This window comes from Rhizobium sp. KNZ2-6A, from assembly GCF_056755475.1.
This window is the reverse complement of the sequence record NZ_JBNDIC010000014.1, coordinates 55260-111726: the sequence shown is the minus strand read 5'-3', so window position 1 is coordinate 111726 and position 56467 is coordinate 55260. Positions and strand designations below refer to the sequence as shown.

The 56467-nt window shown below is 61.5% G+C and carries 50 protein-coding genes (2 of these 50 only partly in view); 18 read left to right on the top strand and 32 right to left on the bottom strand.

Features of this window, described 5'->3' with window-relative positions; translation table 11 throughout:
* Positions 1-452: the 3' portion of a histidine phosphatase family protein gene (locus ACPYOP_RS12490; protein ID WP_481410707.1), read on the top strand. 115 nt of this gene lie to the left of the window's left edge; only the last 452 of its 567 coding nucleotides appear in the window; its start codon lies beyond the left edge, outside the window; the stop codon is at positions 450-452.
* Positions 453-514: 62 nt separating this feature from the next.
* On the opposite strand, the gene ACPYOP_RS12485 is transcribed toward ACPYOP_RS12490, so the two are convergent.
* The 5 genes from ACPYOP_RS12485 to cyoA all read right to left on the bottom strand — a co-directional run bounded on the left by ACPYOP_RS12485 (position 515) and on the right by cyoA (position 5672).
* Positions 515-1279, bottom strand: coding sequence for an SURF1 family protein (locus ACPYOP_RS12485; protein ID WP_481410706.1), 765 nt, complete (start codon positions 1277-1279; stop codon positions 515-517).
* Positions 1280-1468: 189 nt separating this feature from the next.
* Complete coding sequence (gene cyoD / locus ACPYOP_RS12480; RefSeq protein WP_481410705.1) at positions 1469-1873, bottom strand: cytochrome o ubiquinol oxidase subunit IV; 405 nt, start codon at positions 1871-1873, stop codon at positions 1469-1471.
* Positions 1870-2499 (bottom strand): cytochrome o ubiquinol oxidase subunit III, encoded by a 630-nt coding sequence (cyoC, locus tag ACPYOP_RS12475; protein WP_481410704.1) that lies wholly within the window; start codon positions 2497-2499, stop codon positions 1870-1872. The genes cyoD and cyoC overlap by 4 nt, the downstream gene beginning before the upstream one ends.
* A gap of 3 nt (positions 2500-2502) precedes the next feature.
* Entirely contained in the window at positions 2503-4506 is a 2004-nt protein-coding gene (gene cyoB / locus ACPYOP_RS12470; RefSeq protein WP_481410703.1) for a cytochrome o ubiquinol oxidase subunit I, read from the bottom strand.
* Positions 4507-4553: 47 nt separating this feature from the next.
* Complete coding sequence (gene cyoA, locus ACPYOP_RS12465) at positions 4554-5672, bottom strand: ubiquinol oxidase subunit II (protein WP_481410702.1); 1119 nt, start codon at positions 5670-5672, stop codon at positions 4554-4556.
* 392 nt (positions 5673-6064) lie between these two features.
* Here cyoA and ACPYOP_RS12460 point away from each other — a divergent pair, with 392 nt between their 5' ends.
* The 4 genes from ACPYOP_RS12460 (at position 6065) to ACPYOP_RS12445 (ending at position 11564) form a co-directional block, all read left to right on the top strand.
* Positions 6065-7402, top strand: coding sequence for an MFS transporter (locus ACPYOP_RS12460; RefSeq protein WP_481410701.1), 1338 nt, complete (start codon positions 6065-6067; stop codon positions 7400-7402).
* 322 nt (positions 7403-7724) lie between these two features.
* The gene (locus ACPYOP_RS12455; RefSeq protein ID WP_481410700.1) at positions 7725-8741 is read left to right on the top strand and encodes an iron ABC transporter substrate-binding protein; all 1017 of its coding nucleotides are present in this window, start codon (positions 7725-7727) and stop codon (positions 8739-8741) included.
* A 211-nt stretch (positions 8742-8952) separates the two neighbouring features.
* Positions 8953-10506 carry an ABC transporter permease gene (locus ACPYOP_RS12450; protein WP_481410733.1) on the top strand — a complete coding sequence of 518 codons (1554 nt, stop codon included), beginning with the start codon at positions 8953-8955 and terminating at the stop codon, positions 10504-10506.
* The gene (locus tag ACPYOP_RS12445; protein ID WP_481410699.1) at positions 10503-11564 is read left to right on the top strand and encodes an ABC transporter ATP-binding protein; all 1062 of its coding nucleotides are present in this window, start codon (positions 10503-10505) and stop codon (positions 11562-11564) included. Before ACPYOP_RS12450 ends, ACPYOP_RS12445 begins: the two co-directional genes overlap by 4 nt.
* Before the next feature lie 390 nt (positions 11565-11954).
* On the opposite strand, the gene ACPYOP_RS12440 is transcribed toward ACPYOP_RS12445, so the two are convergent.
* The 3 genes from ACPYOP_RS12440 to ACPYOP_RS12430 form a co-directional block, all read right to left on the bottom strand.
* Positions 11955-13739 carry an adenine deaminase gene (locus ACPYOP_RS12440; RefSeq protein WP_481410698.1) on the bottom strand — a complete coding sequence of 595 codons (1785 nt, stop codon included), beginning with the start codon at positions 13737-13739 and terminating at the stop codon, positions 11955-11957.
* Positions 13736-14659, bottom strand: coding sequence for a nucleoside hydrolase (locus tag ACPYOP_RS12435; RefSeq protein ID WP_481410697.1), 924 nt, complete (start codon positions 14657-14659; stop codon positions 13736-13738). The genes ACPYOP_RS12440 and ACPYOP_RS12435 overlap by 4 nt, the downstream gene beginning before the upstream one ends.
* A gap of 127 nt (positions 14660-14786) precedes the next feature.
* Complete coding sequence (locus tag ACPYOP_RS12430) at positions 14787-16175, bottom strand: M20/M25/M40 family metallo-hydrolase (protein ID WP_481410696.1); 1389 nt, start codon at positions 16173-16175, stop codon at positions 14787-14789.
* A 196-nt stretch (positions 16176-16371) separates the two neighbouring features.
* Between ACPYOP_RS12430 and ACPYOP_RS12425 the strand changes: the two genes are divergently transcribed.
* The gene (locus tag ACPYOP_RS12425; RefSeq protein WP_481410695.1) at positions 16372-18714 is read left to right on the top strand and encodes a bifunctional diguanylate cyclase/phosphodiesterase; all 2343 of its coding nucleotides are present in this window, start codon (positions 16372-16374) and stop codon (positions 18712-18714) included.
* A 98-nt stretch (positions 18715-18812) separates the two neighbouring features.
* On the opposite strand, the gene ACPYOP_RS12420 is transcribed toward ACPYOP_RS12425, so the two are convergent.
* On the bottom strand, positions 18813-19229 hold the full coding sequence (locus ACPYOP_RS12420) for a MarR family winged helix-turn-helix transcriptional regulator (protein ID WP_481410694.1): 417 nt from the start codon (positions 19227-19229) through the stop codon (positions 18813-18815).
* A 439-nt stretch (positions 19230-19668) separates the two neighbouring features.
* Between ACPYOP_RS12420 and polA the strand changes: the two genes are divergently transcribed.
* Positions 19669-22671, top strand: a complete 3003-nt coding sequence (polA, locus tag ACPYOP_RS12415; protein WP_481410693.1) for a DNA polymerase I — start codon at positions 19669-19671, stop codon at positions 22669-22671.
* A 271-nt stretch (positions 22672-22942) separates the two neighbouring features.
* Here the strand turns inward: polA and phnN are convergent, their stop codons facing one another.
* From phnN to phnG, 15 genes are all read right to left on the bottom strand, one after another.
* On the bottom strand, positions 22943-23548 hold the full coding sequence (gene phnN / locus ACPYOP_RS12410) for a phosphonate metabolism protein/1,5-bisphosphokinase (PRPP-forming) PhnN (protein ID WP_481410692.1): 606 nt from the start codon (positions 23546-23548) through the stop codon (positions 22943-22945).
* Positions 23545-24684, bottom strand: a complete 1140-nt coding sequence (locus ACPYOP_RS12405) for an alpha-D-ribose 1-methylphosphonate 5-triphosphate diphosphatase (RefSeq protein WP_481410691.1) — start codon at positions 24682-24684, stop codon at positions 23545-23547. The genes phnN and ACPYOP_RS12405 overlap by 4 nt, the downstream gene beginning before the upstream one ends.
* 16 nt (positions 24685-24700) lie before the next feature.
* On the bottom strand, positions 24701-25387 hold the full coding sequence (locus tag ACPYOP_RS12400) for a DUF1045 domain-containing protein (protein WP_481410690.1): 687 nt from the start codon (positions 25385-25387) through the stop codon (positions 24701-24703).
* 188 nt (positions 25388-25575) lie between these two features.
* On the bottom strand, positions 25576-26922 hold the full coding sequence (gene phnE, locus ACPYOP_RS12395) for a phosphonate ABC transporter, permease protein PhnE (RefSeq protein WP_481410689.1): 1347 nt from the start codon (positions 26920-26922) through the stop codon (positions 25576-25578).
* Between the two features lie 8 nt (positions 26923-26930).
* Positions 26931-27911 (bottom strand): phosphonate ABC transporter, permease protein PhnE, encoded by a 981-nt coding sequence (gene phnE / locus ACPYOP_RS12390; RefSeq protein ID WP_481410688.1) that lies wholly within the window; start codon positions 27909-27911, stop codon positions 26931-26933.
* Between the two features lie 66 nt (positions 27912-27977).
* Positions 27978-28889, bottom strand: coding sequence for a phosphonate ABC transporter substrate-binding protein (gene phnD, locus ACPYOP_RS12385; RefSeq protein ID WP_481410687.1), 912 nt, complete (start codon positions 28887-28889; stop codon positions 27978-27980).
* 95 nt (positions 28890-28984) lie between these two features.
* Entirely contained in the window at positions 28985-29839 is an 855-nt protein-coding gene (phnC, locus tag ACPYOP_RS12380; RefSeq protein ID WP_481410686.1) for a phosphonate ABC transporter ATP-binding protein, read from the bottom strand.
* Positions 29840-30063: 224 nt separating this feature from the next.
* A complete protein-coding gene (locus ACPYOP_RS12375; protein ID WP_481410685.1) occupies positions 30064-30618 on the bottom strand; it encodes a pyridoxamine 5'-phosphate oxidase family protein in 555 nt (184 codons plus the stop codon).
* 156 nt (positions 30619-30774) lie between these two features.
* Positions 30775-31392, bottom strand: a complete 618-nt coding sequence (locus ACPYOP_RS12370) for a DapH/DapD/GlmU-related protein (RefSeq protein WP_481410684.1) — start codon at positions 31390-31392, stop codon at positions 30775-30777.
* Positions 31389-32096: a phosphonate C-P lyase system protein PhnL gene (gene phnL, locus ACPYOP_RS12365; RefSeq protein ID WP_481410683.1), complete on the bottom strand. Its 708-nt coding sequence runs from the start codon at positions 32094-32096 to the stop codon at positions 31389-31391. Before phnL ends, ACPYOP_RS12370 begins: the two co-directional genes overlap by 4 nt.
* A 9-nt stretch (positions 32097-32105) precedes the next feature.
* A complete protein-coding gene (gene phnK / locus ACPYOP_RS12360; RefSeq protein ID WP_481410682.1) occupies positions 32106-32882 on the bottom strand; it encodes a phosphonate C-P lyase system protein PhnK in 777 nt (258 codons plus the stop codon).
* Positions 32879-33790 (bottom strand): alpha-D-ribose 1-methylphosphonate 5-phosphate C-P-lyase PhnJ, encoded by a 912-nt coding sequence (locus ACPYOP_RS12355; protein ID WP_481410681.1) that lies wholly within the window; start codon positions 33788-33790, stop codon positions 32879-32881. The genes phnK and ACPYOP_RS12355 overlap by 4 nt, the downstream gene beginning before the upstream one ends.
* Entirely contained in the window at positions 33787-34896 is a 1110-nt protein-coding gene (locus tag ACPYOP_RS12350) for a carbon-phosphorus lyase complex subunit (RefSeq protein WP_481410680.1), read from the bottom strand. Before ACPYOP_RS12350 ends, ACPYOP_RS12355 begins: the two co-directional genes overlap by 4 nt.
* Before the next feature lie 3 nt (positions 34897-34899).
* Positions 34900-35526: a phosphonate C-P lyase system protein PhnH gene (phnH, locus tag ACPYOP_RS12345; protein ID WP_481410679.1), complete on the bottom strand. Its 627-nt coding sequence runs from the start codon at positions 35524-35526 to the stop codon at positions 34900-34902.
* Positions 35526-36002: a phosphonate C-P lyase system protein PhnG gene (phnG, locus tag ACPYOP_RS12340; protein WP_481410678.1), complete on the bottom strand. Its 477-nt coding sequence runs from the start codon at positions 36000-36002 to the stop codon at positions 35526-35528. The genes phnH and phnG overlap by 1 nt, the downstream gene beginning before the upstream one ends.
* A gap of 93 nt (positions 36003-36095) precedes the next feature.
* Here phnG and phnF point away from each other — a divergent pair, with 93 nt between their 5' ends.
* Complete coding sequence (gene phnF / locus ACPYOP_RS12335; RefSeq protein ID WP_481410677.1) at positions 36096-36830, top strand: phosphonate metabolism transcriptional regulator PhnF; 735 nt, start codon at positions 36096-36098, stop codon at positions 36828-36830.
* A 176-nt stretch (positions 36831-37006) separates the two neighbouring features.
* Here phnF and ACPYOP_RS12330 read toward each other — a convergent pair whose 3' ends face one another.
* The 7 genes from ACPYOP_RS12330 to ACPYOP_RS12300 form a co-directional block, all read right to left on the bottom strand.
* The gene (locus tag ACPYOP_RS12330) at positions 37007-37642 is read right to left on the bottom strand and encodes a 2,3-bisphosphoglycerate-dependent phosphoglycerate mutase (RefSeq protein ID WP_481410676.1); all 636 of its coding nucleotides are present in this window, start codon (positions 37640-37642) and stop codon (positions 37007-37009) included.
* Positions 37643-37765: 123 nt separating this feature from the next.
* Positions 37766-38590 (bottom strand): 4-hydroxy-tetrahydrodipicolinate reductase, encoded by an 825-nt coding sequence (gene dapB / locus ACPYOP_RS12325; protein WP_481410675.1) that lies wholly within the window; start codon positions 38588-38590, stop codon positions 37766-37768.
* A 14-nt stretch (positions 38591-38604) separates the two neighbouring features.
* Complete coding sequence (locus tag ACPYOP_RS12320; protein ID WP_481410732.1) at positions 38605-40344, bottom strand: ABC transporter ATP-binding protein; 1740 nt, start codon at positions 40342-40344, stop codon at positions 38605-38607.
* A 264-nt stretch (positions 40345-40608) separates the two neighbouring features.
* Entirely contained in the window at positions 40609-41631 is a 1023-nt protein-coding gene (locus ACPYOP_RS12315) for a glucokinase (RefSeq protein WP_481410674.1), read from the bottom strand.
* Between the two features lie 34 nt (positions 41632-41665).
* Entirely contained in the window at positions 41666-42046 is a 381-nt protein-coding gene (locus ACPYOP_RS12310; protein ID WP_481410673.1) for a methylglyoxal synthase, read from the bottom strand.
* A 99-nt stretch (positions 42047-42145) separates the two neighbouring features.
* Positions 42146-43204: a penicillin-insensitive murein endopeptidase gene (gene mepA, locus ACPYOP_RS12305; RefSeq protein ID WP_481410672.1), complete on the bottom strand. Its 1059-nt coding sequence runs from the start codon at positions 43202-43204 to the stop codon at positions 42146-42148.
* Positions 43205-43462: 258 nt separating this feature from the next.
* Entirely contained in the window at positions 43463-44032 is a 570-nt protein-coding gene (locus tag ACPYOP_RS12300) for an isochorismatase family protein (protein ID WP_481410671.1), read from the bottom strand.
* A 37-nt stretch (positions 44033-44069) separates the two neighbouring features.
* Between ACPYOP_RS12300 and ACPYOP_RS12295 the strand changes: the two genes are divergently transcribed.
* The 9 genes from ACPYOP_RS12295 to pncB all read left to right on the top strand — a co-directional run bounded on the left by ACPYOP_RS12295 (position 44070) and on the right by pncB (position 54129).
* A complete protein-coding gene (locus ACPYOP_RS12295) occupies positions 44070-44705 on the top strand; it encodes a TetR/AcrR family transcriptional regulator (RefSeq protein WP_481410670.1) in 636 nt (211 codons plus the stop codon).
* A gap of 109 nt (positions 44706-44814) precedes the next feature.
* Positions 44815-46653, top strand: a complete 1839-nt coding sequence (locus ACPYOP_RS12290) for an extracellular solute-binding protein (protein ID WP_481410669.1) — start codon at positions 44815-44817, stop codon at positions 46651-46653.
* A 172-nt stretch (positions 46654-46825) separates the two neighbouring features.
* Positions 46826-47917, top strand: a complete 1092-nt coding sequence (locus ACPYOP_RS12285; RefSeq protein ID WP_481410668.1) for a microcin C ABC transporter permease YejB — start codon at positions 46826-46828, stop codon at positions 47915-47917.
* A complete protein-coding gene (locus tag ACPYOP_RS12280; protein WP_481410667.1) occupies positions 47917-49071 on the top strand; it encodes an ABC transporter permease in 1155 nt (384 codons plus the stop codon). Before ACPYOP_RS12285 ends, ACPYOP_RS12280 begins: the two co-directional genes overlap by 1 nt.
* Before the next feature lie 69 nt (positions 49072-49140).
* Complete coding sequence (locus ACPYOP_RS12275) at positions 49141-49431, top strand: hypothetical protein (RefSeq protein WP_481410666.1); 291 nt, start codon at positions 49141-49143, stop codon at positions 49429-49431.
* Positions 49428-49925 (top strand): type II toxin-antitoxin system VapC family toxin, encoded by a 498-nt coding sequence (locus tag ACPYOP_RS12270; RefSeq protein WP_481410665.1) that lies wholly within the window; start codon positions 49428-49430, stop codon positions 49923-49925. Before ACPYOP_RS12275 ends, ACPYOP_RS12270 begins: the two co-directional genes overlap by 4 nt.
* Positions 49922-51550: an ABC transporter ATP-binding protein gene (locus tag ACPYOP_RS12265; RefSeq protein ID WP_481410664.1), complete on the top strand. Its 1629-nt coding sequence runs from the start codon at positions 49922-49924 to the stop codon at positions 51548-51550. The genes ACPYOP_RS12270 and ACPYOP_RS12265 overlap by 4 nt, the downstream gene beginning before the upstream one ends.
* Positions 51551-51561: 11 nt before the next feature.
* On the top strand, positions 51562-52521 hold the full coding sequence (locus ACPYOP_RS12260; RefSeq protein ID WP_481410663.1) for a 2-hydroxyacid dehydrogenase: 960 nt from the start codon (positions 51562-51564) through the stop codon (positions 52519-52521).
* Positions 52522-52824: 303 nt separating this feature from the next.
* A complete protein-coding gene (pncB, locus tag ACPYOP_RS12255; protein WP_481410662.1) occupies positions 52825-54129 on the top strand; it encodes a nicotinate phosphoribosyltransferase in 1305 nt (434 codons plus the stop codon).
* 25 nt (positions 54130-54154) lie between these two features.
* Here pncB and ACPYOP_RS12250 read toward each other — a convergent pair whose 3' ends face one another.
* Positions 54155-55114, bottom strand: coding sequence for a DUF1444 domain-containing protein (locus ACPYOP_RS12250; protein ID WP_481410661.1), 960 nt, complete (start codon positions 55112-55114; stop codon positions 54155-54157).
* A gap of 172 nt (positions 55115-55286) precedes the next feature.
* On the opposite strand from ACPYOP_RS12250, the gene ACPYOP_RS12245 reads away from it, so the two are divergent.
* Positions 55287-56467, top strand: the 5' portion of a protein-coding gene (locus ACPYOP_RS12245) for a mechanosensitive ion channel family protein (RefSeq protein ID WP_481410660.1). 994 nt of this gene lie beyond the right edge of the window; the window shows 1181 of its 2175 coding nt (coding positions 1-1181); its start codon is at positions 55287-55289; its stop codon lies beyond the right edge, outside the window.

Genomic DNA, 56467 nt, shown 5'->3' with positions numbered 1-56467 from the left:
CCTTCGGGCTTGGCGCGATCGATCGGGTCTGGACGAGCCCTGCCTTGCGTGCTCGCCAGACGGCCAGCGTCCTCGGTCTCGACGCCATTCCGGACGTCGCCTTGCGCGAATGCGATTATGGCGACTGGCGGGGGCAATCGCTTGCCGAACTGCATGAAAAGGACGCGGAATCCCTGACGCTATGGATGACGGACACATCGGTTGCCCCGCATGGCGGCGAATCCCTGTCGGCGGTCATGAGGCGTGTCGGCGAATGGATGGGAAATCACCTTGACGATACCGGCCATATCGTCGTCGTTACCCATGCGAGCGTCATCCGCGCCGCCGTTCAGCATGTGCTGCAGGCACCGGCAGCCGCATTCTGGGCTGTCGACGTCGAACCGTTCGGCATCGTCGAAATGACAAGCGACGGCCGCCGCTGGCAGCTTCGTTTCCCGAAGATGGCGGCATAGGGGAACTCTAGGAAAAGTGCGAAGCGGGCTTGATTCTGTTTAAAACGGAAATGTTCTGGCGATCAGCGGGCGGCCTTTGCCCGACGTCGCTCGACATGGATAAGATAGGCGGCCATGCCGAAGGTCATCGCGGCCAGCCCGTACCAGGTGATGGCATAGACGAGATGGCTGTTCGGGAAGCTGATCTGCGTCAGCCCTCCCACGGGAAACCCGCCCGGGTTCTTCGTGTCATCGGCATCGATGAAATAGGGCGCCACGTTCTCCAGGCCGCGGGCCGCCGCGATCGCAGTCACGTCGCGCGAATACCAGCGCTCTTCTGCCGGCATATTCGAGCGGATCAGCGTGCCCTTTGGCTCGTTGATCCGCAGCAGGCCGGTAACGGTCGTTTCGCTGCCGATCTGGCCCTCGGGGCGCGCGCCCGGATTGCGCTTCTCTATGGGAACGAAGCCGCGATCGATGATGACGATCGTGCCGTCGGCGAGTTTCAGCGGCGTCAGGATCCAATAGCCGGGGCCGAGCGCGGTCGAGGCATAGACCTGCGTTTCCTTGTCGTTGAGGAAAATGCCGCTCGCCTGCACATGCCTGTATTCGGAGTTTTCGGCGTTGATCTCGGCCCATTGTGCCGGGCCGGGTGCCTGAACCGCCGGCGCATGCACGCGCGCGTCGACCCGGGCGATCAGATCCAGCTTCCAGTGCAGCCGCTTCACCTGCCAGGTGCCGAGCCCGATGAGAAGCGCGGTCAGGAGCAGCAGCAGCGATACCCAGATGACAAGGGTAAGCGTCGAGCGCGGCTTGCCCTTAGATGTGGTCGAGGAAATGTCGGTCATGGCGCTGGTCTCCGGGGACGCGCTGCCGCATGATTTCGGGAGATTCAATTCTCTTCGCTGAAGATCACGCGTGGTCGGGAATATTCGGCTGCGGCTCCTGGCATTTTCAGGCATGCACCGCGCAGCGTCCGGCGGAATTTTCACACCGGGAAGAGGGCGGGCCTTCGCCTGAAGGCCCGCCGCTCGGTCTTATGGCATGTTGCGCATCATCTCGGGCGACATGGGCATCATGTTCGCGTTGAGGTGATGCATGACCCAGAGCGAGCCGGAAAGGGCGATGATGACAAGCACGATGGTGAAGATCAGCGCCATCATGTTCCAGCCGCCTTCCGAGCGGGTGTTCATGTGCAGGAAGTAGATCATGTGCACGATGATCTGGATCGCGCCGAGGATCATGACGATCGCGCCGGTGACGGCCGGATCGGAGAAAACCTTGCCCATGACCAGCCAGAAGGGAATGGCGGTCAGGATGACGGAGAGGATGAACCCCGTCATGTAGCTCTTGAAGGTGCCGTGCGCGGCCTCGTGGCCGCCATGATGGCCGTGATCGTGGGCGTCGGCGGAATGATGCGAATGGTCTGCGTTCGAGCTCATCCGAGAACTCCCATGAGGTAGACGAGGGAAAACACGCCGATCCAGACGACGTCCAGGAAGTGCCAGAACATCGAAAGGCACATCAGGCGACGCTTGTTTTCCGCGATCAGGCCGTACCGGCCGACCTGCACCATCAGCGTGATCAGCCAGACGATGCCGGTGGTGACGTGCAGACCGTGCGTGCCGACCAGCGTGAAGAAGGCCGACAGGAAGGCGCTGCGCTGCGGACCGGCGCCGTCGAGGATCAGGTGATAGAACTCGTAAAGTTCGAAGAAGATGAAGAGTGCGCCGAAGATGCCTGTGATCGTCAGCCACATCAGCGTGCCCGACTTGTTGTTTTTCTCCATCGCCAGCATGGCGAAGCCGTAGGTGATGGAGGAGAAGAGCAGCATCGCCGTGTTGACGGCGACGAGCGGCAGCTCGAACAGGTCGGCCGGAGACGGGCCGGCCGCATAGCTGTGGCCGAGCACGGCAAAGGTCGCGAAGAGGACTGCGAAGATCAGGCAGTCGCTCATGATGTAGAGCCAGAAGCCCAGCAGCGTGCTGCCTTCCGGATGATGCTCTTTCGTCAGGTAGAAGGCGGGCGTTTCGCCATCCTTGGGAGCGTGTGCGGTTTGAGAGGTCATAGATTATACCTGTCCTGCGAGCTGCTTCGTACGCTCGTTCTCGGTCTCCACGACCTCGTCGGCGGAAATGTAGAAGTCGCGCTTATAGTTGAAGGTATGGCCGATCGTGATGACGATCATCGCGGCGAAGGTAATGGCGGCAAGCCACCACATGTACCAGATCATGCCGAATGCGAAGCCGATGGAGAGAACGCCGAGGATGATGCCCGTGCCGGTATTCTTCGGCATGTGGATCGGGATGAAGCCTTCCGTCGGACGCTTGAAGCCGCGGTTCTTCATGTCCCACCACGCGTCGTGATCGTAGACGATCGGCGTGAAGGCGAAGTTGTAGGCCGGCGGCGGCGACGAGGTGGACCATTCCAGCGTACGGCCGTTCCAGGGGTCGCCGGTGTGATCGCGAAGTTCTTCGCGCTTCATGAAGCTGACGGCGAGCTGGATGAGGAAGCAGGCGATGCCGATGGCGATCAGGCCGGCGCCGAAGGCGGCGATGATGAACCAGATCTGCAGCGACGGATCGTCGAACTGGTTGACGCGGCGGGTAACGCCCATCAGGCCGAGGATATAGAGCGGCATGAAGGCGAACCAGAAGCCGATCTGCCAGAACCAGAAGCTCATCTTGCCCCAGAAAGGATCGAGCTTGAAGCCGAAGGCCTTCGGGAACCAGTAGTTGACGCCCGCAAACATGCCGAAGAGCACGCCGCCGATGATCACGTTATGGAAGTGGGCGATCAGGAACAGCGAGTTGTGCAGCACGAAGTCGGCCGGTGGGATCGCGAGCATGACGCCCGTCATGCCGCCGATGGTGAAGGTCACCATGAAGCCGACGGTCCACAGCATCGGCACTTCGTAGCGGATGCGGCCGTGGTACATCGTGAACAGCCAGTTGAAGAGCTTCGCACCCGTCGGGATCGAGATGATCATCGTCGTGATGCCGAAGAAGGAGTTGACACTGGCGCCCGAGCCCATCGTGAAGAAATGGTGCAGCCAGACGAGATAGGAGAGGATCATGATCACGCAGGTGGCATAAACCATCGAGGCGTAGCCGAAGAGGCGCTTGCCGCAGAAGGTGGCGACGACTTCCGAGAAGACGCCGAAAGCCGGCAGGATCAGGATGTAGACTTCCGGGTGGCCCCAGATCCAGATGAGGTTGACATACATCATCGGATTGCCGCCGAGGTCGTTCGTGAAGAAGTTCGTGCCGGCGTAGCGGTCGAGCGTCAGCAGAGCGAGCGTCGCGGTCAGGATCGGGAAGCTTGCGACGATCAGGATGTTGGTGCAGAGCGACGTCCAGGTGAAAACCGGCATTTTCATGAAGGTCATGCCCGGCGCGCGCATCTTGACGATGGTGGCGATCAGATTGATGCCCGAAAGCGTCGTTCCGATACCCGCGACCTGTAGGCCCCAGATATAATAATCGACGCCGACGTCCGGACTGTAGGCGATGCCGGAAAGCGGCGGATAGGCCAGCCAGCCGGTCTTTGCGAATTCGCCGATGAACAGCGAGATCATGACGACGATCGCGCCCGCCGTCGTCATCCAGAACGAGAAGTTGTTGAGGAAGGGGAAGGAGACGTCGCGCGCGCCGATCTGCAGCGGCACGACGAGGTTCATCAGGCCGGTGACGAAGGGCATCGCCACGAAGAAGATCATGATGACGCCGTGGGCGGTGAAGATCTGATCGTAGTGATGCGGCGGCAGATAGCCCTCGGATCCGTTGAAGGCGATCGCCTGCTGCAGGCGCATCAGCAGCGCGTCGGAAAAGCCGCGCAGCAGCATGATCAGCGCCAGCACGACATACATGATGCCGATCTTCTTGTGGTCGATGCTGGTGAACCATTCCTTCCAGAGATAGCCCCAGAGGCGGAAATAGGTCAGCAGGCCGAGAAGGGCGATACCGCCGATGGCGACGCCGATGAAGGTCACGACGAGGATCGGCTCGTGATACGGAATCGAGTCGAGCGTCAGCCGACCGAAGATGAATTTATAGAGGTCCGGGTTGGAAAACATGGATTGCCTCTGTCCCTTATGAATGTCTTGTTATGGAGCGCACCGGATCAATGACCCTGATGCTGTGCCGAACCGGTCGACGAATCGGAAGAAGAGCCGTTGCCCATATCCATGCCCGGCATCGAGTTGTCTCCATGCTGCATGGTGTGGCCGGCGCCGCCCTCAGCCTTGACGGGCGTGACTTCGGCCGAGCTGCCATCGCGATTGTCGTAGATCAGGCGCTCGCGGTTTTCGTGGCTCTCCTTGCCGCCGCCGCCCTTGGCGTCGATATGCATCATTTCGCTCATGCACATCTTGCTCGGATCGGCGCACATGTTGAGGATGGCATTGTAGAGACCATCGTCGACGGCGTTGAAGTACTGCACCGGGTTGCGTTCGCTGGGTTTGGCAAGCGTCAAATATTCCTGGCGGCCGAGCGCCGTGCCCTGGCCCTTGGCCTTCTGGACCCACTGGTCGAAGTCAGCCTGGCTGAAACCATGGAACTTGAAGCGCATGTTCGAGAAGCCGGCGCCGCTGTAATTGGCCGACATGCCCTGGAATTCGCCCGGATGATTGATGACGGCATGCAGCTTCGTCTCCATGCCCGGCATGGCGTAGATCTGGCCTGCCAGCGCCGGGATGAAGAAGGAGTTCATGACGGCCGAAGCCGTGATCTTGAAGTTGATCGGGCGGTCGACCGGGGCCGCCATCTCGTTGACGGTCGCGATGCCGTATTCCGGATAGAAGAACAGCCATTTCCAGTCGAGCGCGACCACTTCCACCGTCAGCGGCTTCACGTCGGCGCTGAGCGGCTTGTCGGCGGCGATGCGGTCGAGGGGCCTATAGGGGTCGAGCTGATGGGTGCTGATCCAGGTCACCGCGCCGAGCGCGATGATGATGGCGAGCGGAGCGGACCAGATGACCAGCTCGAGACGCGTCGAATGATGCCAATCCGGCTCGTAGGTCGCCTCGCTGTTCGACTGGCGGTATCTCCAGGCGAAGAACAGCGTCAGGAAGATCACCGGGATGATGATCAGCAGCATCAGCACGACCGAGACGATGATGAGGTCTCGCTGCTGCATGGCGATATCGCCGGAGGGGGCCATCACCACAAGATCGCAGCCGGAGAGCAGCAAAAACAATGGAATGACGGATAAACGGCTGAAAATCTTCGATAGTCTTAGCACGTCTTAAAGCTCTTTTTGTTTCGACCCTACCGCGACTAAAGGACGGCGGTCATGAACGATATGAGGTGTTTCGTCGCACCGCAGCAAGTCGGGTGCAATGCGGTATGGAATGCTGTTCCACCTATCGGGAAAACCCCGAGAAATCCAGAAGGTTTTCCGTGGAGTCCCTCGCTTTTGTCGCCGCCAATATACCCGGAACGGAACAAATGGCTATCGCCGGCGGTTCATGCTTGATCCGGAATGCGGCGCCGACGGCTGAAAAAGCCCGGTTTGATCGCTGATTTGCGAATTATTTCATGCTCAAGACTTGATATGTTTGCACGTTTGATCGACATTTTCATTACGCGCGAATTCGTGGAGGAATTCGTGCTCGGAGAGGGAGGCTCCCGCGCATGGTCAGCGTTACGCATGAATCATTGAACCCCACATCTTCAACGCTTGAGAGCGATGCCCGCAGCATGCATGCGGGCGGCACTGTCGCTCCCGGCAATATCGCCATCGGCGTGATCATCGGTCGCACGTCCGAGTTTTTCGATTTCTTCGTCTATGCCATCGCATCGGTCCTGGTCTTCCCGAAGCTGATCTTCCCCTTCGCCGACCCGCTGCATGGCACGCTTCTTTCGTTCCTGGTCTTCGCGCTTGCCTTCATCGCGCGTCCAATCGGCTCGTTCATCTTCATGGCGATCGACCGCGCCTATGGCCGCGGCGTCAAATTGACCATCGCCCTGTTTCTGCTCGGCGGTTCCACGGCGTCCATGAGTTTCCTGCCCGGCTATAGCGAAGTCGGCGTCTATGCGATCATCCTGCTTGCGATCTTCCGCATCGGGCAGGGCCTTGCGCTCGGCGGCGCTTGGGATGGTCTCGCCTCGCTCCTCGCACTCAATGCCCCGACCAACCACCGCGGCTGGTATGCGATGATTCCCCAGCTCGGCGCGCCGATCGGTTTCATGCTGGCCAGCGCCCTGTTCGCCTATTTCGTCACGAGCATCTCGACGGCGGACTTCCTCGATTGGGGCTGGCGCTATCCCTTCTTCTGCGCCTTCGCGGTCAACGTCGTGGCGCTCTTTGCCCGCCTGCGTCTGGTGGCGACGGAAGAATTCGGCACTCTGCTCGAACGCCATGAGCTTGAGCCCGTGAAGATGACGGAACTGCTGCGCGTGCATGGCCGGGACGTCCTGATCGGCGCCTTCGTGCCGCTGGCAAGCTTTGCCACCTTCCATCTGGTCACGGTCTTCCCGCTCGGCTGGGTCACGCTTTATAGCGAGCAGACCCCCGGTTCGTTCCTGCTGATGGAATTCCTGGGCGCGATCTGCGGCATTCTCGCCATCATCTGTTCCGGCATGCTCGCCGACCGGATCGGCCGCCGCAATCAGCTCGCCATCGGTGCCGTGCTGATCGCCTGCTTCGCTTTCGTCGCGCCTTGGCTGCTCGATGGCGGCGTCACGGGCCGTCACATCTACGTGGTTCTCGGCTTCACGCTGCTCGGCCTCTCCTTCGGTCAGGCGGCCGGCGCCAGTGCCTCGCGCTTCAGCCAGAACTATCGTTACAGCGGCTCGGCCCTCGTGTCGGATCTGTCCTGGCTGATCGGTGCGGGCTTCGCGCCCTTCGTGGCACTTGCCCTCTCCAGCCAGTTCGGCCTCGTCTATACCAGCCTTTATCTGCTGTCGGGCGTCGTCTGCACGCTGGTTGCGATCTTCTTCAGCAAGACCCTGGAGACGCGAGACAACTGAGACCGAATGATCGAAATTGAAAAGGCCGCGGCGCGAAAGTGCCGCGGCCTTTTTCGTTCAGATCGAACGTATGAGGCACGCAATCACCGATGCCGCGTCCGCATTCTTCAATCCCGCCGCCGGCATGGATTTGCCGGTTCGGTGGCTTCACAAAGCTCATCGGGTCGAGCATGCCTCGAAACTGGGTGTCATCAAAACTTGACTCTGTTTTCAAACTTTTGTGATAACTAGGCCTAACTGTAAACTTGAAAATAATGGTCAGGAAAAATATAGGCTACCGCATTGCCGCCCGGTGGTGGCGCTTTTCAAGCGAGAGGACTTAATGACTTTTTCCTTTTCTCATCTCACCAGCGCGCTGGCACTTGCCGCGGGCCTTGCCGTTGCTCCGATGATGGCGAATGCTGCCGATTCCGAGGGCATCGTCGTCTATAACGCCCAGCACGAAGCGCTGACGCAGGCATGGGCGGATGGCTTCACCAAGGAAACCGGCATCAAGGTCACGATTCGCAACGGTAGCGACATGCAGTTCGCCAACCAGATCGTTCAGGAGGGCGCTGCTTCGCCTGCCGACGTCTATCTGACGGAAAACTCTCCAGGCATGGCACTGGTCGATGCCAACAAGCTTTTCGCTCCGGTCGATGCCGCTACGCTCGCCCAGGTGCCGGAAACCTTCAAGGCCGCCGACGGCAATTGGGTCGGCGTTGCCGCCCGCTCCACGGTCTTTGCCTATGACAAGACCAAGCTGAAGGAAGCCGATCTGCCGAAGTCGATGCTCGATCTCGCCGATCCCAAGTGGAAGGGCCGCTGGGGCGCTTCTCCGGCCGGCGCCGATTTCCAGGCGATCGTCAGCGCGCTTCTGGAACTGAAGGGCGAGGATGCCACCCGCGCCTGGCTGAAGGCCATGAAGGAAAATGCCAGCTTCTACAAGGGCAACAGCGTCGCCATGAAGGCCGTCAATGCCGGCGAGGTCGAAGGCGCGGTGATCTATCACTATTATTGGTTCGGCGATCAGGCCAAGACCGGCGAAAACAGCAAGAACGTCGCCCTGCATTACTTCAAGAACCAGGATCCCGGCGCTTTCGTCAGCATCTCCGGCGGCGGCGTCCTGGCATCGAGCCAGCATCAGAAGGACGCCCAGGCGTTCCTGAAGTGGATCACCGGCAAGGGCGGCCAGGCGGTTCTGCGCGATGGCAACTCCTATGAATATGCCGTCGGCAATGGCGCTGCTTCCAACCCGAAACTGGTGCCCCTCGCCGACCTGCAGGCACCGAAGGTCGAACCTTCGAAGCTGAACAGCAAGAAGGTCACCGACCTGATGACGGAAGCAGGGCTCATCTAAGACGAAAGCCCGCGCCGCAACGCGTTTCGAACGCTTTCGGACGGGCTCGGCTCTTGCATCCCGGTCGCATGCCCTGCTAGGGGCATACGGATGGCCTCAAGGCTGATCGATCGGGCAATCGCCGTCAGCGGCGGTTGCCTTCCTATTTCAGGGCGTGAAAGGCAGCTTAGATTTGCTGCAGAAGAACACATATGCCGGCGAGCCTGCCGCCATGCGAATGCCCCAGTTGACGGCCGCTCCCCGCAGCCGCGTTCGGCATGCCTCCGTCGTCGCCCTTGCGTCCATCGTTGCGCTTCTGAGCCTGGTGCCGCTCGGCTTCATCGTCTGGATCACGATCGATACCGGCTGGGCCGAAGTCGTGGCCCTGATCTTCCGCAATCGCGTCGGCGAGCTGCTCGTCAACACCGTCCTGCTTGAAGTCTGCACCATCCCGCTGTGCATTCTGCTGGCTGTCACGCTCGCCTGGTTGACGGAGCGCACCGACATTCCCGGCGCCCGCCTCTGGTCCTGGCTGGCCGCGGCGCCGCTTGCCGTGCCCGCCTTCGTGCACAGCTATGCCTGGGTCAGCCTCGTGCCCGGCATGCGCGGGCTCTGGAGCGGCGTGCTGGTATCGGTGCTCGCCTATTTTCCCTTTCTCTATCTGCCCGTCGCGGCCGCCCTGCGCCGGCTCGATCCGGCGATCGAGGATGCGGCGGCCTCGCTCGGCCTCGACCCCTGGCGCGTCTTCTTCCGCGCGATCCTGCCGCAGCTTCGCCTCGCCATCTGTGGCGGCTCGCTGCTGATCGGCCTGCATCTCCTGGCGGAATACGGTCTCTACGTGATGATCCGCTTCGATACTTTCTCGACCGCCATCGTCGACCAGTTCCAATCGGCCTATAACAGCCCGGCCGCCAACATGCTCGGCGGCGTCCTCGTCTTCTGCTGCCTGCTGCTGCTCGGCTTCGAGGTGCTGGTGCGCGGCAACGAGCGCTATGCCCGCATCGGTTCGGGTGCCGCCCGCCCGGCCGATCGCCGCCGCCTCGGCTGGTTCGTTGCTCCAGCCGTCGCGCTGCCTGTTGTGACCGCCGTGCTGGCGCTCGGCATTCCCTTCGTAACCCTGGCACGCTGGCTTTATCTTGGCGGCACGGATATCTGGCGGATCGATACGGTCGGCTCCGCCCTGCTGCAGACCATTGTTCTGGCCATCGCCGGCGGCCTGCTCGCCACCATTGCGGCAACCCCCATGGCCTGGCTGTCGGTGCGCGCGCCGGGCCGGCTGCAGCGCATTCTCGAAGCCTGCCACTATTATGTCGGCTCGCTGCCGGGCGTCGTCGTCGCACTCGCGTTGGTGTCCATCACCGTCCGGCTGGTCCTGCCGCTCTATCAGACCTTTGCGACCCTGCTGCTCGCCTATGTCCTGCTGTTCCTGCCGCGCGCCATGGTCGGCCTGCGCGCCAGCATCGCCCAGGCGCCCGTCGAGCTCGAGCGCGCCGCCATGGCGCTTGGCCGTACGCCCGCGCAGGCCGTGCGGCAGATCACTCTACGTCTTGCCGCTCCCGGCTTTGCCGCCAGCGTGGCGCTTGTTGCGCTCGGCATCACCAATGAGCTGACAGCGACGCTGATGCTCTCTCCCAACGGCACGGAAACGCTGGCAACCAAATTCTGGTCGCTGACCAGCGAGATCGATTATGTTTCGGCGGCACCCTACGCCTTCATGATGGTCGTCCTGTCGCTGCCGCTCACCCTTCTTCTTTATGTGCAATCCAAGCGGACGGCCGGACAATGACCTTTCTGGCGATCAAGAATATCAGCAAGCACTATGGCCGCGTGCATGCGCTTGACAATATCGACCTCACGATCGCCGCCGGCAGCCGCACGGCGATCGTCGGCCCGTCCGGTTCGGGCAAGACGACACTGCTGCGCATCATCGCCGGCTTCGAGATCCCCAATGCGGGGCAGGTGGTGCTGGAGGGCGAGACCCTGGCGGATGGAGAGGCGATCGTGCCGGCGCATCGCCGCGGCATCGGCATCGTCTCGCAGGACGGCGCCCTGTTCCCGCATCTGAGCGTATCGGAAAATATCGGCTTCGGCATGGAGCGCGGCGCGCGCGACCGCGACCAGCGCATCAATGCCCTCATCGATATGGTCGAGCTCGACCGCGGCATGCTTGATCGCCGCCCGCATCAGCTTTCGGGCGGCCAGCAGCAGCGCGTCGCACTTGCGCGGGCGCTTGGGCGCAAGCCGAAGCTGATGCTGCTCGACGAGCCCTTTTCCGCTCTCGATACCGGCCTGCGCGAGAACATGCGAAAGGCGGTCGCCCGCGTGCTGCAGATTGCCGGCATCACCGCGGTTCTGGTGACGCATGATCAGGCGGAAGCCCTGTCCTTCGCGGATCAGGTCGCCGTCCTGCGCGAGGGCAAGCTCATTCAGGCGGGAACGCCGCAAGCACTCTATCTCAGCCCCAGGGATCGCGAGACCGCGCTCTTCCTCGGCGACGCCCTCGTGCTGCCGGCCGATATCGGCAACGGATCGGCCAAATGCGTCCTCGGTCACATTCCGGTCGACGCCGAGAGCCGGCAAGGACGCACCGATATCATGCTGCGGCCCGAACAGTTGCGTCTGGCCGGCCTCGATGATGCCGGCGCGGGTGCGGCCTGCATCGGCAAGGTCACTGAAATCGAATTCGGCGGCGCCGTCTGCGCGGTAACGGTCGTCTTGTCCAATGCCAACGGTTCGGAGACATTGAACATCAAAAGCTCCGGCGTCGGCCTGCCCGAGATCGGCAGCATGGTTTCGGTGACCGTTCTCGGAAAGGCGCATGTCTTCAGCAAGCTCGGCGCTTGAGCATCATTTGAGTTGAAGCAGGTGATTCCCGCCATCGACCGCGGGCGATGCGTTCTACAGTTCTACGACAATGCGATCGCCTCGGATGTGGCCTTCAGGACGACGCTGGTGGGGCGGGATTTTGGGGGTAAGGGCTCTCTATAAGTTGCCGCGCCTCCGATACCCCCCTCTGTCACTTCGTGACATCTCCCCCACAAGGGGGGAGATTGATAACCCGGGGGCACTCTCTTGCCTCAAGCTAACATCGAATCTGTTGAAGCTGAGCTCGTTACTTTTCTAAATGGTGCGGCGGTCTCCCAACGATTTCCCCCCTTGTGGGGGAGATGTCGCGACAGCGACAGAGGGGGGTGCGCACCATCCACGAACGCTTAGCCCACATACCCGAAGAACCTAACCCTCCCCAAGCACCGGCGTCTCCAAAACCTTGCCGGTCGCAACATCGGCGATGCCGCGATCTGTCTGGTGCGGCCCGGCATTGCAGGCAAGCGTTGCGCCGAAGCAAGCCTTGAAGACAAGGTAGGGCGGGTTCCAGTCGACGATGGCGTCGATTGCCTCGCGGACGGTGCGGAAGGCGTTGGCGGTTTCCGCAAGCGGCGCATCGCTGACCAGCCCGGAGAGCGGCAGCGGCAGCAGCGCCTCGATCTTGCCGTCGCGGGCCACCGCAAGTCCGCCGCCGGCCGCGATGACGGCGTTGGCGGCAATCGCCATATCTTCCGCGTTGCCGCCGAAAACAGTCAGGTTGTGGCTGTCATGCGAAACCGTGGTGCAGAAGGCGCCGCGCCATTCGCCCCAGCCCGTCAGGAAGCCGACGCGCGGCAGGCCGTCCGCCTTGCCATGACGATGGGCGACGGCAATCATGGCCGTTTCCGCTGGTGGCACGACAAAGCCGTCTGCCACGTCGGCCTCGATTTCACCCCATTGCGTGAAGCGCGGCTGATCGATGGTCGCAAGCCGCACACGGCTGCCGGTCGCCGCCACACGGAAATCATTGTCGCTGAACGATGTCAGCTTGACCGAATTGCACAGCAAAGCGGCATCGGTCGGCTCGATTGCGCTGATCATCCGGCCCGCTCCGGCAATCACGATGCCATTGACGATCACATGCCTCGCCCTGAACTCCTGAAGATCCTCGAAGAGCATGATGTCGGCGCGCCGTCCGGCCGCGATCAGGCCCAGATCGCTGCGCCCCAGCCGCATGGCGGCATTCAGCGTTGCCGCCCGCAAGGTCCATTCAGGCTTCAGACCATAGCCGACGAGACGGCGCACCACATCGTCGAGGCCGCCGCTTTCATGAAGTTCGTCGGGAAAGACGTCGTCGGTGCAGAGCGTCACGGTCTGCGGCAGAAAGCCGAGATCGTTGATGACGTCGACGAATTCCGGCAGCAGATGGTCGTGCGAGCCGCGCAGCTCGATGGCAAGGCCCGCCGAAAGTTTTGCCAAAAGGTCGGCGCCGGACGTCAGCTCGTGGTCGGAGGAGACGCCGGCCGCCATGAAGGCGTTGAGATCGGCGCTCTCGAGCCCGCGGGCGTGGCCGCAGACCATCTTGCCTGCATGCAATCCGGCATTGACGATATGGGTGGCGCGCGGATCGCCGTCGATGACGCCGCGCATGGTCATGACCTCGGCCACGCCACCGATATCGGGCCACGCCAGCATCTCAGCCATCGCAGCCGCGTCGAAATCGGCGCCTGCGATCTCCAGCCCCGGCGCGGACGGCACGCAGGATGGCGCCAGCGGTATTACCCGCAGCGGCAGTTGCCGCGTCGCCTCGATCGCCCAGCGCACGCCGTCGAGACCGTGGACATTGCCGAATTCATGCGGATCCCAGACGATGGTCGTCACCCCGCGCGGCAGGACGGCCTCGGCATAGGTCGCCGGCGTCACCATCGAGCTTTCGATATGCATATGCGTGTCGATCAGGCTGGGCGAAAGGAAGCAGCCTTCGGCATCGATCGTCCGCGCCGCATCGGTGCGGCTGCCGGGCGCATGTACGCTGGCGATCAGCGGGCCGACGATGCCGATATCGGTGGCGCGGATCTGGCCGGTCACCATGTCGACAAGGCGGCCGCCCGCAATCAGCAGGTCGAAGGGTTGATCGCCACGAGCGGCGGCGATCGCGCGTAAACGCAGCTCCGGAACATTCAGGTCTGCCGGTTCGTCGCCATCCCTGCTCATCGGCCGGCCTCCCGCAGCAGCGCGTCGAATATGATCCGGCGGGCCTTCTCCGCATCGATTTCGGCAGCGAAATGGGCGTTGAACTCAGCATGCGAGGCGCGCGTTTCGATGATGGTGCGCCCGCGCGTATGCTGCCCGTGCAATTCCGCGTCGATCCGGGCATGCCGAAGCGTTGCGATCCCAGGCTCCACGAAAATGGCCGCCGCCGTCGGATCATAGATCGCCATGGCCGGCCTGCCGCGGCTGATGGCGATGTTGACATAGCCCTCCAGCAGATCGGCGAGCAGCTGCGCCTTTTCGCTGGCGATCTCGCGGAGGCGGGCAACATCCTCCGGCCAGGCCAGGATCTTGCGGCAGATGTCGAGATCGATCATGCGCAGCGGCAGGCCATGCGCCAGCACCATGGCAAGCGCCTCCGGGTCGGCAAAGGCATTGAACTCAGCCGAGGCCGTGTGGTTGCCGGCGGTGACGCCCCCGCCCATCCATGTCAGCTCGTCGATGCGGGCGGCGAGGTCCGGACGCGCCAGCGCCACGGCGGCGATGTTCGTCAGCGGTCCAAGCGCCAGGATGCGCTTCGGCCCATTGCCGTCGGAAAGCCAGTTGCATAGCTCGGTAAAAGCATCGCTGAATGGAAGCGGACCCGCCGGCGGCAGGCTTTTGCCTGTGGTGGGAATGCCGCTCTGGCCGAGAATACCTTGCGCCGTTTCCAGCCTGCAAAGCACAGGCAGCTCGCGGCCGGTATGGATCGGAAAGGTCCAGTTGAAGACGGCAGCGGCGCTCGCTGCATTGGCCTGGACATGGGAGAGCGGGGCATTGCCGCTGACAAGCGAAACGCCATCGATGACGAGATCCGAATGCGCCACCACCAAGATGGCGGCGATGTCGTCGAATCCCATATCGGTATCGATCCAGATCCCCATATTCTATCTCATTGATCGCTGCGAAATGCCTGATGGCAGTCCGGCCGCGCTGCCAGGGCTGCAGCATTCCTGCCGTCTGGTGGGAATGGCCGCGGGCGCGCAAAAAGCATGCGCACCCGCAGACCGCTTAGTTGGCGAGCGCGTCGAGGATGCGGACCCAGGAACGGATGCCTTTGTGATAAGAGCGCAGCTCGTATTTCTCGTTCGGCGAATGGATGCGGTCATCGGAGAGGCCGAAACCGACGAGCAGCGATTCCATGCCAAGCATCCTCTGGAAATCGCCGACAATCGGGATCGAGCCGCCCATGCCGATGATGAGGGCGGGCTTCGGCCATTCGCTGGAAAGCGCGGTCTTGGCCTTGGTCAGTACTGGCGAATCGTAGGAAAGCTGGATGGCCGGCGAGCCGCCATGCTCATGAAACTCCACCGAGCAATCCCCAGGGATCTTGGAGCGCACATAGGCGCGGAAGCTCTCGCGGATCGCCGCCGGGTTCTGCTGGCCGACGAGACGGAACGAAACCTTCGCCGATGCCTTGGCCGCAATCACGGTCTTGAAGCCGGCGCCGGTATAGCCGCCCGTAATCCCGTTCACTTCCGCCGTCGGCCGTGCCCAGGTGAGTTCCATCACCGATCGGCCCTTTTCGCCCGAGGGGATCGACAGGCCGACTTCGCCAAGGAACTTTTCGGCCGTCATGCCAAGCTTCTCCCAGGAGGCCTTGATGTTGGCGGGCGTTTCCTCGACGCCTTCATAGAAGCCGGGAAGCGTGATGCGCCCTGTCTCGTCATGCAGGCCGGCAAGAATATCGGTCAGAATGTGGATTGGATTGGCGGCAGCGCCGCCGAAAAGGCCCGAATGCAGGTCGCGATCGGCTGCGGTGATGACGATCTCCTCGCCCACCAGTCCGCGCAGGCCGGCAGAGATCGCCGGTGTATCGCCATCCCACATGCCGGTATCGCAGACGAGGGCGAAATCCGCCTTCAGTTCGGCGGCATTGGCTTCGAGGAAAGGCTTGAGCGAGGGCGAGCCGGATTCCTCCTCGCCTTCGAACAGGATGGTGATGCGCACCGGAAGTGCGCCCCTGGTTTCCTTGTAGGCGCGCACCGCCTCGACGAAGGTCATCAGCTGGCCCTTGTCGTCGGAGGTGCCGCGGCCGGTCAGGATCTTGCGGCCATTGCCCATGTCCTTGATCTCGGGCGCAAAGGGATCGCTGTCCCAGAGCTCGATCGGATCGACCGGCTGAACGTCGTAATGGCCGTAGAAGAGCACATGCGGTGCATCGGCGCTGGCGGCATCGTGATCGGCGACCACCATCGGATGTCCGGGCGTGTCGCGCACGGAGGCCTTGAAGCCCAGCGAGTTCAGGTAGGCGACCAGCCACTCCGCCGCCTTGCGGCATTCCGCCTTGTAGTCCGGATCCGTCGAAATGGACTTGATGCGCAACAGTTCGAAGAGATTGTCGAGGCTGGAAGGGAGGTTCTGATCGGCACGGTCAAGAACGGGCGATAGATCGGTCATATCCGACTCCTTACATGAGATTTGGAGGGACGATAGACCAAAGCCCGGTTGGTTTCGAGGCGCTAAAACTGAAAATTTACCGTAACTTGCCGGTTTGGTTGAGCGCGCTCTTATGTGATTAGTTGCGTATGTAGTTTACAAGTTTTTTAGAGTATTAGAAATAACGTCGATCCAGAAGATATTCTGGAGACGTGTAATGTTTTCAGTGGTTGCATGCATTCGTGACGATCATGACTTCAGGCTCATTCTCGTTGCAGCGGTCATTTGCCTCATCGGCAGTCTTGCCACCATGCTTCTGTTCTCCCGTGCACAGGAATGCCAGTCGCATCAGCGTCGCTATTGGATCGCCGCTGCGGCCTTCGCCAGCGGCATCGGCATCTGGGCGACGCATTTCATCGCCATGCTCGCCTATCAGAGCAGGCTCTCCATCTACTATGGTCTTTCGCTGACCGTGCTTTCGGTGGTTCTTGCCATCATCGGCTCCTGGCTTGCCATCGCCATCGCCTTCGAGTGGGATAACGGCGTTTCCTTTGCTGTCGGTGGCATCCTGATGGCGTTTGGAATTGGCGCCATGCACTTCAGCGGCATGCAGGCCATCGAGGCCTCGGCAGAGCTTTCCTATGACTTGCAGCGCGTCGCCATTTCCATCGTCGTCGGTGCCGTTTTCTCCTCGCTGGCCTTCCTTGCATTTCGCAGCCTTCATGGCGTCAGGCGCATTATTGCCGGCGCTCTTCTCCTGCTGCTGGCAATTTGCTCGCTGCATTTCACCGCGATGAGCGGTGTGACGCTGACGCCAGAGGCGGATATGTCCGCCACCATCGTCTCTATCGATCGAAGCATCCTTGCCGGCATCGCCATGGCTGCCGCGACGGGCCTCATTCTCATCGCCCTCGGAGCGATCTTCATCGACCGTCATTTGACCGATCTCCGCGGCTTCGCCAACGCTTCGCTCGAGGGATTGCTCATCGTCCGCGACGGCAGCATCATCGATGCGAACGAACGCTTCTTTGCCATTTCCGGATGGTCCGCCCAGCAGGTGACGGGCCTGGCGCCCGAAGCCTTCCTGACGCTCGACATGGAGGCCCATGCCGAGGCGGCCATTCCGCTCGAGACGACGCTTTCGGGCTCAGACGGCAAGACGATCCCTGTCGAAACCGTGCGGCGCTCCATCACCTATCGCGGCCACGAATGCAGCGTATTGGTGGTGCGCGACCTGACGGAGCCGCGCCAGGCACAGCAGATGATCGAGCATCTGGCCCATCACGATATCCTGACGGACCTGCCCAATCGCTCGCTGTTCGACCAGCGCATGCGCCAGGCGCTGCAGATGGCCAACCGCAAAGGCGGCGAAGTCGCCATCTTCTGCCTGGACCTCGATCGCTTCAAGGCGATCAACGACATCTTCGGCCATGTTGAAGGAGATCGTATCCTTTGCAAGGTCGCCGGCATCCTGCAACGCATCATCGAAGAGGGCGATACGGTGGCGAGGCTCGGCGGCGACGAATTCGCCATCATCCAGCCCAAGCGCCAGCAGCCGGCGGGCGCCACGCGTCTTGCCGAGCGCATTCTTGCCGAATTCGCCATGGAGATGGATACGGCGCGCGATCCCACGGCCGTCGGCGTCAGTCTCGGCATCGCCATCTATCCGCGCGATGGCGCCAGCACCGAGCAGCTGTATGCCAATGCCGATACGGCGCTTTATCGCGCCAAGCGCGCCGGCCGGGGCCACGCCTGTTTCTTCGATGCCGAAATGGACAAGGCCGTGCGCACGCGCCGCCAACTTGAGAACGATCTGCGCCAGGCCATTCTGCGCAGGCAGCTCTTTCTGGAATACCAGCCGATCTACGACGTCGGCAGCGACAGTGTCAGTGGCTACGAGGCGCTGTTGCGCTGGGCGCATCCGGATCGGGGCTTGATCGATCCGGAGACCTTCATTCCCATTGCCGAGGAAAGCGGATCGATCGTCGCGATCGGTGAATGGGTGCTGCAGCAGGCATGTCAGGAGGCGACGCGCTGGAGCGAGCCTGCGAATGTCGCTGTCAACCTCTCGCCGCTGCAATTCATGATCCCCACCCTCTATGACCAGATTGAAGGGATTTTGCGAAGAACCGGTCTTGAGCCGCAGCGCCTCGAGCTGGAGATTACCGAAGCGGCCCTGATGCGCGAACGGACGGTTGTCATCGCGACATTGCAGCGGCTGCATCGTCTCGGCGTCCGCGTGGTCATGGATGATTTCGGCACCGGCTTTTCCTCGCTCAGCAACCTGCGCGCCTTCCCCTTCGATAAGATCAAGGTCGATCGCAGCTTCACCAGCGCCCTCGAACACGATCCCGCGGCGCGCTCGATCGTGCGCGCCATCATCGGCCTTGGGCACAGCCTGAACATGCCCGTCGTGACCGAAGGCGTGGAAACGGAAACCCAACGCCGCATCGTCATCGAGGAAGGTTGCGCGCAGCTTCAAGGGATATTCTTCGGCAAGCCGGATGTGGGGCCTAGCCAGCACCACTCCGTCCTGGTTAAGGCGGTCGGGCAATCCTAGAGCAGTTCCAGGAAAAGTGCGCAGCGGTTTTCCGTCCGGAATTGCGAGACAACAAAGCGATAGAGCGGTTCAGAGCTTCCGTGAAAAACTGAAGCGCTCTAGAGCCGCTTGGCGTTGTCCAGGACGCGCCGGATATATTCCAGCAAAAGCTCGCGCTCGAAATAGCGGAAATCTTTCAGGAGCTCCTTATCCGCGGCCATCGCGGCTTCGATAGCCTCCGCCTCCATCGCCGCCGCCCGGCTCGTCAGGAAAATCAGTTGCGCCCGCTTGTCCGAGGGATGCGGACGGCGCTCCACCAGCCCATCGCGTTCCATGCGCGACAGAGTATTGGCCATCGTCGCCTGCTCGATATCGACCCGTTCCAGCAATTGTTTCTGCGTAAGCCCGTCTTCGGACCATAATTCCAGCAGGATCGGAAACTGACCGGGGGAAAAACCGAGTTTCGCCGCGCGTTGGTGTAACGAGCGAGCAAATCCCTTTGCCATCTGACTGGCAAGGTAGGCGGCGGAGTCCATCCGATTAAATCCCATGATTGCAAATATGCCGACAATTCAGAATCAAGACAATCGGCAATTTCTCGGGTAGAGGCGCTCGAAAATCAGCAACTTCGGGCGCTTTTTCCACGTTCCAAGGTTGCATTTTTCGACACGAAAAAGCCGCCATGGCCTGGAGGTTCGCCATGGCGGCTCATAAAAGGGGGGACAAAGGCCCGGAGAGGGGATAGGCCTTTGTCCAAGTCTGACATGGCGGGGGACAGGCCGGTTGTCAGACCCTCGGCAAATCAATCGCCGGTGACTAAGATTTGTGATTCCAAATGTGGTTTTTCAAGGGAATGCGCAGATTAGATTGATTAAAACTTAGTAACGTTTCAGTGAGAGATTTCGCTCTTTCCACAGACTGCAAAAGCAGAAGTTTATATGGACGTTGGAAGTGTGCCACGCTATCCATGCTTCCATGAAAAAAGGTGATCATCTCTTTCTCGTCGACGGCTCCGGCTTCATTTTCCGGGCCTTTCACGCACTGCCGCCGCTGACGCGCAAGTCCGACGGATTGCCTGTCGGCGCCGTCTCCGGTTTCTGCAATATGCTTTGGAAGCTGCTGACCTCGGCGCGCGATACCTCGGTCGGTGTGACGCCGACGCATTTCGCTGTTATCTTCGACTATTCTTCGAAGACCTTCCGAAAGGACATCTTCCCGGAATACAAGGCCAATCGCTCGGCGCCGCCGGAAGAACTGATCCCGCAATTCGGCCTCATCCGCGAGGCGACCCGCGCCTTCAACCTGCCCTGCATCGAGACCGACGGCTTCGAGGCGGACGATATCATCGCCACCTATGCCCGTCAGGCCGAGGCGACCGGCGCCGACGTGACGATCATCTCGTCCGACAAGGACCTGATGCAGCTCGTGACGCCGATGGTCCACATGTATGACAGCATGAAGGACAAGCAGATCGGCATTCCCGACGTCGTCGAGAAATGGGGCGTGCCGCCGGACAAGATGATCGACCTGCAGGCCATGACCGGCGATTCCGTCGACAACGTCCCCGGCATTCCCGGTATCGGGCCGAAGACGGCGGCGCAGCTTCTGGAGGAGTTCGGCGATCTTGACACGCTGCTCGCCCGCGCTGGCGAGATCAAGCAGCAGAAGCGCCGCGAAAACATCATCGCCAATGCTGAGCTTGCCCGCATTTCCCGCCAGCTGGTGACGCTCAGGACCGATGTGCCGCTGGATTTGGCGCTTGATACATTGATGCTGGAACCTCAGGACGGCCCGAAGCTGATCGGCTTCCTGAAGACCATGGAATTCACCACGCTGACCCGGCGCGTGGCGGAAGCCTGCGACTGCGATGCGGCGGCGATCGAGCCTTCCGTCGTCAAGATCGAATGGGGCGAAGCCGCCCATGGCCCGGATCTCGATATCGGCGAGAATGTCGATCTTGTTGCCGGCAGCACGGTCGAGGCCGAAGGGGCATCTGTCCCGGCGCCATCGGCCAAGGCGCGTCTGGCTTTGGACGGCACGGCTGAGCCTGAAGATCTTGCCAAGGCCCGCGCCGCGAGTTTCGCGAATGCGCCGATCGACCATTCGAAATATGTGACCATCCGCGATATCGCCACGCTCGATCAATGGATCGCGGATGCGCGCGAGACGGGCATCGTCGCCTTCGATACGGAAACGACATCGCTCGATGTCATGCAGGCGGAGATCGCCGGCTTTTCGCTGGCGATCGCCGACAACCGCGATGATCCGACTGGTGCCTCCATTCGCGCCGCCTATGTTCCACTCGGCCACAAGACCGGCGTCGGCGATCTCCTCGGCGGCGGCCTCGCCGACAATCAGATTCCGCTTCGCGACGCGCTGGCGCGCCTGAAGGATCTGCTCGAGGATGCCTCCATCCTGAAGATCGCGCAGAACCTCAAATACGACTATCTGCTGATGAAGCGCTACGGCATCGAGACACGCTCGTTCGACGACACGATGCTCCTGTCCTATGTGCTCGACGGCGGCGCCAATGCCACGCATGGCATGGACAGCCTTTCGGAGCGCTGGCTCGGCCATAAGCCGATCGCCTACAAGGATGTGGCCGGTAGCGGCAGGTCTAACGTCACCTTCGACCTCGTCGATATCGACCGCGCCACGGCCTATGCCGCCGAAGATGCCGATGTGACGCTGCGTCTCTGGCTGGTGCTGAAACCACGACTTGCGGCAGAAAAACTCTCAGTCGTCTATGAGCGGTTGGAGCGGCCTCTGGTGCCGGTGCTTGCCCACATGGAAGAGCGCGGCATCACCATCGACCGGCAGATCCTCTCTCGCCTTTCAGGCGAGCTGGCGCAGGGCGCGGCGCGGCTGGAAGACGAGATCTATACGCTGGCCGGCGAACGCTTCAATATCGGCTCGCCGAAGCAGCTCGGCGATATCCTCTTCGGCAAGATGGGACTGGCCGGCGGCAACAAGACCAAGACCGGACAATGGTCCACCTCGGCGCAGGTGCTGGAGGATCTGGCGGCGGCCGGCTTCGAACTGCCGCGCAAGATCGTCGACTGGCGCCAGCTCACCAAGCTGAAATCGACCTATACGGATGCGCTGCCGAGCTACGTCCATCCCGAGACGAAGCGCGTTCACACCTCCTATTCGCTGGCATCGACCACGACCGGACGTCTGTCCTCCTCCGAGCCGAACCTGCAGAATATTCCGGTGCGCACGGCGGAAGGCCGCAAGATCCGCACGGCCTTCATTTCGACGCCGGGCCACAAGCTCGTCTCCGCCGACTACAGCCAGATCGAACTGCGCGTGCTGGCGCACGTCGCCAATATCCCGCAGCTCAAGCAGGCCTTCGAAGACGGTATCGACATTCACGCGATGACGGCATCCGAAATGTTCGGCGTGCCGGTGGATGGCATGCCGAGCGAGGTGCGCCGCCGCGCCAAGGCGATCAACTTCGGCATCATCTACGGCATCTCCGCCTTCGGCCTCGCCAACCAGCTCTCGATCGAGCGCTCGGAAGCCGGCGACTATATCAAGAAGTATTTCGAGCGCTTCCCCGGCATCCGCGATTACATGGAAGGCGCCAAGCAGGCCGCGCGTGACAAGGGTTATGTCGAGACCATCTTCGGCCGCCGCATCCACTTCCCGGAAATCCGCTCCTCCAACCCTTCCGTCCGCGCCTTCAACGAGCGCGCCTCGATCAATGCGCCGATCCAGGGTTCGGCCGCCGACGTCATCCGCCGCGCCATGATCAAGATGGAGCCGGCTCTCACTTCGGCCGGGCTTGGCGAGCGCGTCCGCATGCTTTTACAGGTGCATGACGAACTGATCTTCGAAGTCGAGGATGCCGATGTCGAGCGCACGACGCCGATCATCGTCTCGGTCATGGAAAATGCCGCCATGCCGGCGGTCGATATGGCTGTGCCGCTGAAGGTCGATGCGCGCGCTGCGCACAATTGGGATGAGGCGCACTGAGGCTGCCTATCCCGCCCCTTGCGGGCGGGAAAGCAAAATCAGCATTTAGCCGCCAGGCTAAGTGCTAGATTTTGCAAGGGCGGGGGGAGGAAGGGGCGCACCGGCTTGCCAGACGTAGGATGAGGAAGAAAGGACCCCTCTCTTGTAATTTCAATGGCTTAGAAATTGCGCTTGGCTTTGAACTCGTGGAAGGTTTCGTACCGCAATTCCTAAACCAGTGAAATTGCTTTCTCGCCCGCCAGGGGCGAGATGGAGCGGCACCCAGCCTCCCTCACGTCCCAATCAGCGCTTCCAGTACCGAAACCATCGCGCGTTCGGCCTCTTCGAGCGTGCCGCTATTGTCGATATCGGCGACGTCGTAGCTGCCCTCAACGGTCAGCGAGCTTCTCTCCAGCCGCTTTAGCACGTCTTCGCGGCTCTCGCGTCCGCGCGCCATCAACCGCTCGGCCAGCACTTCGCGTGTAGCCGTGATGTTGATGACCTTCAGCCGCGGAAATGCACTCTGGAAGTGGTGCAAAGCCGAGCGCGAGCCATTGGCGATGACCAGATTTCCCTGCACCAGCTCCTCGGCGACATCAGCTGGAATGCCGTACTTCAAGCCATGTGCTTCCCAGGAGACGGCGAAGGCGCCGGCCTGTTCCATCGCGTCGAAGTCGGCATCGGAAACGCTTCTGTGATCCTCGTTGCCGGCATCGCCGTCCCGCGTGATCACGCGGCGTACGAAATGCACATCGGCCCGGCCGGCAAAATGCCGGGCGGCCAGATTCATCAGCGTATCCTTGCCGGCACCGCTCGGGCCGACGACGACGGCGAGCGTGCCCGCCGTCGCATCCGCCAGACCGAGATTAGCCGGCTTGATATCGGCGTCAGGGTTCATGCGACCCGGCGTCCTTCTCGCCAGACCGAGCGTGTGACCGGCACGCCGTGATCGCGGCGGACGCGTACGAGATCGGCGCGCAAGCCCTCAGCGATGCGGCCGCGATCGTTGAGGCTGACGGTTCTTGCCGGCGTTGCGGTCACCATGGCGATCGCCTGCGGCAGTGAAATGCTCTCGACTTCGTCCGCGAGGATGAAGGGTGCATGCAGCAGGCTGAGCGGCACGTAGTCGGAGGAAAGCACGTCGAGGACGCCGAGCTCGGCCAGATCGCGGGCGGCAATGTTGCCCGAATGCGACTTGCCGCGCACGATGTTCGGCGCGCCCATCAGCACGCTCATGCCGGCGCCGTGCGAAGCCTTGGCGGCGTCGATGCTGGTCGGGAATTCCGCAAGGCGAACGCCGTAATTGATGGCTTCGTCGACATGGGCGAGCGTCGCGTCGTCATGGCTGGCAACCGTAATGCCGCGCTCGGCGCAGACCTTGGAAATCGCGTCGCGATGCGGCGTGGCGTATTTGGCCGATTCTTCCTGGCGCTTGGCCACGAAACGGGCGAAAGCCTCGTCGCTGAGCCCGCGCTTCTTCTGATAGTAGAAGATGTATTGATCCATGGTCTGGAACTGGCGCTGGCCCGGCGCATGGTCCATCAGCGAGACCAGACGAACGTAAGGGTCCTTCTCGAAATCCTGGAAGTGGTCGAGAACGTTGTCGGAGGAGACTTCGCAGCGCAGATGGATCAGGTGATCGGCGCGCAGGCGATCTTCGCTCTGAGCCGCCTGGATGGCGTCGGCCATATCGCGCATCTCGCCCTTTTCGAAGCCGCCATCCTCGTCCGAGCCCATCCGCAGGCAGTCGAACACGGTCGTGATGCCAGAGGTGACGATCTGGGCGTCATGCGCCTGGATCGCCGCCGTCTTGTTCCAGCGCACGCCCGGACGCGGCGAATAGTGTGCTTCCAGATGGTCGGTATGCAGCTCGACCAGGCCGGGAATCAGATAATCGCCCTCGAAATCCTCGCCGATGGCGGACTTGCCTTCGGAAATGCCGGCAATGCGCCCGTCGCGGATCAGCACGGAACCTTCGACGATCCTGTCTTCGAGGACGATGCGAGCGTTGGAAAGGACGGTTTCTTTGGTCATGTCAGATCTTTCACTGTTAGGCGCCGGCAAGCGGCAGCCAGGAACGGACGGTAAAGGGAGCGCCACGCTCTTCTTCGATAAAGACGGCGAGGCCGGAAATGTCGAGCGGCTTGCCGGTATGAGCGGCGAAACGTTCGCGCAGCACGTCGTGCATCTCGGCCTGGCGATCAGCCGGAACGCGCCCGGTCAAGGTCATATGGAAACGGAACTCGTCATTGACGTAAGGATAGCCCCAACGCACCAGATTGGCACGCTGCGGCTCTGTCAGGCCCTCCGGCTTGCGCCGGCCGATATCATGATCCGAAAGCGGCGCGCGGAACGGTTCGAAGGCCTTGACCACCCGCGAGGCAAAATCCTGCAGCGGCTGGTAGAGCGAGCCCGGAACGAGCGCGAAGAAATGCCCGAGCTGGCCAAGCACCAGTTCCGGAATGGTGAAAGCCTTGGTCTGCGCGGCGAATTCGGCGGCGACATCAAGAAGATCGCGCTCGGTTACGGAACCGGCAAGCTCGAAGGGCGCCTTCAGCGTGGCATGGAAACCGTAACGGCGCGGATCGGCCGTCAGATCGGCATGGCCCGCCGGCACGGGGCCGATGGCCTTGTCGGAAAAAATCTCGTCGGAAAATGCGTCGCGTCCCAGCCAGAGGGCGGCAAGCGAGGTCAAAGGATCGTCTTTGGGCGGCGTGAAATAGAGAGCATAGCGCAAGGCTGCATTCCTTGGAAAAATCGGCTGCGCGAGACACTGTTGGGTGATTTGCGACAAACCGCAAGAGCAGCAAGGCAGCAACGGTTCGAATCCGGCTAAAGCCGGTTCTGGCGCTGCGGTCTTGCCGGCCTGCGCTACCGGATTCCCGTGACAGAATGATGATGCGTCGAGATTTTTCTTGGCTCTTTTTATTTCACCCGCGCGCCCATCAGCCGCGATCGTAAGGCGTTGGATGCTGCGTCGAACAGGAAGACGACGATCAGGATCAAAAGCACCATGTAGGCGACATTTTCCCAGTTGGCGTTGGTGCGCATCGCTTCCCAGAGCTTCAGGCCGATACCGCCCGCGCCGACGGCGCCGATGATGGTCGCGCCGCGCACGTTCGATTCCCACTGGTAGAGCGTTTGGCTGACGATGACGGGCACGATCTGCGGCATGATGCCATAGCGATGCACGAGGATCGTCGACGAACCGGTGGATTTCACGCCTTCGCGCGGCTTGTTGTCGATGTTCTCGAGGCCTTCGGAATAAAGCTTGCCGAGCGTGCCGGTTTCGGTGAGGAAGATCGCGCCGCTGCCGGCAAGCGGGCCGGGGCCGAAGGCGCGCGTCAGGAACAGCGCCCAGATCAGCATGTCGACCGAGCGCAGGAAATCGAAGAAGCGTTTCAGCACCTGATTGAGCAGCCGGTTCGGGGTGATGTTGCGTGCAGCGAAAAACGCCAGCGGGAAGGCGGCGAGCGAGCCGAGCAGCGTGCCGAGGAAGGCCATGACGATGGTCTGGAACAGCTTGGTCCAGACGTCGCCATGCTGCCAGGCGCCATTGTTCCAGATATTGTCGAAAGCCAGCGAAAGGTTGGATTGCGTGGGGTCGAGCCGTGGTCCGGAGACGATCAGGCTGATGACCTCGCTTGCCGGCTTGTCGAAGAAGGGCGAATGCGTATCGAAGACGAAATTGGCCCAGCCGATGAAACGCTTGCGGATCTTTACGCGGTCCGTGGAGATGCTGACATCGCCGGCAAAGCCCATGTTGGCAAGGATGTTGTCGTCATAGACGGTCATCCAGCTCGGCACAGGCTCAGAGCCGACGATCTTCGGCGTGTCGCCGGTGATGTCGATCGGGATGGTGACGCCATGCGCCGTCAGGATGGCCTGGGTCTTGGTGATCGTAACGGTGCGGCTCGTTCCGCTGACCGAAACGGTCATGCTGCCGTCAGGCGCGGTCTTCACCCAATTCGGGTTCGGATTGTCGCCCAGCGGCGAAAAGCGCGGATACTTGATGGTGATCTTGTCACCGGAGATGCGGAACTCCGGCTGCACGTCATAGCTGATCCATTCGCTGAGGTAGATGCCGACGCGCTCCCAATGCGCTTCCGCAACGATTTTCGGCAGATCGAAGAACCAGACGGCGTAGATGCCATAGAGGATCACGCCGATGAACATCATCAGCGCGCCGAAGCGCTGGCGGAAGGACCGGTGAAGGATCTCCGGATACCGTGCTTCGAGTTCCTGCATACGGCTGGCGTCGATGACGGACATGGTCAACCTCAATGCTGCAAAAGGAAGGCATGTTCGCCGACGAGACGGCGGCGGAGCCATGCGGAAAACTGGTCGACGGCAATGATCGTCAGGAAGAGAAGCAGCACCAGCGCCAATGTCTTGGCGCCGAAGCCGCGCGAGATCGAGAGCTTCAGCTCCTCGCCGATGCCGCCGCCGCCGACAGCGCCGATGATGGTGGAAGCGCGAACGTTGATCTCGAGCCGCAGCAGCGCGTAGGACATGAAGTTCGGCAGCACCTGCGGCAGGGCGGCGAAACGGACGCGCTCTGTCCAGCTCGCGCCGACGGCGCGCATGCCCTCGTCGGATTTCATGTCGATATTCTCGACAACTTCATAGAAGAGCTTGCCGAGCGCGCCGATCGTATGCAGGCCGACGGCGATGATGGCGGCGATGGGGCCGATCGACAGGATCGCGGAGAACAGGCCGGCAATGACGATTTCCGGGAAGGCGCGCAGAAATTCCATGATGCGCTTCGCCACCAGGCGGACCGGATTGGACGGTGACATGTTGCGCGCCGCGAAGAAGCTCAGGGGCACAGCGAAGACGAAGCCGATGATGGTCGATACCAGTGCTACGTTGATCGTGATGATCATCAGCTCGAAATATTCAGGGATGTAGAAATCGCCCCAGACATAGACGCGGCCGAGTGGGAAGTTGAATTCCTCGCCGCCGGCGCCGTTCGCGCCGTTGGGACTCGCCAAGTCGAAGAGCGCCCGGTAGACATCGCTCCAATCCTTGGGGATGAGCCAGCTCAGGAAATCGAAGAGATGCGGCAGTCGGTCAAAAAAGTGCCCGGCATTGTTTTCGTCGGCAAAGCGGACGGAACTGACGAAGGCAATGAGCAGGACGACCAGGCCAATGCCGGTGTAGAGGCGGCGCTTCGCCACCATCTTGCTCCAGGCGTCACCGATATCCCCGGCACTCTGGGGCACGCTTTGCATCTTCAGCTGCGTATCGGCGATCGTCATGAAATCTTGCCTCTGTGTATAGCAAAAGGGCGGCCGTCGCCGGCCGCCCGATTATCGGAATGCGGATTAGCCGCCGATGGCAGCCTTACGAACCTCGATGACGGCGTTGTAGAATTCCGGCTTGACCTTGACGTAGCCCTTGAAGTCGCCGCCTTCGATGGCGTTGAAGCACTTGGCGTCGGTGGTCGGCAGCTTCAGGAAGAAGTCGGCCAGCTTGGCCTGCCATTCGGTGCCGAGCGCGTTACGCACGACGAGCGGGCCGTTCGGGATCAACGGCGAACGCCAGACTTCGACGAGCTTGTTCGGATCGACGGCGCCCTTGTCGACTTCCTTGCGGAAAGTGCCGGAGGTGTAGCCGTCCTTGAAATCACCGATGCCCGAGGAATCGTCGACGGCGACGTCGACCTTGCCGTCATAGGCGGCGAGCAGGTTGTTTTCATGGCCGCCGTTGAACTGCGTCGAGGCGAAGAACTTGTCGTTCGGCGCGCCTGTGTCCTTCGGGATCTGCGTCAGCGGAACGAGATAGCCGGAGGTGGAGTCCGGATCGGCGTAACCGAGCTTCTTGCCCTTGGCATCCTTGATGGTCTTGATGCCGGAGGACTTGAGCGCCAGGCCGATGGAGTAATAGCCGGTCGAGCCGTCGGCCTGCTGCGTGGTGAGGATCGGAGTGACGGCCTTCGGGTCCTTGATGGCGACGGCTGCATAACCGGAAGCGCCGAGTTCGGCGAAGTCGAGCGTGCCGCCGAGCAGACCCTGGATGACGCCGTTATAGTCGGCGGCCGGGAACAGCGATACCTTTTCGAAGCCGAATTCCTTCTTCAGGTGATCGGAAAGGCAGGCATAGTTGCGCAGGCGGTCGGCTTCGTTTTCGCCGCCGAGAATGCCGACGCGGAATTCCTTGAGATCTGCAGCGTTGGCAGCAGCGCCGGCTGCGAGCGCGACGAGCGCCGTAGCGGCAAAGAGTGCTTTCTTCAGCATGGGTTCGTCTCCTGATTAACCGGTGTCCCCGGGTGTCTTCGGTCTGGTAGAAGAAATGCGCCCTTGACGCGGGCCTTCGATCCCGGCCGTCCCTCTCAGAGACCGGCCAGTGCCAGCGGTTGCGGGCCGGCAGATTCGGTCGCCGCGGCTTGCGCGGCCGGATCGGCAATGTTGATGGAGGTCGACGTCATGGTCTCGTCGATGCCGGCGCCGTCCTTGTCGGTGCCGTAGATTTCCTTGACGGCGGCGGCCGTCAGATCGGCCGGCTTGCCGTCGAAGACGACCTTGCCGGCCGCCATGCCGACGATGCGTTCGCAATAATTGCGGGCCGTATCCAGCGTGTGCAGGTTGGTGATGACGGTGATGCCCTCGCGCTCATTGATATCGCGCAGTGCATCCATGACGATCTTGGCGTTCAGCGGGTCGAGAGAGGCGATCGGCTCATCGGCCAGCATCATCTTCGGCTGCTGCATCAGGGCGCGGCAGATGGCCACGCGCTGCTGCTGGCCGCCGGAAAGCGTGCCGGCCATCTGCAGGGCCGTTTGCTCGATGCCGAGGCGCTCCAGCGCGGCGATGGCCTGGATGCGCTCCTCGCGGGTGAAGACGGAAAGGAGGCTCAGCACGGTCGAGCGCTGGTTCAGGCGACCGAGCATGACGTTGGTGAGCACGTCGAGGCGCGGAACCAGGTTGAACTGCTGGAAGATCATGGCGCAATCGCGCTGCCAGCTGCGCAACGCACGGCCGCTGAGCTTGGAGACCTCAGTGCCGGCGAAATGGATGGAGCCGGAGCTCGGGTCGGCGAGGCGATTGATCATGCGCAGCAGCGTCGACTTTCCCGCGCCGGAACGGCCGATGACGCCGACCATCTGTCCTTGCGGTATGTCCAAAGTCACGGAATCGACAGCGAGCTTGTTTCCAAACCGGCGCGAGACATTCCTGAGTTCGAACATAGTGCTTCCCTTTCGCGGCTGCCGGGCTGCAGAAATTTCAGCGGTACCGGTGCTAAGAATGGGCGCATGCCCCTGGCTCGAAGGGAGTTTCGACGGGGTTGGCGCCAATCACAAGGCAACCGATTAGTCCCGCTTCATGAAGCTCCGATGTCAGTTTTATGTAACTGCTGTTACAATTCCCGGCGATTTTGCAAGATTAGCCGGCTGAGAGCTTTCCGTTAAATTTAGCCGTCAAACATGCCTGTCGGCAAGCCGTCCATGCTGAAGCTGTTCTTCTCGCGCCGGTATTCCTCAATGCCGTCAGGACCCTTGGCCTTGGCCCATTGATCAAGGCTCGGCCTCTCGCCTTCATAGGAAAAGAGCGGCACGCCGAAGCCGCAGGAGGTCTGCACGAGATCGAAGTCCAGCCACACGATCTGCCGCGCGCCGAGCGGCTCTTCATCTGCATAGTAATCGTGCAGCAATTCACGATATTCGGGTGTCGATCGGTGAATGATGCGGCCCCGGCCATAGAGACGCAGGATCATAGGCGGTCCCTCGACCGCGCAGAACATGATGGTCAGCCGCCCGTCTGCCTTCATATGGGCCGATGTCTCGTTGCCGCTGCCGGTGCGGTCGAGATAGATGGCGGTGTTCGGGGAGATGATGCGCAGGCACAGTGTCTCGCGCGGCGAAACGTTGACACGGGAATCGGATGTCGCCGATGCCGTGAAGAAGATATGCTGCCGCGCGATGAAATCGCGCAGCCGGTCATCGATGCTGGAAAACTGCTTCGCCATGAAAACTCCTCTCGATCCCCAATTACAAGGATCATCTGAAAGCTGAAACGCGCTGTCAGCGCCTTGCAAGCCGGGTTCGGGCGGAAAACGTCCTCAGCTTTCCATTTCAGCGCAATTCCGGACGGAAAACCGCTGCACACTTTTCCTGGAATTGCGCTAAGCGTCGTAGCGATCCAGAAAATCCTCCGCAGACAGGGCGCGGAAATCCGCAAGCGCCGTGCGCAGGCGGTCGTGATCCCAATCCCACCAGGCAAGCTTGTCCATGCGCGCGCCGATCTCGGGCGTGAAACGCTCGCGGATCAGCTTGGCCGGCACGCCACCGACGATCGTATAGGGCGCGACATCTTTGGAGACGACTGCGCCGGCGCCGATGACCGCACCGTTCCCGACCATCACACCCGGCAGGATCGTGGCGCCGTGGCCGATCCAGACATCGTGACCGATGACGACCCGGTTGTCGCGCCGCCAGGTGAAGAAATCGGTTTCCATGTCGGCATCAGGCCAGTAATCGGCGGCGCGATAGGTGAAGTGATGCAGCGTGGCCCGCCATGTCGGATGGTTGGTGGCGTTGATGCGCACCGCGGCGGCGATGTTGACGAACTTGCCGATGGTCGCGCACCAGACCGCGCCGTCCTGCATGATGTAGGAATAGTCGCCGATCTCGACCTCGTCGACGCGGCAGCGATCGGAGACCTCGGTGTAGCGGCCGAGCGTCGAATTGTTGACGCTCGCCGAAGGGCTGATGAAGGGCACCTCGCCCAATTTGCGGCTCATGCGGCGGCCTTCCGCGGCGAGAATTGGGAGACGTCGAGAATGCGGCTGCCGACGGCCTCGCGCACCTCTTCGTCGTGGAAGATGCCGAGAAGGGCGACGCCCGCCTGCTTCTTGCGTTCGATCATCTCGACGACGACGGCCCGGTTGCGGGCGTCGAGCGAAGCCGTGGGCTCGTCGAGCAGCAGGATGCCGTGGTCGGTGATGAAGCCGCGCGCGATGTTGACGCGCTGCTGCTCGCCGCCGGAGAAGGTGGCGGGCGGCAGCTGCCAGAGTTCCTGCGGCAGGTTCAGCTGTGCGAGCAGTTCGGCCGCCCTGTCGCGGGCATCGGTCACAGATACGCCGCGCGCCAGCAGCGGTTCGGCGACGACATCGATGGCGGCGACGCGCGGCACGGTGCGCAGGAACTGGCTGACATAGCCCATCGTATGGCGACGGACGTCGAGCACGGTGCGCGGGTCGGCCGCGGCGAGATCGACGATCCTGCCCTTGTGCGTCACGAGGATCTGGCCGGTGTCGACGGCATAGTTGCCGTAGATCATCTTCAGGAGCGAGCTCTTGCCGATGCCGGACGGGCCGCCGAGCACGACGCATTCGCCCGAGGCGACGGAGAAGGAGACATCGGCGACGACGGGGAGGCGAAGGCCATCGCGCAGATGCATGGTGAAGCTTTTGAAGACTTCGGAAACGACGAGTGGGGTTGCCATGTTTGTTCCTCAGACCTGCAGGATCGAAGAGACCAGCAGTTGCGTATAGGGTTCGCGTGGGTCGTCGAGCACGCGGTCGGTCAAGCCTTGCTCGATGACGTATCCGTCCTTCATCACCATCATGCGATGCGACAGAAGCCGGGCGACGGCGAGATCGTGCGTCACGATGATGGCCGACAAGCCGAGATCATTGACGAGGCCACGCACGAGGTCGAGCAGACGGGCCTGCACGGACACGTCGAGGCCGCCGGTCGGTTCGTCCATGAACACGAGGCGGGGACCGGTTACAAGGTTGCGGGCGATCTGCAGGCGCTGGCGCATGCCGCCGGAAAACGCGCGCGGCTGGTCGTCGATGCGGTCGGCATCGATCTCGACCCGCTCCAGCCAGTCGATGGCCGTGTTGCGGATATTGCCGTAGTGGCGGTTGCCGATCGCCATCAGCCGCTCGCCGACATTGGCGCCGGCGGAAACCGTCATGCGCAGGCCGTCGGCCGGGTTCTGATGCACGAAACCCCAGTCGGTGCGCATCAGGAAGCGGCGCTCGGCCTCATTCATGCGGAACAGGTCGCGATAGGTCTCGTCGCGCATATGGTATTCGACGCTGCCCGTTGTCGGCAGCAGCCGCGTCGAGATGCAGTTGAGCAACGTCGTCTTGCCGGAGCCGGATTCGCCGACGATGGCGAGAACTTCGCCGGGCCAGAGTTCGAAGGACACGTCGCGGCAGCCGATGCGGCTGCCGTAGAATTTCGAGATGTCCTTGACCTTGAGAAGAGGTGAGTCACTCATTCGGCGGCCTCCTTGCTGCCAGGCAGTCCATCGGATGCCAGCCCATTTGGAGCCAGCATTGGGCCGGCATGGCCGTGGGCGCGGCGATCCTCGCAGAAATCGGTATCGGAGCAGACGAACATGCGGCCGCCCCTGTCGTCGAGGATCACCTCGTCGAGATAGACCTGCTCGGCGCCGCAGAGCGCGCAGGGCTTGTCGAAGCGCTGCACCTCGAACGGATGATCCTCGAAATCGAGGCTGACGACTTCGGTATAGGGGGGTACGGCATAGATGCGCTTCTCGCGGCCGGCGCCGAACAATTGCAGCGCGTCGGACAAATGCATTTTCGGATTGTCGAACTTCGGCGTCGGTGATGGATCCATGACGTAGCGACCCGCGACCTTGACCGGATAGGCATAGGTCGTGGCGATGCGGCCGTTGCGGGCGATATCCTCATAGAGCTTTACATGCATGAGGCCGTATTCCTCGAGCGCATGCATCTTGCGCGTTTCGGTCTCGCGCGGCTCCAGGAAACGCAGCGGCTCCGGGATCGGCACCTGGTAGACCAGCACCTGGTTGGGGCCGAGCTTCGCCTCCGGGATACGGTGGCGCGTCTGGATGATCGTCGCCTCGTCCGTGCGGGTGGTGACGGCGACATTGGCGACCTTCTGGAAGAAGGCGCGGATGGAGACGGCATTGGTCGTGTCGTCTGCCCCCTGATCGATGACCTTCAGCACGTCTTCCGGACCGATGATGGCGGCCGTCAGCTGTACGCCGCCGGTGCCCCAGCCATAGGGCATCGGCATTTCGCGCGATGCGAAAGGCACCTGATAGCCGGGAATGGCGATTGCCTTCAGGATGGCGCGGCGGATCATCCGCTTGGTCTGCTCGTCGAGATAGGCGAAATTGTAGGTGGCAAGTTCGGTCATTCGGCTGCCTCCGTCATGGGTTCCATGCCGCGATCGCGAGCGGCCTCGAAATCGCGGCGCATGCGCCGCACCAGGTCGAGTTCGGCCTGGAAATCGACATAGTGCGGCAGCTTCAGATGTTCGACGAAGCCCGTCGCCTGCACATTGTCGGAGTGGGAAATGACGAATTCCTCGTCCTGAGCGGGTGCCACGATGTCTTCGCCGAGTTCCTCAGCACGCAGCGCGCGGTCGACCAGCGACATGGCCATGGCCTTGCGTTCGCTCTGGCCGAAGACCAAGCCGTAGCCGCGGGTGAACTGCGGCGGTGCCTTGGCCGAGCCCTTGAACTGGTTGACCATCTGGCATTCGGTCACCTGGATGCGGCCGAGCGAGACGGCAAAACCGAGTTCCGGTACGTCGAATTCGACCTCAACTTCGCCGATGCGGATTTCGCCCGTGAAGGGGTGGGTGCGGCCGTAACCGCGCTGCGTCGAATAGCCGAGCGCCAGCAGAAAGCCCTCATCGCCGCGGGCGAGCGCCTGAAGGCGAAGATCGCGGGTCATCGGAAATTCCAGGGGTTCGCGCGTCAGGTCGCCGATCTCATGATCGACCGGCATGGTACCGTCGCCTTCAATCAGGCCTTCCTGATCAAGGATTTCGGAAACGCGCATGACGCGACCGTCGTCCGCAGGGCGCTGCATCGGCTCGTCCACCGGCTCGTCGGTCAGAAGGCTCGGGTCGAGCAGACGGTGCGTATAGTCGAAGGTGGGGCCGAGAAGCTGGCCGCCGGGCAGGTCCTTGTAGGTCGCGGAGATGCGGCGTTCAATCTTCATGACAGCGGTATCGAGCGGCTGGGAGTAGCCGAAGCGCGGCAGCGTCGTGCGATAGGCTCTGAGCAGGAAGATCGCCTCGATCATGTCGCCGCGCGCCTGGCGCACGGCGAGTGCTGCCAGCGTGCAGTCATAAAGCGAGGCCTCGGCCATGACGCGATCGACGGCAAGCGCGAGCTGCGCGACGATCTGGTCGATGCCGACAGCCGGCAGCGAACGGTCGCCGCGGCGACGGTCGGCCAGCAGCCGATGAGCATTGGCGATGGCGGCTTCGCCGCCCTTTACGGCAACATACATATGTCACAACTCCGTCGCGGTGATCTTGGTGGTGCGCGGCAGGCAGAGGAATTGCCGGCCCGCCGTCAGGATGAGATCGACGCCGCGCGGGAAGAGGGCGCGATTGTCGTTCCAGATGCGCAGCAGCGCATCCGGCAGGCCGATCGGGGCGATCAGGTTGATGTCCTTGATGCCCGGGCCGGAAAGCGCCAGTTCCTTGCCGCCTTCCAGGCTTTCAATTTCCAGCACGATCGTTGTCGACCGGTCGGGATATTCCTGCGTGCCGATGCCGAACTGGCTGAAGGAGGAAAGTGCCATGCCGGCTTCGACGAAGGCGAAATGCGCCTCCAGTCTTTCCGAAATGACGGGCGCCCCAGTGTGGAAGGCCAGCCATTCCGGCAGGCTCGATCTTGCCAGACTGGTGGAAAGCCAGACCGGCGTGTCATGGTCGCAAAGCGTGAGGCCAATCGCGCCGGCGGCGATACCGAGCGGTGCAGGCGGCGCAATGTCGGCTGTGACGGTCTGCAGGGTTCCCGGACGCGCCACCGCGTCCATCGTCATCTTGAAAATGCTCTGAGCGTCGAAAACCGGGTCGCTGAAGCCGCCGGTCAGGGCCTCGTTGCCGAAGGTCGGGGTGTTGAACAGGCTCATCAGTCTTCTCCGCGAACCATGGTGAAGAAATCGACGCGGGTCGCGGCCGTCTCTTCGGCGCGCTTGCGGTCATAGTCCGCGATGCGCCCGGCGACCGGCTGCAGGATTGCCTTCTCGACGAAGTCCCTCGTGGCCGATTGCTGCCAGAGGGCGTCGAAGATGGCCGAAAGCCTGGCTTTTTCCCGGTCGGTACCGAGGGCATGGGCGTGACCGATGATGCCGGATGCAAGCCGCACGGTGGCGCGCGTCACCGTGACTTCGCCAAGGTTGAAGGGGGAACCGCCGCCGCCGATGCGGCCGCGCACCATGACAAGCCCCGTTTCCGGTCCGCGCACCGGCTGTGCCGTCGGCTTGCTCGGCAATGCTTCCCAGGCCGCCTCTAGCTCGTCGCGCTCGGCCTGCGCCAGAAGATCGGCGACGCGCTTGCGTTCCCGACGCTCCTGAGCGGCCGCTTCCTGCCTTTGTGCTGAATTCATCGCGCCTTCCTTCAAATGTCTATTGATATAGACAACCATACAAGATAGTCTTATATCTATTAGCGAGTCGTGACAAGCGTGTGACAGGGCGAGATGGCAGGGCAGAAGATACAGAGGCAGACGGGCGTGGCGCTCTGGCGGCAGATCGCCGACCGCATTCGCGTCTCCATCAATCACGGGGATTTCGATGAGACCGGCATGGTGCCGCCGGAAACGGCGCTGGCGCTGCAATTCGGCGTCAACCGGCATACCATCCGAAGCGCGCTTGCAGCACTGGCGCAGGAGGGCATTGTCAGGGCGGTGCAGGGACGCGGCACGCTGATCGAGCGCAAGGAACGCCTGAGCTTCCCGATCTCGAAGCGGACGCGGTTCTCGCAAGGGATCGGCGATCAGGTGCGTGAGACCCGCAGCGTCCTGCTTTCCACGAGCGAAGAGGCGGCAAGCACGGAATTGGCCCGGCAGCTCAAGATCAAAACCGGCGCTCCCCTCGTGCGGCTGGAGACGCTCGGTCAGGCGGATCACCGCCCGGTATCGCGCGCCACTAGCTGGTTTCCGGCCGATCGTTTCGGCGATATCGCCGAGATCTATCGGACGACAGGGTCGATCACCAAGGCATTCAAGGAGCTTGGCGTACCGGATTACGTCCGCGTCCTCACCGAAATCACCGCGACGCATGCCGACGAAAGCGATCTCGCCGATCTGCAATTATCTCCGGGTGCCATCGTTCTGATCACACAGGCGCTGAACACTGATCTCGATAATGTGCCGGTGCAATATTCGATTTCCCGCTTCGCCGCCGATAGGGTGCGGTTCACGATCGAGAATTGAGAGTGTGGTAGCCCCTCATCCGGCCTGTCGGCCACCTTCTCCCCGCTCGCGGGGAGAAGGGGAAAGGCGCGCTCCCCATCGCATCGCAATTCCACAGGAATCGAGAGTTTTGGAAAAGGTCGTCCCCTCTCCCCGTAAAACGGGGAGAGGGCTAGGGTGAGGGGCTTTTCCTGCGCTCAATGCGCGCCGGACATGTCGCCGAGGACTTCCTTCGAGGCGACGGTAGAATCGGCCTTGAGCTTGTAGACCATCGGCACGCCGGTCGCGAGGTTGAGCTCCAGGATCTGTGCCTTGCTCAGACGATCGAGAACCATGACGAGCGAGCGCAGCGAATTGCCGTGGGCGGCGACCAGCACGTTCTGGCCGGCAAGCACGCGCGGCAGGATCTCCGTCAGGTAATAGGGCCAGACGCGGGCGCCGGTGTCGCGCAGGCTTTCGCCGCCGGGCGGCGGAACGTCGTAGGAGCGGCGCCAGATGTGAACCTGCTCTTCGCCCCACTTGGTGCGGGCGTCGTCCTTGTTCAGGCCGGAGAGATCGCCATAGTCGCGCTCGTTCAGCGCCTGATCCTTGATGGTTTCAAGGCCCTGCTGGCCGATTTCATCGAGGATGATGTCAAGCGTGTGCTGGGCGCGCGTCAGCGCCGAGGTGAAGGCGACGTCGTACTTGATGCCGTAGTCGGCCAGCGCCTTGCCGCCCGTTTTGGCTTCTTCGATACCGAGCGCGGTCAGATCGGGATCCTTCCAGCCGGTAAAGAGATTCTTCAAATTCCAGTCGCTCTGCCCGTGGCGAACGAGAACGAGAGTGCCGCTCATAAAATTTCTCCTTGATAGAGCAATTCCAGGAAGGGTGCGTAGCGGTTTTCCGTCGGGAATTGCGAGACAGTAAAAGGGCTGGAGCGGATCGTCAGTTCGGTGCAGACCCGCTCCGGGATCGGATCAACGTGTGGAGAGCCCGAGGACATCGAGCATGGAATAGAAGCCGGGTTTCTTGTCGCGTGCCCAGAGCGCCGCCTGCAGCGCGCCGCGCGCAAACAGCGAGCGGTCGCCGGCATTGTGCGACAGCGTCAGCCGTTCGCTCTCGCTGGCGAAGATGACCGAGTGGTCGCCGACCACGCCGCCGCCGCGCAGGGTCGCAAAGCCGATCGTACCGGCGGGACGCGCACCCGTATGGCCGTCGCGCACGCGCACGGAATTGTCGTTGAGATCGATGCCGCGGCCCTTCGCCGCCGCCTGGCCGAGCAGCAGTGCCGTGCCAGAGGGCGCATCGACCTTGTGGCGATGATGCATCTCCAGCACCTCGATATCCCAGTCGTTCGAGGGGAGTGCGCGCGCGGCCTGCTCGACAAGCACGCTCAGAAGATTGATGCCGAGGCCCATATTGCCCGATTTGACGATGCGGGCATGGCGTGCAGCTGCCTTGAACTTGGTCTCATCCTCATCCGAACAGCCGGTCGTGCCGATGATATGGACGATGCGCGCCTGCGCGGCGAGACCGGCAAAGGTGACGCTGGTTGCCGGCGTCGTGAAATCGATGACGCCTTCGGCATGCAGGAAAGCAGCAAGCGGATCGTCGGTGACGGGAACGCCGATAGGGCCGAGCCCGGCGATCTCGCCGGCATCCTTGCCGATGAAGGCGGAGCCGGGACGGGCTACGGCGGCATGCAGGGTTACGCCGTCGGTGGCGTGGATGATGCGGATGAGAGCCTGTCCCATGCGGCCTGCCGCGCCAACCACCACCAGCTTCATCGCATCGTCGCTCATGTCGTCTCTATCGTCTATTTGCGGGAGTTGCTTGATATGGCCGGTAGCTGCAGGTTGTTGAGCCGAGCGTAGAGGCCATTGTCGGCCGTCGCAAGCGTCTCGTGGTTGCCCTCTTCGACAACCCGGCCGTTCTGCATCACGACGATCTTCTCGGCGCGAACAACCGTCGACAGGCGGTGCGCGATGACGACGACCGTGCGGCCGCTCATCGCCTCTTCCAGCGCCTTCTGCACGGCTGCTTCGGATTCCGTGTCGAGCGCCGATGTCGCCTCGTCGAGAAGCAGGATCGGCGCATTGCGCACCAGCGCGCGGGCGATCGACAGTCGCTGCCGCTGGCCGCCCGAGAGCGTCACGCCGTTTTCGCCGACGGGCGTATCGTAGCCCATCGGCTGCGCCTCGATGAAATCATGCGCATAGGCGAGGCGGGCAGCGTCCTTGATCTCGGCATCGGTCGCTTCCGGGCGCCCGTAGCGGATGTTGTCGCGGATTGTGCCTTCGAAGAGATAAGGTTGCTGCGAAACATAGGCGAGCTGCTCTCGCAAAGATTGTTTCGTCACATGCGCGATATCCTGCCCATCGATGAAGATGCTGCCGGCTTTTGGATCATAGAAGCGTGGAATCAGATTGATGACGGTGGACTTGCCGGCGCCGGAAGGGCCAACAAGCGCCGTCGTCTGCCCGCCCTCGGCGGTGAAATTGACGCCGGAGAGCACGGCTTCGTCGCCATAGGCGAAATGAACGTCTTTGAATTCGATGCGGGCGTCGGTTATGACCAACGGCTTGGCGTCGGGCAGATCGCGCTGGCGCGGTTCCATGTCGAGCAGTTCGTAGATCATCCGCGCATTGACGACCGCGCGTTCCAGCTGCACCTGCAGCTTGGCAAGACGGCGGGCCGGATCGTAAGCGAGCAGCAGCGATACGATGAAGGAGAAAACGGCGCCCGGCGGTACGTTTTGGTAGATCGAACGATAGGCGGCATAGGCAAATATACCGGCAACGGCAAAGCCGGCGACCGTCTCGATCAAAGGACCGTTACGCTCGGAAATACGGGCAATGCGGTTCTGCCGGTTCTCCGCCGCCGTAATCAGCTTGTCGACCTTACGCTCGAGCTCACGTTCCATCGTGAAAGCTTTGACGATGGAAACCCCTTGAATCGTCTCCTGCATCGCGCCGAGGACCCGACTGTTGAGAATGACCGCTTCGCGCGTGACGGCGCGCAGGCGCCTGGAAATGTGGCGCAAGGCAAGAAATACAGGTGGCGCAATGACGAAGAATATCAGGCTCAGCATCGGGTCTTGATAGACCATGTTGCCGAGCAGAAAGACGAATGACAAAAAGTCTCGCGCCGTAGATGTGATGACGAGGTTCATCACATCGCGGATACCGGAAACGTTCTGGCTTACCCGCGCGGCAACCTGGGCCGAACGGGCTTCGCTGAAGAAGCCTACCGACAGCGTCATCAGATGCGCATAGAGGCGCCTTTGATAGCGGGCAATGATGTCATTGCCGATCTTGGACAGAATGACCGATTGAAAATAACCCGCAAAACCACGTGCGATAAAAGCTGCGAGGATCGCGAGGCAAATTAGCCACATGACTTCGGCGCGGCGCTCGTAGAAAGCTCCGTTGACGATCGGCCTCATGACCGCGGCCATAGTCACCGTGGACGCCGCGACGACAACGAGGCAAACTATCGCGACCGAATAGCCCCAGATATGATCGCGGCCGTTCTCAGCGACAATGCGCTTCAGCATGCCGGTGATGGCTTCGCTGTCGACGTTTTTGCTTTTCGGGTCAGGCAATTTCAATAATCGGCTTCCTGTCTTGAACCAAGCGAGCCGCATCTGGCACGTGCTTCCGCGGCTCTATTAAAGAGTTAGCACGGCTTTGGCTAGACATCGCCTGCCGGGCTGGTTAAGGCCGATCACGGAGCCGGGCCCATTATAGAGGAAGCCGGCGTCTTCAAAAAGGCATGGCGCACCGGGTTTCAGCGCGCCACGCGCTACCTGGTAAGCCGGTTAACGCCGCCAGCGGCGGCCCTCCGTGGCAAGGCCGAAGCTCTTGGGCTTGCGGGCATAGGTCGCAAGGCCGGAAAGCGCTGCCAGCGGATTGATGACCACATGGGTCGGAATCGTCTTCATCATTTCCGTGTGTGGCGCCTTGTCCTCGAAGGCGGCGCGGAATTCCGGCTTCTGCAGCGCCGGCAGGATCTTCTGTGGTATGCCGCCCGAGAGGTAGACGCCGCCGCGCGCCATGAAGACCATGGCGATATCGCCGGCGACGCGGCCGAGATAGGTGACGAACAGCGTCAGCGTCTCCTCGGCCTGCGCATTGGTGCCGGCAAGCGCGTGGTTGGTGATGTCGGCCGGTTCCTTCAGGCTCGGCTCTATGCCGTCAGCCGCGCAAACAGCATGATAAAGGTTCTGCAGACCGCGGCCGCAGATCACCTGCTCTGCGGAGATGCGGCCTTCGATGGGTTCCAGGTGCGGCCAGATCTGCAGGTCGCGTTCCGTGCGCGGCCCGAGATCGATATGGCCACCTTCGCCCGGCACAGGCACCCATTGATGCTGCGTGTGGACCAGGGCGCCGACGCCAAGCCCGGTGCCTGGCCCGAGCACGACGCGCGATGCGGTCATGTTGCCGGATGCTTGGCCGATGGTCTGGCGATGCTCGTCGGAAATCTCGGCGATCGCCAGCGCCTGCGCCTCGAAATCATTGATGACGAGCACGTCCTCGATGCCGAGATTGGCGATCATCGTCTTCGGACGGATCACCCAGTCGCAGTTTGTCAACGGAATTTCATCGCCCTGAACGGGGCCGGCCATGGCAAGGATCGCGGCGCGGGGCTGTGTCTTGGTCTTCTCGAGGATCAGCTTGATCGCATCGTCGATCGTCTCGAAATTCGCCGTCTGCACGACCGGAAAATGCTCCGGCTCGGAGCCGGCATCGGCAAGGATCGAGAAACGCGCATTGGTCCCGCCGATATCGCCGATCAGGATGGGAAAAGGCGGGGGGGCATCGCTGTGATTGAGCTCGGGCATGGACAGGTCCGTGATCTGCCGCCGGCAAGGCGGATTAATGGTTCAGTGTTTTGATCAGCCGCTCGGCGGTGGATTCGTTGAGCGCCATCGGAATGTCGTAGAGAACGGCAAGCCGCGTCAATGCCTTCACGTCGACGTCGTGCGGCAAGGGCGTGAGGGGATCGATGAAAAAGACGAGCATGTCGATCTCGCCAGTGGCGATGAGCGCGCCGATCTGCTGATCGCCGCCGAGCGGCCCGCTTTTCAGGCGGGTGACCTTGAGGCCGGGGCAGGCATCGAGCACGCGGCCGCCCGTCGTGCCGGTCGCAACGATCTTCCAATCGGCAAGGACTGCCTGGTTGCGCCGCGCGAACTCCGCCATCGCATCCTTTTTCTGATCATGCGCGATCAGTGCGATGCTTTTGCTGCCGGCCATAAAATCCTTGCTCCACCCAGTGCTTTCAATCGATTTATCCGCCTTCTATACCAAGGAGGCCCGTTTTAAAAGACTGCACCGGCAAGGAGGCTTCCGGCCTCATTGTTGCGGGATTTGGCCGGGCGGCGTGTCGCCGGAGACAGGCCCGGAGACGAACCCAGAGACAGGCAGTGCGTCCGTTTCCGCTGTTGCATCGGCAGCTTTGGCGCCAAAGGTGGCGGCGCGGGCCGATGCGACCGATGGTGCTGCCACTATCGCCTGGCAGGCCTTGGGCAGATCGGAAACCATGACCTCGCGCGGCTTGACCGGGGGTTTCGTGCTCGGCTTCGGTTTTGCCCAGGGCTCGGGACCGAACCACCAGGCGAGCGGCTTGTCGCAGCCGTCACCGGCGGCGACCGGCGCCTGCGGCGTGCAGCCGACCGAACCGGCCGGGCAGCGGATGCGGATGTGGAAATGCGAGTCATGCCCATATTCCGGCCGCAGCTTGCCGAGATTGGTGCGGTCGCCCGTCCAGGTCTCGCACATCTTCTTCTTGATCGCGGGGTTGACGAAGATGCGCTCGACTTCGGGATAGCTCGCCGCCCGCATGAGCAGACGGGCATGCGCCGGCGTCCAGACCTTGTCGTTGATCGTCAGGAACTTGTCCTTGGCGAGCATGGTGGTGAAGGGCAGGGCTTCGCGCTCTTCCGTCGTCATCTTGCGCCGTGGCATAGGCGTCAGCCAGACGTCGGCATCAAGACCGATCTGATGCGAGGCATGGCCATTGAACATCGGGCCGCCGCGCGGCTGCGAGATGTCGCCGACGAGCAGGCCCGGCCAGCCGTCATTCTTGGCCGCATCGCGCGACAGGCGCTCCAAGAGGCCGATCATCTCAGGCCGGCCCCAGCGACGATTGCGCGACAGGCGCATGGTCTGCCAGGTCGGGCCGTCGGCGGGCAGCGCAACCGCGCCGCCAAGGCAACCCTTGGCATAAAAACCGATCGACTGCGGCGAACCTTGCGTCGGCAGCGTCACGGCTCCGAAGACGGCCTTGGCGCTGCCGGGCGAGGGGGGAGCCTGCTGCGCCAGCGTGTCGCCGGCGATAAGACCCTTTCCAATCATGATCGCGAAAGAGAGTTTGCCGATTGTTGGAAGGGAGCGAGCCAGAAACGAAATCATGCATATCCTTGAAAGGCGGTCGGCATCATCCGAAGTGATTTTGGCCGAAGTGATTTGCGGCGAGATTATCCTGAAAAGGGATGGAAGTTAATCCGCGGCAATCGCTAGAGTATCTCCGCTTTTCTTCGAATCGCGAAAACACTCTATCGTCTTGTTTTTTCGCATTCCGGACGGAAAGCCGCTGTGCACTTTTCCTGGAAATGCTCCAGGGGCCGACGAGCGACCGCCTTCTCATGGCTGCATTATGGCTTCGGCTGATCAGTTCGCCAGAATTTCCGCCGTCTTGCGGATGCGCGACAGCCGCGGCAGCACCTTCGTGCAAGCGAAATCCTGCATCTCCTGCGAGAGGGTCGTCACCGCATCTTCGGCGACGATCACGGCATAATTTGCCGCATAGCCGTCTCGCACGGTTGCTTCCACGCCGAAATTGGTGGCGACGCCTGTTAAGATCAGTGTCTTGATGCCGCGGCGGCGAAGCTGCAGATCGAGCTCCGTGCCGTAGAAGGCGCTCCACTGGCGCTTGACGATGGCCACGTCAGGCGTCAATGCCGCCATCTCGGCAGGTGCTTCCAAAGCGGCCGGCGGCAAACCTCCTGGGGGAAGCGTGAAGGTTTCGTCAGTCGACTGATTGACAGCGTCGGCATAGTTTGAGGAAAATCCGACCGTTACGAAGACGGTCGTTCCGCCATCGGCTTTCAGCTTGTTTGCGATCGCGACCGTATTGGCAATAATCTGCTGGGCAGGATAGGGCGCGAGCGGAAGGCTGAGAACGAGGCCTTGCAGGTCGATGGAAACGAGAGCGGTGGTCTTGGGATCGTAGAGTGGCATCTGGGGGCTCCGAGAAAAACATGAGGATATCCTCACAATGGAAAATATGAGGGTAACCTCACAAAAATCAAGTGAAAAATTGAAGACGCGCACGCCGAAGCGGCAGCGCGGTCATGATCGCGTCGTCATTCTGCTTGAGGCGGCCGCAAAAGTTTTCGCGCGCAAGGGCTATGACGCGGCGACGATGACGGAGATTGCCGCCGAGGCGAATTCTTCCATCGGCTCGCTCTATCAGTTCTTTCCGACCAAGCCCCTGCTTGCCGAGGCCCTGCATATCGAACGCCTGGAGCGATTGAAGGCTGGGCTTCGGGACGTCGCGGAAAGCAGCGCCGGCCTCTCGGCAGCCGATTGCGGCGAGGCAATTTTCGACGCGCTCGGTGTTTTCATGGAGAAGTATCCAGAACTTTCGGTGCTTGCCGGCCGCCGCGATATTCCCAAGGAGCGCAAGGCACGCTCACGGGCAGAGCTGAGGGAACTGATTGCGGGTGTCCTGCGGCAGGCCGAGCCGTCGATATCGGACGATGTTGCGCTGATGTCGGGCATCGTGCTCGAACTGCTGCGCATCGTCGTCACCGTCGCCACTGAGCCTGATGCTGCCGAGGATCGACGCGTTGTCGGCGAATTGCGCCTGATGCTGCGCCGACGCCTTGAAGAAGCCGCCTCCAAAACCTGATTTCGCCAATGGCCGATCGGTTGCGTGGCGAAGAGAAGAGCAATTGCGTCCTGCATTTTGCCCTCATTTGCCTTATGCTGATTCTCGGAAAAGCATCAGGAGATCATGAATGGCATCGACACGATTGAAAGCAGGCTTGGTTGTTTCCCTTATTTGCCTGCTGGCATTGCCCGTGTCCTCGAAAGCCGAAGAGCCGCAATTTCGCATCGGCACGGCCATTCTCGGCGATCTCAAATACCAGCCCGGCTTCAAGCACTTCGATTATGTCAATCCGGATGCGCCGAAGGGCGGCGAGGTGAAGCTGTCGAGCAACGGCACGTTCGATACTTTGAATCCGGTATTGTTTAAGGGCAATCCCGCCGAAGGAACGGGGCTGGTTTACGACACCCTTCTGAAGAAGGCCGATGACGAGGCCAATTCCTCATATGGTCTGCTTGCCGAAGGCGTCTCCTATCCTGACGACGTTTCCAGCGCGGTCTTCCGGTTGCGTGCCGAGGCGAAATGGGCCGACGGCACGCCTGTGACGCCTGAGGACGTCATCTTCAGCTTCGAGAAAACCAAAGAACTCAATCCGACGGCGACGAGCTACTATGCCCACGTCGTCGGCGCAGAAAAGACAGGCGAACGCGAGGTTACCTTCCGTTTCGATGAGAAAGATAATCGCGAGCTACCCTCTATCCTCGGCCAGCTTACCATCGTGCCGAAACATTGGTGGGAAGGCAAAGGGCCTGATGGCAAGCCGCGCGATATTTCCAGTACCACGCTTGAACCTGTGATGGGATCCGGTCCCTACAAGATCGCGTCGGTGCAGCCGGGCGCTTCGATCCGCTACGAGCTGCGCGACGACTATTGGGGCAAGGACCTGCCGGTCAATGTCGGTGAGAACAATTTCAAGTCGATCTCCTACACCTATTTCGCCGACTACGATGTCGCTTTCGAGGCGTTTCGCGGTGGGGCCATCGACTATTGGCAGGATAATTCGACAAGCCATTGGGTGACCGGATATGATTTTCCAGCGGCCAAGGACGGCCGCATCAAGCGCGAGGAACTTCCCAACACGCTACGCTCGGTCGGCATCATGCAAGCGCTCGTTCCCAATATGCGGCGCGAACAGTTCAAGGATCAGCGTGTCCGGGAGGCGCTGAACTATGTCTATGATTTCGAGGAGTTGAACCGGACGCTTTCCTTCGGAAAATTGACGCGCGTCGATAGCTTCTTCTTCGGTACGACATTCGCTTCTTCCGGCCTGCCGCAGGGCCAGGAACTTGATGTGCTGAACAGCGTCAAGGATAAGGTGCCTGCAGAGGTTTTCACCACGCCGTATGCCAATCCTGTCGGTGGCGATCCGCAGAAGGCGCGCGACAATTTCCGCAAGGCGATCGCTCTATTTAAGGACGCGGGCTGGGTCCTCAAGGGCAACAAGATGGTGAATGCACAGACCGGCCAGCCGTTTACGCTGGAGTTGCTGCTCGGCAGCGCCTCGCAGGAACGCTCAGTGCTGCCCTATGTGCAGAACCTGAAGCGCATCGGCATCGATGCCAGTATCCGGACAGTTGATACGTCGCAATATATCAACCGCATTCGCAGCTTCGATTACGACATGATCTGGGTCGTGTGGGGAGAGACACTCAATCCTGGCAACGAGCAGGCCGATTTCTGGGGCTCAGCTTCCGTCAGCCGCCAGGGATCCCGCAACTATGCAGGCATAGCCGACCCCGGCATCGACGCGCTCATCCAGAAGGTAATCTTCGCGAAGGACGTGGCCGAGAAGGAAGCGACGGTGAAGGCGCTCGACCGCGTGCTGCTCGCGCATCACTATGTTCTGCCGACCTTCTATGGAACGACGACCCGGATAGCCTACTGGGACAAGTTCGAGCATCTGCCCGAGCTGCCTTATTACTCCATCGGCTTCCCCGAAGTCTGGTGGTCGAAAAGCGCCGGAAAGTGAGCCTCTCTTGCAATAAGGGGCTCGCTGGCTCCAAATGCTCGAGGCTGATTCGGATAGTTTCAAGCAGACAATGACTGCGCCGGTCTGCGTCCGGCGGAAGGGAATGTGATTTGATCGAGAGACGGATTGAGGCAAGGCGGACGATATCCCCCTTCGAGGGAGCGGCCGGCTGATGGGCGCCTATATCCTGAGACGCCTCCTGCTGATGATCCCGACCATTGTCGGCATCATGGCCATTTCCTTCACCATCGTGCAGTTTGCGCCGGGCGGCCCCGTCGAGCAGGTCATCGCGCAGCTGACGGGTCAGGGCGATAATGCCAACGGTCGCCTGTCCGGCGGCGCCGACATGTCGGCACAGCAATCTTTCGACGACAGCAGCTCGAAATATCGCGGCGCGCAGGGGCTCGATCCGGAACTGATCGCCAAGCTCGACAAGCAGTTCGGCTTCGACAAACCGCCGCTCGAGCGTTTCGGCCAGATGATGTGGAATTATATCCGTTTCGACTTCGGCGAGAGCTTCTTCCGCAACACCACGGTCATCGATCTTATCGGCCAGAAGCTGCCGGTATCGATCTCGCTCGGCATCTGGATCCTGATCTTCTCCTATGCCATTTCCATCCCGCTCGGCATCCGCAAGGCAGTGCAGGACGGATCGACCTTCGACGTCTGGACGTCGGGCATCATCATCATCGGCTACGCGGTCCCGAGCTTCCTGTTCGGCATCATGCTGATCGTGCTCTTTGCCGGCGGCTCCTTCTTCGACTGGTTCCCGCTGCGTGGCCTCGTCTCTGACAACTTCGCCGACCTCACCTGGTGGCAGAAGATCCTCGATTATCTCTGGCACCTGGTGCTGCCGCTGATCTCGCTGTCGCTCGCCGCCTTCGCCACCACGACGCTGCTCACCAAAAATTCCTTTATCGAAGAGATCAAGAAGCAATATGTCATCACCGCCCGCGCCAAGGGCTTGAGCGAACGGCGCGTGCTCTATGGCCATGTCTTCCGCAATGCCATGCTGATCGTCATTGCCGGCTTTCCCGGCGCCTTCATCTCCGCCTTCTTCACCGGCTCGCTGCTGATCGAAAATATCTTCTCGCTCGATGGCCTGGGGCGCTTGAGCTATCTCTCCGTCGTCCAGCGCGATTATCCGGTAGTGTTTGCCACCCTCTTCATCTTCTCGCTGCTCGGCCTCGTCGTCAGCCTCGTCTCCGACCTCATCTACACCTGGATCGATCCGCGCATCGATTTCGAGCGGAGGGACGTGTGATGGATGCAGCCAATCAGCAGACGCTTCCGGCAACGGTGAAGCCGCCGCGCAAGGGGCTGTTCTCGCCGACCAATGTGCGCCGCTGGGAGAATTTCAAGGCGAACCGCCGCGGCTACTGGTCTCTCTGGATCTTTCTGGTCCTGTTCGTCCTCAGCCTCGGTGCCGAGTTCATCGTCAATGACCGGCCGATCCTCATCTCCTACAAGGGTGAAATCCTGACGCCGGTCTTCGTCGATTATCCAGAAGAGAAATTCGGCGGCTTCCTGGCGCAGACGGATTATCGCGCCCAGGATATCCAGGACGAGATCAATGCCAATGGCTGGATGATCTGGCCGCCGATCCACTATTCCTATCAGACCGCCAATTCCAACCTGCCCAAGGGCCTGTCGGCGCCGACCCCGCCATTCTGGGCGATGAGCAAGGAGCAGCGCTGCTCCGGCTATGCGGCCGGCGCTGCCGATCCCAACTGCAATTGGCGCAATTTCAACTGGCTCGGCACCGATGACCAGGCGCGTGACGTGCTTTCCCGCCTGATCTACGGCTTCCGCATCTCCGTGCTGTTCGGCCTGGCGCTCACCATCTGCTCGGCCGTCGTCGGCGTCTGCGCCGGCGCGATACAGGGCTATTTCGGCGGCTGGACCGATCTTTTGATGCAGCGCTTCATCGAAATCTGGTCGTCCATGCCGGTGCTCTATATCCTGCTGATCATCGCATCCGTCCTGCCGCCCGGCTTCTTCATTCTGCTCGGCATATTGCTCCTGTTTTCCTGGGTGGGGCTTGTCGGCGTCGTGCGCGCCGAGTTTCTGCGGGCGCGCAATTTCGAATATGTGCGCGCCGCCCGCGCGCTCGGCGTCAACAACCGCACCATTATGTATCGCCACCTGCTGCCGAACGCGATGGTCGCGACCCTGACCTTCGTCCCCTTCATCCTGTCGGGCTCGATCTCCACCCTGACCTCGCTGGACTTCTTAGGGTTCGGCATGCCGCCCGGCTCGCCATCGCTGGGCGAGATGATCGCCCAGGGTAAATCCAACCTGCAGGCACCGTGGCTCGGGCTCTCGGCTTTCTTCACCATGTCGATCATGCTGTCGCTGCTGATCTTCATCGGCGAGGCCGTGCGCGACGCCTTCGATCCGAGGAAGACGTTCCGATGAGGAATGCTCGCAATTGGTCAGCGCACAAGATAAACTGCGGTCGGCGACGACAGGCAATGGATGGATGCGATGAATAAGGTGGTACTGGAACACTATCCGGCATCGAGGTTGCCGGACGATATTCGCGGCGATTTGCCCAAGGAGGCATTGGTACGCGTTGTGGTGGAGGCGGAAGAGAAGTCTGCCACCGACAGCCGTTCGCCATTTGCTTCGCTCTCTCCGAAAAGCGCGCCGTCCGCGAATCTCAAAGCTCTCCTGCGAGATCGCAAGGCGCACCCCGATAGATACGCCGGAAATGCCACGACTGAAGAGATTGTTGCCCGTATTCGCGAACTGCGCGATGAATGGGATGATAGATGACCGCACCACGGGGCATCTATTGGGACACGAATGTCGTTGTCGCGCTGATGGAGCAAAGCGGCATCATTCACGATCTTCTCTGGGCTATTTTAGAAGTGATCGAGAAGAAACCCGTCTATGTCTCCACCAGTGCGTTGACCTTTGCCGAATTGAAGGTCAAGCCGCTGCAGCAGCAGAATTTCGAGCTCTTGCGAACCTATGAAGAATGGTCGTCGTCGCGCTCATGGCTGGACATCTGGTCGATCACGCCGCCGATCCTTGATGGTGCGGCCTTGTTGCGGGCAACGCGTGCCGGCTTGAAATTGCCGGATGCGATCCACCTCGCAACCGCGCTTCATAGCCGTTGCACTCACTTCTTGACTGCGGACAAGGGGATCAGCGATGTCGCAGACCTTGTTCATCCTGTCTCGGGGCCTTTGGATATCACTCCCCTGACAATCCTCCGCCCCGATGAGCCCACTCTGGCATCTCTCCTGAAAAGCTTGGCCGAATGACCGAATCGCTACTCTCCGTCCGCAATCTGTCCGTCGCTTTTCACCAGGGCGGGCAGACATCGACCGCGGTCGATGGCGTTTCCTTCGATATCGCCAAGGGCGAAGTCTTGGCGCTGGTCGGGGAATCCGGCTCCGGCAAGTCGGTCTCGGCCAATTCGATCCTGAAGCTCTTGCCCTATCCCTCTGCCAGCCACCCTTCCGGCGAAATCCTGTTCAAGGGCAAGGACTTGCTGAAGGCATCCGACAACGGGCTGCGCGCCGTGCGTGGCAACGATATCACGATGATCTTCCAGGAGCCGATGACCTCGCTCAATCCGCTCCACTCGATTGAAAAGCAGATTAGCGAGATCCTGGCCTTGCATCAGGGCATGGTGGGCGAGGCTGCCCGCACCCGCACGCTGGAGCTTTTGAACCAGGTCGGCATCCGCGAGCCTGAGAAGCGTCTCAAGGCCTATCCGCATGAACTGTCCGGCGGCCAGCGCCAGCGCGTGATGATCGCCATGGCGCTTGCCAACCGTCCCGAACTGCTGATTGCCGACGAGCCGACGACGGCGCTCGACGTGACGGTGCAGGCACAGATCCTCGAACTGCTGCGCGATCTCAAGGGCACGCACGGCATGTCGATGCTGTTCATTACCCATGATCTCGGCATCGTCCGTAAATTCGCCGACCGGGTCTGCGTCATGACCAAGGGCAAGATCGTCGAGACCGGCGCGGTGGAAGAGGTTTTCACCAATCCGCAGCACGACTACACCCGCCATCTGCTGGCGGCGGAGCCGCGCGGCGAGCCGCCGGCGAGCGATGCGAACAAACCCGTCGTCATGGAAGGTAGCGATATTCGCGTCTGGTTCCCGATCAAGGCCGGCTTCATGCGCAAGGTCGTCGATCACGTGAAGGCGGTCGACGGCATCGATCTGAAGCTCCGCGCCGGCCAGACGCTCGGCGTCGTCGGCGAATCCGGCTCAGGCAAGACGACGCTCGGCCTCGCACTCGCCAGGCTTATTTCCTCTAAGGGCCGTGTCTCCTTCGTCGGCAAGGATATAGCCGGCTATTCATTCCGCGAGATGCGGCCGCTGCGCAACCAGCTGCAGGTGGTCTTCCAGGATCCTTATGGTTCGCTGAGCCCGCGCATGTCGGTCGGCGAGATCATTGCCGAGGGGCTCAAGGTGCATGAGCGGTCGCTTTCGGCCGATGAGCGCGACAAGCGGGTCTGCTGGGCGCTGGAGGAGGTGGGCCTCGACCCTTCCACCCGCTGGCGCTTCCCGCATGAATTTTCCGGCGGCCAGCGCCAGCGCATCGCTATTGCTCGCGCCATGGTCTTGAAGCCGCGTTTCGTCATGCTCGACGAGCCCACTTCGGCGCTCGACATGAGCGTGCAGGCGCAGGTTGTGGATTTGCTGCGCGACCTGCAGAAGAAGCACGATCTCGCCTATCTCTTCATCAGCCACGACCTGAAGGTGGTGAAGGCGCTCGCCAACGAGCTGATCGTCATGCGCTTCGGCAAGGTCGTCGAGCAGGGCGCCTCCGCCGATATTTTCCGGGCACCGAAAGAGGATTATACCAAGGCGCTTCTCGCCGCCGCATTCAACATCGAGGCGGTGCCGACTGCCGCGATTCAGCAATAGAGACCACCATCATGCCGGCCAAAAGCCCCGTTCTCGTCGACCTCAAATTCGATCCTGTGTCCGTTGCCAAGGCGCTTGAGGCGGCCTTTGCCGATCGCGGCAGCATCAATCTGGCCGATCCCGCCAACAAGGATGTGGACCTATCCCATGTCGATTATGCGCTTGTGTGGAAACCGGATGCCGATCTTTTCGAGCGCGCGCCCAATCTCAAGGTCATTTTCTCCGGCGGCGCCGGCGTGGATTCGATGATGTCGATTGCCGGCTTGCCTGATATCCCGATGGTTCGCTTCGTCGATCGCAGCCTCACGGTGCGCATGAGCGAATGGGCCGTCATGCAGTGCCTGATGCATCTGCGCGACGTGCAGGGGCACATGCGCAATCAGCGCCAGCACGTCTGGGCGCCGCAGCATGGTCCCGAAGCCGCTGACGTCACCGTTGGCGTCATGGGCCTCGGCGTTCTCGGTTGCGATGCCGCCGCGAAATTGAAAGTCATGGGCTTCAACGTCATCGGCTGGTCCCGCGGCAGGAAAGAGATCGATGGCATGGAAACCTTCGACGCCGCCGGGCTGGATGCGTTTCTGGCACGCACCGATATTCTGGTCGGTCTCCTGCCGCTGACGCCGGAAACGACCGGGATCTACAACACCTCGCTCTTCTCCAGGCTGCACCGCAATGGTCCGCTCGGCAAGCCGGTCTTCATCAATGCCGGCCGCGGCAAGAGCCAGGTGCAGGCCGATATCGCCTCGGCTGTTCGTACCGGCATTCTCGGCGGCGCCTCGCTTGATGTCTTCGCCGTCGAGCCGCTCTCGGCTGACGATCCGCTCTGGGGCCTGGAAAATGTCATCATCACGCCGCATGATTCCGCGGTGTCGGATGAAAAGGCGCTCATGCGCCATGTCGAGGAGCAGATCGCCCGCTTCGAACGCGGCGAACCGCTGCAGCATCTGGTGGATCGCGGCCGGGGTTACTAAGTCTGATAGGATGTGGAATTAAGATGCTTCGCTTCGATTGCCGGCAATCGAATGTGGCACATTGGCTCTGACATCAATTTTCTTTCAGTGACTGGACTTTCGCTCAACATTTTTTGATAACAAGGCGCCAGAGCAATTCTAGGAAAAGTGCGCAGCGGTTTTCCGTCCGGAATTGCGTGAAAGCAAAGAGATAGAGCGGCTCAGAAACTCCGTGAAGAGCTGAACCGCTCTAGATAAGCATGCCGGCATAGCCGCCGGCGAGAAGCATGACGTCCGTAGGGCAGGAGACGGGGCAGGAACGACATGACCAAGACGGATATCGCCACCCGCGTCTATAACCATACCTGGAAGCTCGATCCGATCGTCCGCAGCCTGATCGATACGGATTTCTATAAGCTTCTCATGCTGCAGATGATCTGGAAGCTCTATCCGGACGTCGATGCGACTTTCTCCCTGATCAATCGCACCAAGACCGTTCGCCTGGCCGAAGTGATCGACGAGAAGGAATTGCGCGAGCAGCTCGATCACGCCCGCACGCTGCGGCTCTCCAAGAAGGAAATGATCTGGCTCGCGGGTAACAGCTTCTATGGCCGCGCCCAGATCTTCGAACCGGAATTCCTCACATGGCTCTCGAATTTCCAACTGCCGGAATATGAGCTCTCGAAGCGCGACGGCCAGTATATTCTCGACTTCCACGGCTCGTGGAAGGAAACGACGATGTGGGAAATTCCCGCGCTCGCCATTATCAACGAACTGCGCTCGCGCACGGCGCTGAAGGCGCTCGGCCCCTTCACGCTCGATGTGCTCTATGCCCGCGCCAAGGCCAAGATGTGGGGAAAGGTGGAGCGGCTGAGGGAACTGCCTGAGCTCCGCATCTCCGATTTCGGCACCCGCCGCCGCCACAGCTTCCTTTGGCAGCGCTGGTGCGTCGAGGCGCTGAAGGAAGGAGTGCCCCACGCTTTCACCGGTACCAGCAATGTGCTGCTCGCCATGGACTCCGATCTCGAAGCCGTCGGCACCAATGCCCATGAATTGCCGATGGTCGCAGCCGCGCTCGCGAAAAACGATGAAGAGCTCGGCAAGGCGCCCTACAAGGTGCTGCGCGACTGGAACCGTCTTTATGGCGGCAACCTGCTTGTCGTCCTGCCCGACGCCTTCGGCACCGCCTCCTTCCTGCGCAATGCGCCGGAATGGGTGGCCGACTGGACCGGCTTCCGCCCCGACAGCGCCCCGCCCATCGAGGGTGGCGAGAAGATTATCGACTGGTGGAAGAAGATGGGCCGCGACCCGCGCCAGAAGCTGCTGATCTTTTCCGACGGGCTCGATGTCGATGCCATCATCGACACCTACAAGCATTTCGACGGCCGCGTGCGCATGAGCTTCGGCTGGGGCACCAACCTGACCAACGATTTCGCCGGCTGCGCGCCGACCGAACTCAAGGGCCTCAGCCCGATTTCGATCGTCTGCAAGGTGATCGAGGCGAATGGCCGCCCGGCCGTCAAGCTTTCGGACAATCCGCAGAAGGCAACCGGCGAGCCGGCGGAAGTCGAGCGCTATCTGAAGTTCTTCGGCGCGGAAGATCGCATCGATCAGGAAGTGCTGGTTTAGCTGCTCCGAGTAATTCGCCCTGTAGCTAATGACAGACCGCCGCTTCCATCCGGGCGATGCGCCTGAACAGCGTCCAGCGGCCATTTTCCCAGCGATACTGATCCGGCGAAATGACATAGGGCACGTCGCTGAGGTCGGCGCTGATCAACTCCAGCAGCTGCAGGCCCTGGGTGTCGTTCTCATGCGTGAAGAACACCTTGTCGCGTGACAGGAAGGCGGCGACCGGTGCCGCGCCGCCGGATTGCTCCTGCACCTGCGCCCAGAAATTCGGCAGGAAGGCGATGCTGGATTCGAACTGCCCGTCCACCTCGACATATTGGAACCGGCTGCGTTTGGCGATCTGAACGCCGGTCTTGGCGAGGAATTTCTGCAGGTTGGCCTGCGCCGTTTCGGCAAGCTCCCGGGCATCGATGCCCCAATCGTCCAGCGCGGTGGACATGACGTAGCTGACGGTGGTCTCGCCATTGACGACGAAAAGCTTGATTAGATTTTCCGCTTCGTCGAGATAGACGAATTGGGGCGGGCTGGGTTCGTCCTTGACGGCATGCATCATCTGCTGGCGGGCCACCTCGATGAAATCGCGTGTTTTCAGCACCGGCAGGACCTTGGCGAGCTCGCTGTTGTCCTCCATGGCTTCCGTCATATTGAGATAGTTGAGCAGCGCCTGCGCGCGGGCCGGCCCTTTCTTTTCGCGCAATGCCAGCAGCGCATTGCTGAGGAATTTCGTCATCGTATCGCCGTTGCGGCTATGCAGTGTCAGGCTGCCGGCTGAAGCGTCGTAATCGACGCGGATGAGATCGCCGAAGAATGGCAGGCGCTGCTGCAGATAGGCCGCAAAGGTTGCCTCATCCTGCAAGGCTACATCCGGAATGTTCAGATCGAGTGTTTTGACGGTCGTCGTGCCTTCGGGTTCGGGCCGTCTCTGCCCGCCGCGCGTGTCGGATCGACTGCCCTTACCGAAGAGCCTTTTCAGGAAATTGAACACGCACGTCCCCGAGTACCGATCGGTATTGCGGCAGAACCTAGCGCGGCCACGGCTCCGGGGCAATGCCGGGCGGGCGATGGATTTGTCCCGTAAGCACCTGCTTGCCCGGATAAAAAACGCGTATAGTCTGCGGGAAAGGGCCGGAGGTCCGATTGCGGGAAGGGCAGCGCATATGAGAAGTTTCGGGGGTGGCAGGCTGTGGATCGGGACCCTGCTTTTATGTCTTCTTGCTTTGGCCGCGCCTGTTCCGTCGCTCGCGCAGAATGCAGCGGCACCACAGCCGGCGGCCCCGCCGCCCGACAAGGTTCGTGAGCTGATCCAGCTGATGAACGAGCCCGACGTCAAGCAATGGCTTGCCGCGCAGCTCAACAATCAGACTCCCCCGACCTCCACCGCCGGCGATCCGGAAGCCTCGGGAAATGGCCAGATGTCGGCCTTGTCCGGTCTGCTTGGTCATACACGCCGCCACCTCGAAGTGGTATCGGGCGCGGCGATGACGCTGCCCTACGAAGTCATGACGGCATCGGAAAAGCTCGAAGGTGAGGGCAGGTCGGTCGGTCTGCTCCGCATCACCATCCAGATCGTGATCCTCTTCTTCCTCGGGCTCGTGGCCGAGCTTGCGGCGGCGCGCTTCATCAATACAAGGCATATGCAACGCACCGAACGGGCAGCCGGCGTCGAGACCGAGTTGCAGGCGGCGCGGTTCCAGTTCCTGGGCGGTGTTGTGCCCGCCGTCATTCATGGTCTGGTGACGCTGGTTCCGCTCCTCGCTTTCGACTGGCCGCCGGTCATCGAAAACTTCGCCATCGCCTGCGTCATCGCACTCGTGTCGATCAGATTGGCCATTTCCATCGGCAAGCTTTTGATGGAGCTGATCTCCATGCGCCGGACGGATGATGTTCTGGACGAGGACGGCGGCGCTGCCCGCATTGCGGAACGTCGGCGCATAGCAACATACTGGTATCGCCGATGCAGCCTGTTCGTTGTCTATTTCGCCTGTGGCTGGGCTGTCATACAGGCCGTCGCGTCGCTCGGTTTTTCCACCGGCGCGCGTGACTTCATCGGCTACGCGCTTGGCATCGGCCTGTTCGTGATCGCGGTGGAAGCCGTGTGGTCGCGGCCCGCAGTGCCGGGAAAGCGAGGAAAGCGGACAATTTCCTGGCTGCTGACGATCTACTTCGCGGCTCTTTGGGGCCTGTGGGTGGCGGGCTTCGAAGGTCTTTTGTGGTTTGGTATCTATGCCATATTGCTGCCGCGCATTCTTTCGGTCTCCACCCGCGCGATCGAGGCATTGCATGATGCGGCCGAAGGTATTTTCGGTGCCGGAAAATTGGCGACTGTTCTTCTCGATCG

What these genes read in the sequence shown, in the direction of transcription:
- ACPYOP_RS12315 (WP_481410674.1), bottom strand. Translation starts at nt 41,631, where the DNA reads ATGCCCGAGCTCAATCACAGCGATGCCCCCCCGCCTTTTCCCATCCTG.
- phnE (WP_481410689.1), bottom strand. Translation starts at nt 26,922, where the DNA reads ATGTCCGTCATCGACGCCAGCCGTATGCAGGAACTCGAAGCACGGTAT.
- ACPYOP_RS12435 (WP_481410697.1), bottom strand. Translation starts at nt 14,659, where the DNA reads ATGGGGATCTGGATCGATACCGATATGGGATTCGACGACATCGCCGCC.
- ACPYOP_RS12295 (WP_481410670.1), top strand. Translation starts at nt 44,070, where the DNA reads ATGGAAAATATGAGGGTAACCTCACAAAAATCAAGTGAAAAATTGAAG.
- ACPYOP_RS12460 (WP_481410701.1), top strand. Translation starts at nt 6,065, where the DNA reads ATGGTCAGCGTTACGCATGAATCATTGAACCCCACATCTTCAACGCTT.
- ACPYOP_RS12320 (WP_481410732.1), bottom strand. Translation starts at nt 40,344, where the DNA reads ATGCTGAAGCGCATTGTCGCTGAGAACGGCCGCGATCATATCTGGGGC.
- ACPYOP_RS12280 (WP_481410667.1), top strand. Translation starts at nt 47,917, where the DNA reads ATGGATGCAGCCAATCAGCAGACGCTTCCGGCAACGGTGAAGCCGCCG.
- phnL (WP_481410683.1), bottom strand. Translation starts at nt 32,096, where the DNA reads ATGGCAACCCCACTCGTCGTTTCCGAAGTCTTCAAAAGCTTCACCATG.
- phnK (WP_481410682.1), bottom strand. Translation starts at nt 32,882, where the DNA reads ATGAGTGACTCACCTCTTCTCAAGGTCAAGGACATCTCGAAATTCTAC.
- dapB (WP_481410675.1), bottom strand. Translation starts at nt 38,590, where the DNA reads ATGAGCGACGATGCGATGAAGCTGGTGGTGGTTGGCGCGGCAGGCCGC.
- ACPYOP_RS12310 (WP_481410673.1), bottom strand. Translation starts at nt 42,046, where the DNA reads ATGGCCGGCAGCAAAAGCATCGCACTGATCGCGCATGATCAGAAAAAG.
- phnF (WP_481410677.1), top strand. Translation starts at nt 36,096, where the DNA reads ATGGCAGGGCAGAAGATACAGAGGCAGACGGGCGTGGCGCTCTGGCGG.
- ACPYOP_RS12405 (WP_481410691.1), bottom strand. Translation starts at nt 24,684, where the DNA reads ATGACCAAAGAAACCGTCCTTTCCAACGCTCGCATCGTCCTCGAAGAC.
- ACPYOP_RS12425 (WP_481410695.1), top strand. Translation starts at nt 16,372, where the DNA reads ATGTTTTCAGTGGTTGCATGCATTCGTGACGATCATGACTTCAGGCTC.
- phnH (WP_481410679.1), bottom strand. Translation starts at nt 35,526, where the DNA reads ATGAGCCTGTTCAACACCCCGACCTTCGGCAACGAGGCCCTGACCGGC.
- ACPYOP_RS12355 (WP_481410681.1), bottom strand. Translation starts at nt 33,790, where the DNA reads ATGACCGAACTTGCCACCTACAATTTCGCCTATCTCGACGAGCAGACC.
- ACPYOP_RS12370 (WP_481410684.1), bottom strand. Translation starts at nt 31,392, where the DNA reads ATGAGCCGCAAATTGGGCGAGGTGCCCTTCATCAGCCCTTCGGCGAGC.
- ACPYOP_RS12445 (WP_481410699.1), top strand. Translation starts at nt 10,503, where the DNA reads ATGACCTTTCTGGCGATCAAGAATATCAGCAAGCACTATGGCCGCGTG.
- ACPYOP_RS12440 (WP_481410698.1), bottom strand. Translation starts at nt 13,739, where the DNA reads ATGAGCAGGGATGGCGACGAACCGGCAGACCTGAATGTTCCGGAGCTG.
- cyoD (WP_481410705.1), bottom strand. Translation starts at nt 1,873, where the DNA reads ATGAGCTCGAACGCAGACCATTCGCATCATTCCGCCGACGCCCACGAT.
- mepA (WP_481410672.1), bottom strand. Translation starts at nt 43,204, where the DNA reads ATGATTTCGTTTCTGGCTCGCTCCCTTCCAACAATCGGCAAACTCTCT.
- ACPYOP_RS12485 (WP_481410706.1), bottom strand. Translation starts at nt 1,279, where the DNA reads ATGACCGACATTTCCTCGACCACATCTAAGGGCAAGCCGCGCTCGACG.
- ACPYOP_RS12350 (WP_481410680.1), bottom strand. Translation starts at nt 34,896, where the DNA reads ATGTATGTTGCCGTAAAGGGCGGCGAAGCCGCCATCGCCAATGCTCAT.
- cyoC (WP_481410704.1), bottom strand. Translation starts at nt 2,499, where the DNA reads ATGACCTCTCAAACCGCACACGCTCCCAAGGATGGCGAAACGCCCGCC.
- ACPYOP_RS12290 (WP_481410669.1), top strand. Translation starts at nt 44,815, where the DNA reads ATGGCATCGACACGATTGAAAGCAGGCTTGGTTGTTTCCCTTATTTGC.
- ACPYOP_RS12430 (WP_481410696.1), bottom strand. Translation starts at nt 16,175, where the DNA reads ATGACCGATCTATCGCCCGTTCTTGACCGTGCCGATCAGAACCTCCCT.
- polA (WP_481410693.1), top strand. Translation starts at nt 19,669, where the DNA reads ATGAAAAAAGGTGATCATCTCTTTCTCGTCGACGGCTCCGGCTTCATT.
- ACPYOP_RS12375 (WP_481410685.1), bottom strand. Translation starts at nt 30,618, where the DNA reads ATGGCGAAGCAGTTTTCCAGCATCGATGACCGGCTGCGCGATTTCATC.
- phnG (WP_481410678.1), bottom strand. Translation starts at nt 36,002, where the DNA reads ATGAATTCAGCACAAAGGCAGGAAGCGGCCGCTCAGGAGCGTCGGGAA.
- phnC (WP_481410686.1), bottom strand. Translation starts at nt 29,839, where the DNA reads ATGTTCGAACTCAGGAATGTCTCGCGCCGGTTTGGAAACAAGCTCGCT.
- ACPYOP_RS12300 (WP_481410671.1), bottom strand. Translation starts at nt 44,032, where the DNA reads ATGCCACTCTACGATCCCAAGACCACCGCTCTCGTTTCCATCGACCTG.
- ACPYOP_RS12285 (WP_481410668.1), top strand. Translation starts at nt 46,826, where the DNA reads ATGGGCGCCTATATCCTGAGACGCCTCCTGCTGATGATCCCGACCATT.
- ACPYOP_RS12330 (WP_481410676.1), bottom strand. Translation starts at nt 37,642, where the DNA reads ATGAGCGGCACTCTCGTTCTCGTTCGCCACGGGCAGAGCGACTGGAAT.
- ACPYOP_RS12455 (WP_481410700.1), top strand. Translation starts at nt 7,725, where the DNA reads ATGACTTTTTCCTTTTCTCATCTCACCAGCGCGCTGGCACTTGCCGCG.
- ACPYOP_RS12265 (WP_481410664.1), top strand. Translation starts at nt 49,922, where the DNA reads ATGACCGAATCGCTACTCTCCGTCCGCAATCTGTCCGTCGCTTTTCAC.
- cyoB (WP_481410703.1), bottom strand. Translation starts at nt 4,506, where the DNA reads ATGTTTTCCAACCCGGACCTCTATAAATTCATCTTCGGTCGGCTGACG.
- ACPYOP_RS12275 (WP_481410666.1), top strand. Translation starts at nt 49,141, where the DNA reads ATGAATAAGGTGGTACTGGAACACTATCCGGCATCGAGGTTGCCGGAC.
- ACPYOP_RS12450 (WP_481410733.1), top strand. Translation starts at nt 8,953, where the DNA reads ATGCGAATGCCCCAGTTGACGGCCGCTCCCCGCAGCCGCGTTCGGCAT.
- ACPYOP_RS12270 (WP_481410665.1), top strand. Translation starts at nt 49,428, where the DNA reads ATGACCGCACCACGGGGCATCTATTGGGACACGAATGTCGTTGTCGCG.
- pncB (WP_481410662.1), top strand. Translation starts at nt 52,825, where the DNA reads ATGACCAAGACGGATATCGCCACCCGCGTCTATAACCATACCTGGAAG.
- phnN (WP_481410692.1), bottom strand. Translation starts at nt 23,548, where the DNA reads ATGAACCCTGACGCCGATATCAAGCCGGCTAATCTCGGTCTGGCGGAT.
- phnD (WP_481410687.1), bottom strand. Translation starts at nt 28,889, where the DNA reads ATGCTGAAGAAAGCACTCTTTGCCGCTACGGCGCTCGTCGCGCTCGCA.
- phnE (WP_481410688.1), bottom strand. Translation starts at nt 27,911, where the DNA reads ATGACGATCGCCGATACGCAGCTGAAGATGCAAAGCGTGCCCCAGAGT.
- ACPYOP_RS12420 (WP_481410694.1), bottom strand. Translation starts at nt 19,229, where the DNA reads ATGGACTCCGCCGCCTACCTTGCCAGTCAGATGGCAAAGGGATTTGCT.
- ACPYOP_RS12260 (WP_481410663.1), top strand. Translation starts at nt 51,562, where the DNA reads ATGCCGGCCAAAAGCCCCGTTCTCGTCGACCTCAAATTCGATCCTGTG.